Origin of the sequence: Curtobacterium sp. VKM Ac-2861, from assembly GCF_013204965.1 — a bacterium.
Classification (GTDB): Bacteria; Actinomycetota; Actinomycetes; order Actinomycetales; family Microbacteriaceae; genus Curtobacterium.
This window is the reverse complement of sequence record NZ_JABMLA010000010.1, coordinates 1-56,364: the sequence shown is the minus strand read 5'-3', so window position 1 is coordinate 56,364 and position 56,364 is coordinate 1. Positions and strand designations below refer to the sequence as shown.

The window sequence follows — 56,364 nt, the reverse complement described above, 5'->3', positions numbered from 1 at the left end:
TCCACACCGGCGACATCGCGGTCCGGGACGCCGAGGGGGAGCTGACCTTCATCGGCCGGACCGACGACGTGTTCAAGTCGTCCGACTACAAGGTGTCACCGTTCGAGGTCGAGAGCGCACTGCTGCAGCACCCCGCCGTCGCCGAGAGCGCCGTGGTGCCCGCTCCCGATGACGCTCGGCTCAACGTCGTGAAGGCGTACGTGACGCTCGCCGCCGGGTTCGAGGCGACGGCGGACACCGCCGAACAGGTGCTCGCCTACGCGCGGACCGCGCTCCCGGCGTACGCACGCGTGCGGCGGGTCGAGTTCGCGGAGCTGCCGAAGACCATCTCAGGCAAGATCCGACGCGTGGAGCTGCGGGAGCGCGAGGAGCGCGCGGCCGCAAGTGGCACGCCGATCGACGGTGAGTGGCGCGACGAGCAGTTCCCGGGACTGCGCGCGTCTCGTCCGCTTCCGCCCGCCGTCGGCTGATCGCATGGTGGTCGTCCTGCGCCCGTGGTCGGTCGACGACGCACCCGCGCTGCTCCTCGCCCGGCGGACGACGCCGGACCTCGACTCGCAGTTCCCCGACGCCGATCTGCGCGACGAAGCGCAGACGCGCGAGCACATCAGCCGGTTCCTCGGGTTCGACGATCGCGCGAAGAACTGGGCGGTCGTGGACGACGGTGTCGCGGTCGGGAACGTCGGGCTCACCGCGATCGAGTTCCGGCACGGGACCGGCTGGGCGTCCTACTGGCTGGCGCGTGGTGGACGCGGACGCGGACTCGCGACGACTGCGCTGGCGAGTGTCTCGTCCTGGGCGTTCGGCGTCGGGCTGTTCCGCCTGGAGCTCGGGCACCGGGTGAACAACCCCGCGTCCTGTCGGGTCGCCACCGCTGCCGGGTTCGCCGTGGAGGGCATCGAGCGACAGAAGCTGCGGTACGGCGTCGAACGCTTCGACGTGGAGACCCACGCTCGGCTCGCGACCGACCCGGCCCCGGTTCTGCCGGCGCTGCTCCAGGTCTCCGACTAGAGCCGCGCGGGGAACGCCGATCGCCGGCCGACCAGCGTGAGCAGCGCCGCGATCGCCCCGAACACGATCATCACCACGGCCAGGACCAGTCCGTCGAACACGGTCAACAGGGCGGCTCCGAAGATCCCGGCGACGAAGATCGCGATGTTGAACGCGACGGGCAGGAAGGCGCTGGCGACGTCGGCGTTCTCCCCACCTGCCGTGGTGAGCGCCGCCTGCAGTTGCGTCGAGGCACCTCCGAAGCTGACACCCCACAGGACGGCGGCGACGAGGACGGCGACCGGCGATGCGTGGCCGACGAGCAGCACGACGCCGGTGACGACGAACAGTCCGACGCTCAGGTGCAGCAGCGGCCGGGGATGTCGATCGAGGAGGGCGCCCGTGACGACGACGCCGAGGATCGCCGCGATGCCGTAGACGAGGAGGACGAGTCCGGCGCCGAGGTCGGTGCCGGTCACCCGCAGGTACGGCGAGATGTAGGTGTAGATCGTGTTGTGCGCGACCATCCACGCGGCGATGACAGCGAGGATGATCGCGATCCCACGGATGCGGAACACCTTGACCACGGACAGCTTCGCGGTGCACGTCTGGCCGGGTGCGTCCGGCACGAACACGGCGATCAACGCGAGGATGACGACCCCGACGAGGCTGAGGCCGATGAACGACCAGCGCCAGTCCAGGGCGGTGCCGATGAACGACCCGAGCGGCGTGCCGAGCGCGAAGCCGACGGGCGCGCCCGTGGAGACGATGGCGAGGGACACGCCTGCGAACCGCGCGGGACTGATGCGCCGCGCGTAGGTGGCGAACATGCCCCAGATGATCCCGGACACCGCGCCGGCGACGAACCGCGTGGCGAGCGCGATGGTCACGTTCGGGGCGAACGCGGTGAGGGTGTTCGCGACGATCAGCACGGCGATGGCCGTCGTGAGCAACGGCTTGCGGCGTAGGCCCCGCGTGAGTGCGATCGCCGGCACCGTGGCGATGACGGTGCCGATCGCGTAGGCGCTGACGAACAGTCCGACCGTGCCCTCGGACGTCCCCATGCCGTCCGCGATGACCGGCAGGAGCCCCGCGGGCATGGTCTCCATGGCGACGAGCACGAACCCGATCGCCGCGAGCAGTGCGAGCGGGAACCACGGAAGTCGGTCGTCGGCAGCGGGTGCGGCCGTCGGGTGGTTCGACGGGGTCGTGGTCACGAGGGGGTCCATGTCCCTGACGCTAGGGCGGCTCGAGCGTCGGAAGGGAGGTTCTGCTCGACCCCGTTTCGGCAGAGCCTCACTCTCTGCACGAAAGTGGTCTTCGCTGGGCACATGACCGAACCCCAGACCTTCTTCATCACCGGGACCAGCCGCGGCATGGGCACCGAGTTCGCGCGCGCAGCCCTGGACGCCGGACACCACGTCGTCGCGACCGGGCGGGATCCGGAACGCGTCGTCGCAGCGGTGGGCACGCACGATGAGCTGCTCGCCGTCGCGCTGGACGTCACGGACGAGCGCACCGTCCGGAGCGCGGTCGACGCCGCGATCGAACGGTTCGGCCGCATCGACGTGCTCGTGAACAACGCCGGCAGCTTCCAGGGCGGGTTCTTCGAAGAGGTCTCCCCGGAGCAGTTCCGCGCGCAGATGGAGACGAACTTCTTCGGTGCGATGAACGTCACCCGCGCGGTGCTCCCCGTCATGCGGGCACAGGGCTCCGGTCGGGTCATCAGCATCAGCTCGACCGCGGGCATCGTCGCCGGTGCCGGTGGGAGCGCGTACGCCGCGTCGAAGTTCGCGCTCGAGGGGTGGATGGAGGCGTTGTACGACGAGGTCCTGCCGTTCGGCATCCACACCACGGTCGTCGAGCCCGGCTTCTTCCGGACCGACCTGCTCGCCGAGGGCAGCTCCACGTTCTGGGGCGACGTCCACCTCGACGACTACCGGTCCTCGTCGGACCAGACCAAGGAGTTCTTCCGCGGCATGGAGGGCAAGCAGAGTGGCGATCCGGCGAAGCTCGCCCGGACGCTCCTCGCCCTGACCGAGATGTCCGCACCACCGGTGCGCCTCGTCGCCGGTGCGGACAGCGTCGAGGGGGTCGTGCGGAAGGCGCAGCAGCTCATCGAGCAGGCGCGGGCGTTCCCGGAACTGACCACGTCGCTCGACCTGGACGACCAGTCGAGCTGAGGCGGCCGACCGGGTAGCACCCGGGACACAGCGCGCCCGTCCGGCTCCGGCGTGCAGCACGCGGCAGGGAGACTGGGTCGGTGCGCTCTCGTCTCGTCATCGGACTCCTCGTCGCCCTGGCCTGCACCGTGCCGCTCACGGCGTGCTCGGCCGCCGAAGGACTGGCACGTGACGCGCTGCGGTCCGGTGGATCGAGCGGCTCCGAGACAGCGGTGTGTCCGACCGACGAAGCGCCGGCGCCGGCGCCGGCGCCGGAGGCAGCGAACCCGAACCCGACACCGACACCGGACCGGACCCCGGCGCCGACGCTCGACCCCGCCGTCGCGAGCCAGGTCCGCACCGCCCTCCGACAGGTCCGTGCGCTCCCGGCCGTCGCCGAGGCGACGCAGACGACCACGAACACCCCCAGTTCCGCCCCGGACCCGAGCTGCTCGACCCGGTGGGTCACGTCGAACCACTTCGCGTCGCGGTTCACGGTCACGATGGACCCCGACGCGACCCCGGCCGAGGCCGGAGCCGTCCCGACGACGATGGCCACCGAACTGGCGTGGACCGGCGTCTCCCTGACGCTGACCGTGTCGGCGGACGAGGGGCACATCGCCAGCACTGTCCACTACGAGGGCGCGTTCGACCAGCAGATCCCGACGTCGACGTCCACTGCGGTGGCGCAGGGACTCGCGACCCTCGCCGCGACCCCGCACGTGACCGGGCTCGAGGCCTCGATCCCGTACACGATGCGCGTCGACTACGGTTCGCTCGTCATCGGCGTGGACTCGGAGGACCAGGGCGTCCTCGACCGCGTCCGCGCCGTGATCGACACGACGGCCTTCGCGGACACGACCCTGCACGGTTCGTTCGGCAACGGCGCGAAACCGTGACCCGCGGCGGCGGAGCGCGCCGGTAGCGTCGAACGGTGATCTCCACACCTCGCCCCGGTGTCCGCCCGTCCGTTTCCGACGACGGGCCACAGCGTCAGCTCACCGACCGCGCGACCCCGGAGCGGTGGGGACGACTCGTCGCGGACGCCCTGGCACTGCCGGACGTGGTCGAGGGCCACAGTCAGGTCTCGCCGGCGTCGTCGCGCGCACTGTTCCTCCGCGACCGTGCCGACCACGTCGTGCCGTGGACGTCGCTCGCTCCCGATGGGCGCCTCGAACCCGTGCACCTGCACGGTGTCGACGACACTTCGGTGCACCTGTGCGTGCCGGCGGCTCGCGGCATCGAGCTCACCGCTCTCGGGTGGGCGACCCCGCACCAGTACGAGGACCACGGCACCGAGTTCCTCGTCTACGGGCCGCGCGACGACCACGAGGTGGACGTCGTGCTCTCGATCATCGCGGAGAGCCTCGCCTTCGCCCGCGATCCCGGCGACGAACAGCCCGGACACGGCCGGGCCTGAAGCCCGCCGCCCGCCATACTGAACCGATGACCCGCGCGCTGCTCCTCGTCGACATCCAGCTGGACTACTTCCCGGGCGGGGCCTTCCCCCTCGTCGAACCCGAGGCCGCTGCCACCGCAGCCCGCACCGTGCTCGACTCCTTCCGCGCTGCCGGCGACCTCGTGGTGCACGTCTTCCACGTGTCCACCGACCCGGACGCCACGTTCTTCGTGCCGGGCACGCCGGGCCTCGACTTCCACCCGTCGGTCGCGCCCGTCGACGGCGAGCCGGTCCTCGAGAAGCACGAGCCGAACAGCTTCATCGGCACCGGACTGCAGGAACTGCTGACCGACGCCGGAGTCGACGAGGTCACGATCGTCGGGATGATGAGCAGCATGTGCATCGACTCGACGACCCGGGCCGCGCACGAACTCGGCTTCACCGCGACCGTCGTCGCCGACGCGTGCGCCGCGCCGGACCTGACCTCCGGGGGCGTCACCGTCCCGGGTGCGAGCGTCCACGCCGCCTTCATGGCGGCGCTCGACGGCAGCTTCGCGACCGTCACGACGAGCGACGCGCTCAGTCGCTGACGTCCGCAGGGCGCGTTCGGGGCCCTGAGACCAGGGCGAAGCGGACGGGAGGCCCGTGGTGGCCCCGCCCCGCGCCTCCCGTCCGCCAGCCGGCTCAGTTGATGATCTCGCCGCGCTCGTCCGCGCGCAGTGCGGCCAGGCGCTCGTGCCAGAGGCGCAGCGCGTCGGGCGTGAGTCGGGGCCAGTCGGTGACCTCGCGGACGATCCGCACCGGTTCGTTGCTGCGGTAGGACCGGGTCGGGTTGCCGGGGAACTTCTTGTCGGTGACGTTGGGGTCGTCCTCGTACGGACCGGTCGGCGCGACCTCGTAGACCCGCGGCTCGGCGTCACCGGCGGCGAGCTCGGCTGCGAGCCCGGCGCCGTCGGAGACCGCCGTGAAGTAGACGTGGTTCATGACCACCTCGGGGCGGTAGTTCGACCGGAAGCCCGCGGTGAGCAGGTCGCCCGGCACGAGGTCGGCCTTGGTGCCGTGGAAGAACGGTCCGTCGTCCTGTGCCTGCTTCACGGCGACAGGCTACGCCGAGCGGGTCCACCCCTGGCACCTGACACATCCCCCTTCCGACGGACGCGCCGCCGGACACCGCTGCAATAGCGTGGCCGCCGTGATCGAAGTCAGCCACCTCACCAAACAGTACGGTCCGAAGACCGCCGTGGACGACGTCTCGTTCGTCGTCCGACCCGGCAGTGTGACCGGCTTCCTGGGGCCGAACGGCGCCGGGAAGTCCACCACGATGCGCATGATCATGGGCCTCGACCGGCCCACCGCGGGGAGCGCGACGGTGAACGGCCAGCCGTACACGACGTTCCGCGACCCGCTCCGACAGGTCGGCGCCCTGCTCGAGGCGAAGGCGGTCCACTCGGGCCGCAGCGCCTACAACCACCTGCTCTCGCTCGCGGCGACCCACGGCATCCCGAAGGCCCGCGTGCACGAGGTCATCGACATGACCGGCCTCGAGTCGGTCGCGAAGAAGCGCGTCGGCGGGTTCTCGCTCGGCATGGGGCAGCGCCTGGGAATCGCTGCCGCACTGCTCGGCGACCCGAAGACCCTGATCCTCGACGAGCCCGTCAACGGTCTCGACCCCGACGGGGTGCTGTGGGTCAGGCAGCTCGCCCGACGCATGGCCGCCGACGGTCGCACCGTGTTCCTGTCCAGCCACCTGATGAGCGAGATGGCGCAGACCGCCGACCGCGTGGTCGTGCTCGGCCGCGGCAAGGTCCTGGCCGACGCCCCGATCGCCGAGTTCGTCGCCGGTGGGGGAGTCGCACCGGGCGCCGCTGGCGGTGGCAGCCGGGTCATCGTCCGGACGCCGTCGCCCGACCAGCTGTTCCAGGCCATCGGCCCGAACGCGACGGTCACCCCGCGCGAAGACGGCACCTTCCTGGTCGTCGGTCCCGACGCACCGACGGTCGGCAACATCGCCGCCCAGGCCGGCGTCGCACTGCACGAACTCACCCCGACCGGCGCGAGCCTGGAGGAGGCCTACATGGCCCTCACCCGCGACGACGTCGAGTACCGATCGGAGGGCACCCGATGAGCGCCACCACCCCGCCCGTCACCCGGACAAACTCGGCTTCCGTGCCGGACTCGGTCCGCCTGTCGTTCCCGCACCTGGTCCGCAGCGAGTGGATCAAGCTCCGCAGCATCCGGTCGACGATCTGGTGCTTCGCGATCCTGGCCGTGTTGACGATCGGCATGGCCGGGCTGCTCGGCGCCTTCGTCGACCTGCCCGCGAACTCCCCGCAGGACGTCGCGAACGGCAGCTTCGTGAGCATCAACACCACGGGCGTCTCGCTCAGTGCGCTCGTCGTCGGTGTGCTCGGCGTGCTCATCATCACCGGCGAGTACGGCACCGGTCAGGTCCGCTCGACCTTCACCGCTGACCCCCGTCGCACGGGCGTGATCCTCGCGAAGGCGACCGTCCTCGCGCTGACGACCTTCGTCGTGAGCGTGGTGTCGACCTGGATCGGCGTGGTGCTGTCGGCGCTGCTCCTGGCCTCCGACGGCACGAGCCCGCAGATCGGCGACCCGTCGGTGTTCATGCCGATCCTCGGCTCGTCGGTGTACGTGACGCTCCTCGCGCTGCTCGCCTACGGCATCGGGCTGTTCGTCCGGTCCAGCGCCGGTGGCATCGCGATCACGCTCGGCATCCTGCTCGTGTTGCCGGTGATCCTGTCGCTCGTGTCCGGGCTGCTGAACGCCGAGTGGATCGGTGACGTGTTCAAGTTCCTGCCCGACCAGGCCGGCAGCCAGCTGTTCGCGTACCCGTACACCGGTGCGGACGCGGGACCGACGAGCGGCGTGGTCCTGAACGGCTGGGGCGGCTTCGGTGTCCTGGCGGCCGAGGTGGTGGTCGTGGGTGCACTCGCGCTGACGGTCGCACGTCGACGCGACGTCTGACCCGACGCACTTCGCACGCGTTCTGCGACGTCCCACCTGTCGATCGACGGGTGGGACGTCGCTCGTTGCACACGCATCGACTGACCCAGGCGTCGCTAGGCTCGCACCGTGCGACACCTCCCCGCCCTGGTCCTGCCGGCGCTCGCCGTCGTGGCCCTGCTCGCCGGCTGCACCTCGGCGCCGCCCGTCGACGAGCAAGCGCTCGCCAAGTGGAAGACGCAGCAGGAGGCGAGCACCGAGACCGAGGACGCGGTCCTCGGCGTGCTGAGCGCCGACACGACCCCCGGTGACGAGGACCCGGCGCACCTCGAGCCCGGCGTCCGCGTGCAGTTCCCGGACTCGCGGACGATCGACCACCTCGAGTTCTCCTGCTACGGCAACGGGCACATGCGTGGCATCGTGCGGACGGTGCTGCCGGGCGGATCGCAGAGCATCGAACTCGATCCGATGGACTGCCGCGACAGCCCGCACCAGATCGAACTGTCATCGAGCAAGGCCGTCGACAGCGTCGCGTTCAACGACTTCGACAGCGACCGGCCGAGCGCCTGGCGACTCGTCATCTTCGGTCCGGGCCCCTCGGGGGAGTGACTACCGCAGCACCTGGTAGCGGTGCAGCGTGACCCCGTTGTGGTACTCCCGCTGCTCGAGCAGGTCCAGCAGCACCGGCGGTCGCACGCCCGTCGCCGGCGGGTCGAACAGCGGCCGACCGGCGCCGAGCACCGCGGGGTGCGTGTAGAGCAACAGCTCGTCGAGCAGCCCCGCGTCGAGCAACTGCGTCGCGAGGTTCGGGCCGCCGACGCCGATGTCGCCCTCGGACTCCTCGCGCAGGACGGCGAGCTGCGCGATGGCGTCGTCGCCCCCGATGATCCGGGTGTTGTGGTCGGCGCTGGTCCGGGTGCGCGAGACCAGGACCTTCGGCTGGTCGGTCCAGACCTCGCCGTACTCGCGCATGAACGCCGGCATCGACTCGTCGGCGCGGGCGTCCGGCCAGAACGGGTCCATCATGTCGCGGACGACCCGCCCCTCGACGGACAAGGTCATCGCGGCGGCGCGGGCGTTGAACTCACGGTGCAGCGGCTCGTCGATCCGCATCCACTCGGGTCCCTCGACGTCGCCGAGTTCACCCTCGTCGCGCTCGACGAAGCCGTCGATCGACACGTTCATCCAGTACACGAACCTCGCGGGCATCGCTGACTCCTTCGTCGACCGGAACGTTGCGGCCGAGCGTACGCTCGCCCGTCAGCACCTCGGCAATGAGATCCCTCCCTTCCGTACATCCGCGCATCATGATCCTCAGTGGCGAGGAACGACGATGGAGCTCGACCCGAACGACTACCGCAGGGCATTGCAAAGCGCGTCGGAGCACGCACTGGACTGGATCTCGAGTCTCCCGGAGCGCCCGGTCCGGCCGGAGCTCGACGTCGGCGGGCTGCTCGCGTCGATCGACCGTCCCCTCCCCGAGAACGGCTCCGACGCAGCTGCCGTGGTCGACGAACTGGCCGCGCTCGCTGCTCCAGGACTCATGGCGATGCCGTCGGGACGGTTCTTCGGCTGGGTCATCGGCGGAACCCTGCCAGCGGCCATGGGCGCCGACTGGCTGGTGAGCGCATGGGACCAGAACGCGGCCATGCGGTACCCGACCCCGGCAACCGCCGCCCTGGAGCAGGTCGCCGGAAGCTGGTTGCTGGACGTGCTGGGGTTGCCGTCGGAGTCGGACGTCGGGTTCACGACCGGCGCGACCATGGCGAACTGGACCGGTCTCGCCGCTGCCAGGGCCTGGGTGCTGGACCGAGCCGATTGGGACGTCAACGCCGACGGGCTCGCGGGAGCGCCACGTGTCACCGTCCTCGTCGGCGCTGAACGGCACACCTCACTCGACCTCGCGCTCCGCTACCTCGGGCTCGGCACCCCGACGATCGTCGACGCGGACGATCAGGGACGGATCCTCGTGGAGGATCTGCGCGCGCACCTGCACGAGGTCGACGGGCCCGTGATCGTCTGCCTCCAGGCCGGAAACCTGCACTCCGGCGCGTTCGACCCGATGCGGTCCGCCATCCGGGTCGCACACGAGCACGGGGCCTGGGTGCACGTGGACGGCGCGTTCGGACTGTGGGCTGCTGCGAGTCCGACCCTCCGCGAGGCGCTCGACGGCATCGAAACGGCCGACTCGTGGGCGACCGACGCGCACAAGACGCTCAACGTCCCGTACGACTGCGGCGTGGCGATCGTGTCTCGTCCTTCTGTCACCCGGGCGGCGCTCGGTACCCAGACGGCGTACCTGATCCGCGATTCCGCCGACGTCTCCGAACCGTTCGACCTGGTGCCCGAGATGTCGCGGCGCGCACGTGGTGTCCCGGTCTGGGCGGCGCTGCGGCAACTCGGCCGGAACGGCGTCGCGGAGCTCGTCGACCGACTCGTCGAGAACGCGCGGGCGCTTGCGGACGGCCTCCGGGAGATCTCCGACGTGCACATCGTGAACGACGTCGCATTCACCCAGGTCTGCGTGACGTTCGGCTCGGACGAGCAGACCCGGGCCGTCACCGCTCGCCTGATCGACGAGGGTGCGGTGTGGATGTCCGGCTCACGATGGCGTGGCGAGGAAGTCCTCCGCATCTCCGTCAGCAACTGGTCGACGGACGCGGCCGATGTCCGGTTCTCGATCGAGGCCGTCCGACGCGCCATCGCAGGGTGATCGACCACCTTCCGGCCCGGTCCGCTGCCCGCGAGCGTACGCTCGCGCACGCAGCCCTTCCTCGACGATGAGAGCAGGACCCCGTGCGCCGAACAGTCGCAACCATCCTCGCCGTCGCGACGCTCACGGCGGTCGCGGCCACGGGCCTCCCGGTCGGCCCCGCCGCAGCGTCCACGCCCGTGGCGGACCGGACCACCGGACACAGCGGCTCGGGACACGCAGCGGCGGCGCCGACCCACCGGAACCCGGTCGCGCTCAGCCTGCCCGACGGCGAGACGGCGGCGAGCTGCGCCGACCCGACCGCGATCCGCGGCGTCGGGCGCGACCGCAACTGGTACCTGTACTGCACGACCGACGCGTTGACGGCGACGGAGCAGAACGCCGACGGGTCGCTCGTGCAGCACGGTGTGCCGACCTACCGGTCGACGGACCTGACGCACTGGACGTACGTGAACGACGCATTCCCGACGCGACCGGCGTGGGTGGGGTCCGCCAACGGGATCTGGGCGCCGGACGTCGTGTACCGCGCGGGCGACCGTGGTCGCCCGGGCACCTGGTACCTGTACTACGCCGCGTCCGACACGCCCTCGGCATCGGCATCGGCACCGACCGGTGGGGGATCCGCGGTCGGCGTCGCGACGAGCTCGAGTCCGACCGGTCCGTGGACGGACTCCGGCGGCCCGGTCGTGGCACCGCAGACCGCCGCGAACGGCACCGGGGCGCGCTGGGCGTTCGACCCCGAGGTCATCACCGACAAGGGCACCACGTACCTGTACTTCGGCAGCTACTTCGGCGGCGTCAACGTCCGCACGCTCAGCGCCGACGGACTCCGCTCCGACCCCGCGAGCGAACGGCAGATCGCGATCGACAACCGGTACGAGGGCGCCTACCTGATGCGCCACGACGGCTGGTGGTACTTCACGGGCTCCGCCACGAACTGCTGCAACGGCGCCCTGACCGGGTACGGCGTCTTCGTCGCCCGGTCGCGCAGCCCCCTCGGGCCCTTCACCGACCGGGACGGTGTCGCGATCACGAGCACCCGGGTCGGCGGGACACCCCTGCTCGCGCAGAACGGAAACCGCTGGGTCGGCACCGGGCACAACACGGTGGTCACCGACCTCGCCGGCCAGGACTGGATCATCTACCACGCGGTCGACCGCGGCGACCCGTACTACGCCGGGCAGCCGACGTACACGAAGCGGCCGGCGCTCATCGACCCGCTCGACTGGCGGAACGGCTGGCCCGTCGTGCGGGGCGGAGCGGGGCCGTCCGACACGGTGCAGCCGGGGCCGGTCGCACAGCCGGGGCAGCGTGCGACCTACCGGGCGACCACTGCACCGGTCGACGTTCCCGGACGGACCATCCGCGCGCTGTCGACGTCGTTCGACGGGACCACGCTCCCCACGGCGCTCCGCTGGACCCGCGAACCCGACCGCTCGACCTGGACCGTCGGCGGCGGCACGTTCCGCTGGCAGACACAGGACGCCGACATCCACCCGCCGGCGACGCCACTCGCCTCGGTCCTGTCCGAACCGGCGCCGCGGGGCGACTACGTGCTGCAGACCACCGTCGCGGTGGACACCCCCGCCACCGGCGACGGCGTGAACTACGTGCAGGGCGGACTGATCGTGTGGGGTGACGACGGCGACTACGTCCGGCTGACGTCGAACTCGATCTTCAACACCCGGCAGACGGAGTTCGGCAAGCAGGTGTCCGGGCAACCGGCCGGGGCGCCGAGCTACGGCAACATGGTCGTCGGACCGGTCGGGGACACCACCACGCTCCGGATCGTGCACCGGGTCGTCGGCGGGGATCACCGGTACACCGCCTACACGAGCGTCGACGGGCGGCACTTCGTCCGCGGTGGGACCTGGACGGCAGACCTCGGCAGCTCGCCGAGGGTCGGGCTCATCTCGCTCGGCGGTGCCGGGTTCACGAGCACGTTCGAGGACCTGCGGGTGTGCACGGTGGCGACGCACCGGCGGTGACGGACGCGTGGCCGCGTCGACGACGCGGGTGCGGCTCGCGTGGATGACCGGAGAAGGACGGGAGGCACGGTGCCAGCTGGCACCGTGCCTCCCGTCGTTCCGTCCTCGCCGCTCAGGCGACAGTCGTGTTCAGCGACAGTCCTGCTCAGCGCACCTGCGGCTCGTCGATCGCCCAGTACCAGTCGTTGTCGGCGTTGGTGAGCGCCCACTGGACGCGGACCTGCTTCGCACCCGACGGCACCGTGACGGGGACCGACGCGACCTGCGCGATCTGGTCGGTCGTGTACGACGCGACCTGCCGGAACGCGCCACCGTCGAAGGAGACGAGGACGGTGGCCTGCTGCGTGCCCTCCTGGCGGTAGTGGTTGCCGAACGACACGGTCGCGCTGGTCTTGCCCGCGACCGAGTACGGCTGCGAGGTGATGCGGCTCGAGAACGTGCCGGTGTGGGTCTTGTCGGCCCACTCGTCGGAGTCGGCGACGGCGAAGACACCGCGTTCGCGGACGTTGGCCTCGCGGGTCTGGTCGCGCTGCGACTGCGTCCAGAAGTCGTCGTCGGTCAGGGTCCAGCCGGCCCACTCGGTGACGCCGCCGGTGCCCATGCCGGTGTTGTCGACGCTCCAGCCGGTCGGCATGCTCTTCGTCCAGCCGAGCGTCGAGGCCGGGATCCCGGTCTCGTCGACGCGGGGCTTCAGCGCGCCGACCATCGTGTCGAACGGGTCGGTCGACGCGGTCGCGAGGGGGCGGCCGTCGAGCTCGGCGGGGCGGGCGACGCCGAAGGTCGCGAGGACGTCGGCGGCGATGTCGACGTTCTTCGGGCGGATCGCCGGGGTCTGCTTCGTGATGCCGGGGCCGGTCTTGATGATGAACGCCGAGCGCTCGGCCGGGGTGCTGCCGCCGTGGCCGCCGGCGTCGGTGTGCCCGTGGTCGGCGGTCACGATGAACGACCACTGCTCCGACGAGTACGTCGAGCGGGCCCGCACCGCCGCCTGCAGCCGCCCGACGTACCCGTCGACCTCGCTGATGGCGTCGAGGTACTGCTGCGACGCCGCACCGTACGAGTGGCCGGCGTGGTCGACGTCGTCGAAGTGCACGAACGAGGCGTTCGGGCCGGTCGACCGCAGCGTCGACACGGCGTTGGCGGCCGCGTCGGCGTCGCTCGTGGCGGCGTACCGCTTGTCCACCGTACCGATGAGCGGCGTGCCGACCGAACCGTCGACGATCGGGTTCCAGCTGGCATCGGCGTACGTGGTGAGGGCGCTGTTCGCACGTTCGAGCCGGGTCAGGAAGTCGGGGTACTCCGTGATGTCGCTCGTGGTGCCCCACGTGTTGCTGAGCACCTTGTGCTTGTCCGGCCAGACGCCGGTCAGGTTCGTCGCCCAGCCGGGGCCGGACAGTGTCTGCGCCATCGGGGCGGCGTACAGCCAGGTCTTCGAGGAGTACCCGGACGCGATCATCGCGTCGAGGTTGGGGGCGTCCGCCGCGGCGATGCGGTCGAACAACGCGCCGTCGATGCCGATGACGACGACGTGGTTGCTGCTGGCGGCGGCGGCTGCGGCCGGGGTCGCTGCGGTGGCGGCGGGTGCTGCGGCGATGCCGGTGGCGAGGCCGCTCGCCGCCAGTGCGATCGCGGTCGCGGCGATGGGGATGGTCCTGGGGATGCGCACGGTCGAGGCCCTTCTCGAGGTCGGTGGAGTGGCCAGCCCATCGGCGCGGCGTGGCCTGGGGCGTGCGAGCCGGGAGCGCGGGGACGAACGCGTGGTGAATCGCAGACGCACCTGTCCGGACAGGCTGGATCGTCGTTCGCCGCCCGTGCTACGGTCCTGTCGACAGCGCCTAGGGTTCCGGGACTCACGTCCGACTGGTCCGAGCGGCGCCACGGCCCGCCACCGAACGCGGAACGTCATCTGAACGGACAAAAGCCTGGAGGACCTCGCTCGTCGCGCCGCGCGTCGAGCAGAAGGTCCTGCCCGTGACTCCGTTCGCCGTCCTCCTCGTCCTCTCCGCCGCCGTCGCGCACGCTGCCTGGAACGTCATCGCCCACGGCGTGAGCCGGATCGGGCTGCCGTTCCTGTGGCTCGGCGCGGTGTCGAGCGTCGTCGTGTGGATCGGGGTGGTGCCGTTCACCGGTGGGCTCGGCACGGGGAGCCTGTCCGGCTTCCTGGTCGGCATCGTCGTGTCCGGGCTGCTGCACGTGGCGTACATGCTCGTGCTGCAGCGCGGGTACCGGGTCGGACAGCTGTCCACGGTGTACGCGACCGCACGGGGGACCGGCCCGACGATCAGCGTCGTCCTCGCGATCACCCTGCTCGGGGAGCGACCGTCGTGGTGGGCGCTGGCGGGCGGCCTGCTGGTGCTCGTCGGGGTCGTGGCCGTCGGACTCGCCGACCGGGGGACGGGGCCCACTGCTCGAGCCCTGCCACGCCGTCGGCTCGACCCCGGCATCGTCGCCGGGCTGCTCACCGGTGTGGCCATCGCTGCGTACACGATCTGGGACGCGCACCTGGTGCGCGGCGGCGTCGCACCGGTCGCCTTCATGGTGGGCTGCACGGCGGTCGAGATCGTGCTGTTCGGCGCAGCCCTCGGCCCGCGCCGGCGCGAGGTCCTGCCGGTCCTCCGTGCGCACTGGGGCCGGGTGCTGGCGTTCGGGGTGCTCTCGCCGCTGTCGTACATCCTGGTGCTCGTCGCGATCACGATCGCACCGGTCGCGCTCGTGGCCCCGATGCGCGAGGTCAGCGTGGTGCTCGTGAGCGTGTTCGGCGTCGTGGTGCTGCGCGAGGGGCGGGCCGGGACACGGATCGCGGCGTCGGTCGTCGTGCTCGCCGGGATCGCCCTGCTGGCGGTCTGAGGGCGGACCCTCCCGCGCCGGCAGGGGAGACCTGTCCGGACAGGTGCCTGTCGTGTTCACCTGCCGGTCACCCTCGGTGCACCGGTTGGGCACGGCGCGCAACCTGTCGGATGCCACAGTTGCGGCGTCCCGAGCGGACGGCGGACCCCGCCCCGCTGCGGACCCCCGCCCCGCCGCCCGAAAGGTCACCATGCCCATCACCGCCCTCAAGCCGCTGGCCGCCATGGCCGGCGCCCTCGTGCTCGCCGCGACGCTCAGCTCCTGCTCGGCGGGTTCCACGGCCGCCGCCGGCAGCGACGAGACGTCGACCGCGACGAAGTACGCCGCGGACGAGAACACGATCGTGTTCGGCGTCGTGCCCGACTCGGTGGACACCGAGACCAACTACCAGCCGCTGATGGACTACATCGCGAAGGAGTCCGGCAAGAAGGTCGAGTACCACGAGTCGACCGACTACGCCGCGCTCATCGAGGCGTCGGTCGCCGGCAAGATCGACGTCGCGTCGTTCTCCGGCTTCACCTACGTGACGGCGAAGAACAACGGCGCGAAGATCACGCCCGTCTCGTCGATCATCACGGCCGAGGGACAGAAGCCCGGCTACTACTCCGAGGCGATCGTGCCGAAGGGCAGTGACATCACCTCGCTCGAGGACTTCAAGGGCAAGAAGGTCTGCTTCGTCGACCCGTCCTCGACCTCCGGCTACCTGTTCCCGAGCTACAACCTGCTGAAGGCCGACATCGACCCCACCAAGGACGTCACCCCGGTCTTCGCCGGCAAGCACGACGTCAGCGTCCAGAAGGTCGCGGCCGGCACCGAGTGCGAGGCCGGCTTCGCCGAGGACAGTGAGGTCGAGAAGAACAAGGACGTCACGGTCATCGCGAAGACCATGGTGCCCGGCGCCCCGATCGTCGTCTCCGACACCCTGCCGCAGGCCGAGAAGGACACCCTGACGAAGGCGCTCGCCGACGTCACGATCGACGACATCATCGCCGCCGGCGTGACGAGTGCCGACAGCGACGGCTTCCGCAGCGTGTTCTACGGCACGAAGCCGGTCGACGACGGGTACTACGACCTGATCCGCGACATCTGCAAGACCACGAAGTCGACCACCTGCCAGGCCTGACCCCGGCACCCCCGGAGCCCGGACAGCGCGAGGAGAAGCACGCATGACGCACGACGACCCCGCGGTGGAGATCACCGCACTCACGAAGCGCTTCGGTGACACGACCGCGCTCCGGGACGTGTCCCTGACCGTCCGACCGGGCGAGGTCGTCGTCCTCCTCGGGCTGTCCGGGTCCGGCAAGTCCACGCTGCTCCGGCACGTGGACGCCCTCGAACTGCCCACCTCCGGCACCGTCCGGGTCGGCGGCACGACCGTGCACGACCTGTCCGGCCGGAGGCTCCGCGAGCTGCGCCGACAGGTCGGGTTCGTGTTCCAGCAGTTCGAGCTCGTCCCCGCGCTGACCGTGCTCGAGAACGTCCTGACCGGGGCGCTCGCCACCCTGCGCGGCCCGCGGCTCGGGCTGTGGTCCTACCCCCGTCGGCTGCGGCACCGAGCGCTCGTGCACCTGGACCGCGTCGGGCTGCTCGATCGTGCCTACCAGCGCGCGGACACCCTGTCGGGCGGGCAGCAGCAGCGCGTCGCGATCGCCCGGGCGCTCATGCAGGACCCGTCGGTCCTGCTCGCCGACGAACCCGTCGCGTCGCTCGACCCGGAGTCGAGCGGCCAGGTGATGGCGCTCATCCGCGAGATCGCCGCCGAGCGGGGCCTGACGGTCCTGTGCAGCCTGCACCAGGTCGACCTCGCACTGTCCTGGGCCGACCGGATCATCGGACTCCGGCACGGTGAGGTCGTCCTCGACACCCGCACCGAGGGGCTCGGCAAGGCGCAGGTCATGGAGATCTACGGCCAGGTCGCGACGTCGACCGACGAGTTCGCGGCCGTCGAGGCGCTGCACGACACCGTGGACGCCACGAGCGGACTGCCAGCGTGACCGCCGTCACCGAGCGGCCCGTCGTCCGCACCCACCGTTCGCCCGAGCAGGCCGTCGCCGCAGCACCGCGCCGACGCGTCTCGCCCGAGCGCGTCGCCGCCGGCCTGACACTCGTCGTCCTGGCCGTGCTGGCGTGCGTCGCCCTGGCCCGGATCGACATCTCGGTGCCGAACATGATCGCGTCGTGGTCGAACGCGGAGCACTTCTTCCAGCGCGTCGGCACCGTCCGGTTCCCGGCCGCCGCGACGCTGTTGCAGCAGACCGCGCTCACCGTGGGGCTCGTGCTGCTCGGAACCCTGCTCGCCGCGGTGCTGAGCGTCCCCGTCGCCTACCTCGCCGCGGGCAACACCAGCCCGGGCCGCGGGTGGATCGCCGCCGCGCGGTTCGTGAGCGTCCTGACCCGCGCGATCCCGGACGTCGTCCTCGCGATGGTGTTCGTGCTGATGTTCACGATCGGCCCGCTGCCCGGCATCCTCGCCATCGGCATCCACTCGATCGGCATGATCTCGAAGCTCTTCGCCGACGCCATCGAGCAGATCGACGAAGGGCCCCGCACCGCGATCCGCGCCACCGGGGGCAACCGCCTGCAGCAGTTCACGGCCGGCGTGCTGCCGCAGGTGCTGCCGTCGTGGGTCGCGACGATCCTGCACCGCAACGACATCAACCTGCGGGGTTCGGTGATCCTCGGGTACGTCGGCATCGTCGGCCTGGGCCGCGAGATGTCGTTCGCGTTCAAGTCCCTCGACTACTCGCTCGGCATCGGGTACGCGATCGTCATCTTCGCGCTGTGCGTGCTCATGGAGATCGTGTCGAGCTCGGTCCGGGCCGCGATGCTCGGCGTCGCTCCGGCCGGCCGGGGGATCGGCGCGAGCGCCATCCGTGCGGGCATGCGCCGCCGCCAGGCCAGCGGCACCCGGAGCCAGCGCAACAGCGCCACGGCCGAGCCCCGCGCCACGGCCGAGCCCCGCGCCACGGCCGAGCCCCGCGCCGCCGCACGCTTCGCCACCCCCGACGACGCCCTCCGCCGCCCCTGGACCGCCGCGCGGGTCCGCACCACCGTGTGGTCCTGGGTCGCGGTCCTGGTCGTCATCGGCAGCGTCGTGGTGTGCGACATCGCCTGGGGCGACCTCGCCACCGTGTGGGGCAAGATCCCGCCGGTCGCCGCCCAGTTCTGGCCGCCGTCGTTCGGCAGCTACGGCGCCGGCGTGATGTTCTCCGCGATGTTCGACACCGTCGCCATCGCACTCGCGGCCACCCTGCTCGCGCTCGTGTTCTCGATGGTGATCGGCTCGTTCGCGGCCCGCAACGTCGCACCGACCCGCGGCGTCCGGACCGGCGCCCGGTTCCTGCTCGTCGTCGTGCGCGGGATCCCGGAGACGATCCTGGCGGTGGTGCTCATCGTCATCACCGGCCTCGGCGCCCAGGCCGGCACCCTCGCGCTCGCGTTCGGCGGCATCGGCCTGCTCGGCAAGCTCGTCGCCGACTCGCTGGAAGAGGTCCAGCCCGGCCCGGAACGCGCCCTCACCGCCACCGGTGCGACCCGGTTCCAGCGGTACGCCGGCGCGACGGTGCCGCAGGGCATCCGGGCGATGATCGGTCACACGTTCTACCTCGTCGACACGAACATCCGCGCGGCGACCATCCTCGGCATCGTCGGTGGTGGTGGGATCGGCTACTACCTGCTCAACGCCGCGCAGGGCTCGAACTACGCCTCGGTCACCGGGATCGTGCTGATGATCCTGGTCACGGTGCTCGTGGTCGAGGGCATCGCCATGTGGATGCGGAGGGTCTTCCGGTGAGCACGACGACAACGACAGTCACGACGGCCAGCACCGAGCGCGTCGACGTCCTCGTCGTCGGCGCCGGCATCGTCGGCCTCGGCGTCGCCTACGAGGCGATGCTCCGCGGCGCACGGGTCGCCGTCGTCGACCGGGCCGCCGGCGTCGTCGGTGCGAGCGTCCGCAACTTCGGGCACGCCTGCATCACCCCGCAGACGGGCGAGGCCGCCGGGTACGCCCAGGAGGCCCGCCACCGGTGGCTCACGCTGGCTCCGCTCGCCGGGTTCACGGCTCGAGAGCGCGGGGCGCACGTCGTCGCGCGCCGTCCGGAAGAGCTCGCGGTGCTCGAGGAGTACCGCGCCACGGGCGCGGACGTCCGCCTGCTCGACGGGTCCGCGATCGCGGCCGCCGTGCCGGTGGACCCCGCCACGGCCAGCGGGGGAGCGCACCTCGCGCAGGACCTGCAGGTCGACCCCCGGGAGGCCGCACCCGCCATCGCCGCCTGGCTCGCCACCCAGGGGGTCCGGTTCCACTGGCGCACCGCTGCGCTCGGGATCGAGACCGGCGCGGTCCGCACGGCGCGCGGCACCATCGAGGCCGACCGCATCGTCGTCTGCACGAACCACGACGTCGACCAGCTGTTCCCGGCCCTCGCCGAGGCGGCCGGGGTCGTCCGGTGCCGACTGCACATGCTCCGCGCCGCGATCCCGCTGGCCTTCCCGCTCGCGACGCCGCTGCTCACCGGGTGGTCGCTGCTCCGGTACTCCGGGTTCGCGGCGATGCCGAGTGCCGAGGCCCTCCGGTCCGCCCTGGCGGCGTCGCTGCCCGACGGCATCCGCTGGGACCTCAACCAGATGTACACGTCGCCGCCGGACGGCAGCGTCATCGTCGGGGACACCCACGAGCGTGAGATCGACGCTCCACCGTTCCAGGACGAGGACGGCTTCCGGCTGCTCGTCGCCGAGACCGAGCGGCTGTTCGGCGCATCGCTCCGCGTGCTCGACCGGTGGCAGGGCGTCTACGCGTCCTCGCCCCGGCAGGAGTTCCTCGTCGAGCACCCGCTGCCGGGCGTCGACGTCGTCACGGTGACGACGGGCATCGGCATGACCACCGGTCTCGGCCTGGCACCGTCGGTGCTCGACGCCGTACCCGGGCAGCACCAGGATCAGGTGCGCGCCAGCACCCGCTGACCGGCGACCCACACCCCGACGACGCGCTCGCCACGGACCGCGACGACGTCCGCACGGTGTCCGGGTGTCAGGGAGCCGCGGTCGTCGAGACCGGTGTGCCGCGCCGGTGCCGTGGTGACGGTCCGGACGAGGTGGTCGAAGGGCGCGACCCCGGCTGCCGCGGCGGCACGCAGCCCGGGGAGCAGCGAGCCGAGGTGGTAGTCGGACGTGACGACGTCGGCGTGCCCGGCGACGAGTGCCGACCGAGCCGAGGGTCCGGACCCGTGCGAGCCACCGCGCCACAGGTTCGGCGCACCGACCACGACGCCGAGCCCTTCGGCGGTGGCCGTCTCCGCAGCGTCCGACGTCACCGGGAACTCCGAGATGCCGGCGCCGAGGCGTGCCGCGGTCTGCACGGCCTCGGCCGAGTCGTCGTCGTGCGCGGCGAGCACGACACCGGCTGCGCGAGCGACCGCGGCGATGCGCTCGCGGCGACCCGGGACCCCGGCGGCTCCGCGGCGGAACCGGTCGAGGCGTGCATCGAGTTCGTCGTCGCCGAGTCGGTCCAGCGCCCGGTAGGCGCGACGCCACCCCGCCTCGTCCGGGTACTGCCCGCGGCCCGGCGTGTGGTCCATGTACGAGACGAGTCCGATGCGCGCCGGGGCACCGGCGACGAGCCGCTCGAGCGCGTCCACGGTGCCGTCGTCCGTCACGTCGACGCGCAGGTGCACGCGGACGTCGATCGGCAGCGGCGTGGTCGCGAGGGCGTCGAGCACAGCGGCCGCGTGCTCCGCGCTCCGGGTCGGCACGGTGTCGGGCTCGATCGAGCAGCACAGGAACGCCGTGGTCACGCCGGCGAGCAGCGCATCGGCGGCGAAGGCATCGAGGGCGTGCGGCAGCGGGACGCCGACGCCGGGGCGTGGCTGCTCGAACCGGGCGAGGGAGTCGGCGTGCACGTCGACGAACCCGGGCAGCAGCTCGACGTCGCCGAGGTCGACCACGTCGTCGTCGGGCTGCGATGCGACGACGACACCGTCCCGCACGTGCAGGACGGTGTCGTCGGTGCCCGCGCCGAGGTGGACACGGGCGGCGCGGTACGTCGTCATCCGACCAGCATGCTGGACGGCACGACCGCGCGGCGCAGGTACCCGGCCGACGGCGGGGTCACGACGGCGTGGTCGACGCCCTCGAGTCCGACGGCGGGTTCGACCAGGTCGGCGAACGGCAGGTCGGTCGACGCCAGGAAGTCCACCGCGGTGGCGAGGTGCCGGGGTGCGTAGTTGTGCACGCCGACGATCCGGAGCAGCCCCCGCACGATGCGCTCGGGGTCGAGCGACACCGGGCGGCTCGACGACACCGCGCCGACGAGGACGGCCGTGCCGCCGACGTCGAGGGAGTCCACCGCGGTCTCGACGGCGTCCGGGTAGCCGGACAGCTCGATCGCGACGTCGACAGCAGTCACCGGCTCGCCCGGCGACACCGCAGCGTCCGCGCCGAAGCACACGGCCAGGGCACGTCGCCGGGCGTTGGGGTCCGAGACGACGACGGTGGCCCCGGCGGCGACGGCCATCGCGACCGCCGTGACCCCGAGCATGCCCGCACCCGTCACGAGGACCCGAGCCCCGGCGAGCGGGCGGTCCACCGCGTCGAGTGCTGCGGCGACGGTGGCCGTGGCACACGCGGCCGGGGCGGCGACCACGGCCGGCAGGTGCTCGGGCACGACTGCGATCGCGGTGCCGGGCAGCAGGACGCAGTGCGTCGCGAACCCGCCGTTGAGGAGCCAGTCGGCGGTCGACGCCTCGTGACCGTACTTCCGCAGGGACCGGCACTTCTGCGGCAGCCCGGCACGGCACCGGTCGCACGTGCCGCACGACGCCGCGACCGACCAGACGACCCGGTCACCGAGGGCGACGGGGACGCCGGCGACGGTGGTCGGCACCGACCCCGGGGCGATCGCGACGACGTGGCCGACCTGCTCGTGCCCGAGGACGCTCGGAGTCGGTCCGGCGCGGTGCCCGAGGGCCGTGTGCAGGTCACTGCCGCACACCGTCGCCGCCTCGATCGCGACCAGGACGGACCCGTCGGGCATCGGCAGCGCACCGGCGTGCTCCTCGACCGTGACCGGGTGCCCGATGCCGTGCCAGAGCGCGTACCGGGCGTCGACGTCGGTCACCGCGCCACGGCGCTGAACTCGTCGGCGCGCGGCGCGTCGGTCCCGAGCGCGGCCGCGTCGAGTCCGGCGAGCAGTGCGGGCAGGTCGACGACGGAGTCGAGCACGTGCGTGTGCGGCACGGTGGCGAAGTCGGCGTCCTGGTGGGTCCCGGTCCGGACACCGGCGACGACCGACGCCCCGGCACGGCTTCCCGTCAGCAGGTCGGCCACGGTGTCACCGACGACGGCGACCTGGCGCACGTCGTCGGTCTGCGTGCGCAGCACGGCGGTCAGGACCATGTCCGGGTACGGACGGCCACGACCGGCGTCGGCCGGCGACAGCGCGAGGTCGACCCGTTCCTGCCAGCCGAGCGCGTCGAGCACGGCGTCGCGGGTCACTGGGCTGAACCCCGTCGTCAACGCGACCTTCGTGCCGGACGCGCGCAGGGCCTCCAGGACGTCCACCGCACCGTCGACGGGCCGGACGCCGCGTCCCACCGTCGCCGCGTAGGCACGCTCGAAGGCGGCGTTCGCCGCCTCGGCCCGCACGGCGTCACCGTCGAACAGGGCCGTGAACACGGCGATCTTCGACTGCCCCATGGTGTCGAGCGCGTACTGCACGGCGTGGTCGTGCGCAGCCGTGCCGGGCTCGAGGCCGACGTCGGTGAGGGCGGTGCGGAAGGCGTCGACGACGACACCGCCGTCGTGCACGGTGGTCCCTGCCATGTCGAGGCAGACGAGCGAGATCATGGGGCTCCTGTGGTCCGGTCACCCGCGGTTGCGGGCTGTCTCCCGCGAGAGCGGGGCTGCCCACAGCGTCCGAGGAACCGATGACCACCATCCGGTCCGCAGGTGTCCGGCAGGTGAACAGCGCCGGGAGCCTGCAGCGCTCCTGTCCGGACAGGTGTGCGACGGGCCCGCCACCTCGGTTACAGTCCGCAGCGTGCCGGAAACGCGTTACCTCGAGATCGCGGCGGAGCTCGAAGCCGAGCTCGCCGATGCCGTCGTCGGCACCCGGGTCGCCAGCGAGGCCGAACTCGCCGCACGCTTCGGCGTCGGCCGCTCCGCCGCCCGCGCCGCCCTGCAGCACCTGCAGCGCCGCAACCGGATCCGCCGGGTCAAGGGCGTCGGCAGCTTCGTCGCACGGCGCATCGACTACCGGATCGGCTCAGACGCCGCGCCGTCGTGGAGCCGCACCGTGCGCGACGCCGGGGGAGAACCCTCGAGCGTCACACTGTCCTGCGCCCTCGCCCCGGTGCCCGCATCCGTCGCGCCGCACCTCGGGCTCGAACCCGGAGCGCCGTGCCACCGGCTGACCCGGCGCTCACTCGTCGACGGCCTTCCCGCCGCGTGGGGCGTCGAGTGGGTGCCCCGCACGGTCGTCCCCGAACTCGGACAGGCGCTGCGGGTGCGGAACTCGCTCTACGACGTGCTGCGCGAGGCCGCCGGCGCCGAGCCCGTCCGCCGGTGGGTGCGCGCCGGTGCCGACGTGGTCACCGACGAGGTCGCCCGGCACCTCGACCTCGACGAGGTCACCCTCGGGTGGTTCATCGAGAGCTGCACCGTCGACGCCGGCACCGGGCGGCCGCTCCTGGTGAGCGAGCGCTGGATCCGGGCCGACGCGATGCGGGTGCTGTTCGAGAGCGGGCCGACGGGCTGACGCGTCGGCGCCGTTCAGCCGGAGAACGCCGCGGGCCCCCACGATCCCCGTCGGGATGGGAGGATGCACCGACGCCTGCCCGCACCGAGAACGAGGTTCGATGAGTCCGACCGAGGACACCCAGTCCGCGGCCCCACTGCTCGACGGGCGCTACCGACTCGAACACGCCATCGGCCAGGGCGGCATGTCCGTCGTGTACCGCGGCATCGACGAGAGCCTGCACCGCCCCGTCGCCGTCAAGGTGTTCCACGCCGGCACGGTCGACATCGCCCGGCAAGAGGCCGAACTCGGCGTGCTCGCCTCGCTCGAGCACCACAACCTGGTCAGCCTGCTCGACACCGGCGTCGTCACCGGCCACGACGGCACCCACCAGCGGTACCTCGTGATGGCGCTGGTCGTCGGCCAGGACCTCGAGGAACGCCTCGCCGTCGGCCCGCTCGCCTCCCGCCACATCGCCGAGATCGGCTACGACATGGCCGAGGCGCTGCACTACATCCACAGCCACGGCGTCGTGCACCGCGACATCAAGCCGTCGAACATCCTGCTCGTCGACTACGGCCACGACTCCGACCGTGCCCGCGCGCGGCTCACCGACTTCGGCATCGCGCTCGCCGCGGGCGTCGAACGCATGACCGCCGACGGCGTCACCACCGGCACCGCCGCCTACCTGAGCCCCGAGCAGGCCCGCGGCGGCGACGTCGGGAGCCCGAGTGACGTCTACTCGCTCGGCCTCGTGCTGCTGCAGTGCTTCACCCGCCGCCGCGAGTTCCCCGGCTCGCTCGTCGAGTCCGCGGTCGCCCGCCTGTCCCGCGACCCAGTGGTGCCCGAGCCACTGCCCGAGCACTGGAAGCAGCTGCTCCGTGCGATGACCGCGCAGGACCCGGCCGCACGCCCCGCCGGCGCCGAGCTGGTCACGATGCTGCGCGACGTCGTCATGACCGAGACGGCCGGCACCGACCACGTCGTGGACACCACGGCCGCGGCTCCGACCGCCGCTGCCGGTGCGCCGCGAGCCGACGCCGACACGGCCCGCCCGGCGACGCTCGACACCCTGCCCGACGAGGCCCTGCACCGCACCACCGCGATGGCCGCCCGGCTGTTCGACGCGCCCATCGCCCTGGTCGAGGTGCTCGACGAGGACCGTGCCTGGTCGCAGTCGTACATCGCCGAGGGCGTCGACGAAGCAGCGCGCAACATCAACTTCGGCAACGGCTTCGCGCCCGTCGCGGTCCCCGTCGTCATCCCGGACGGGTCGATCCACCCCGACATGCAGCACAGCCCGCTCGTCACCGGCGCGCTCGGCATCCGGTTCTACGTGAGCGTGCCGCTCGTGCGGCACGACGGCGTCCCGATCGGCACCCTCGCGGTGCTCGACACGAAGCCGCGGCAGGCGACCGAGGCCGACCTCGCCAACCTGCACGACCTGGCCGCCCTCGCCGTGACGCAGCTCGAGATCCGGCAGGAGTCGCTCCGCACGACGAGCGACTCCCTGCCGGTCGCGCAGGCGGTCCCGCAGGAGGGCGCGCGGCCCTAGACGGTCGCCGCTGACGGACGGGAGGCCCGGTGCGGGCCCGCCCCGCGCCTCCCGTCCGCCCTACGGTCGCGCCTCGTGCGTCGGTCCCGCCCGCGGACGGCTGCCTGCCTGCCCGCCCGCGTGCCTCCCGCCGGGCTGCTCGCTCGCCCGGTCGGCCTGCTCGCTCGCCCGGTCGGCGCGCGCTGGACGCCGAGCGGGCGAATACCGGGGTTGTGCGCCCCGCGACCCGGGCATTTCGCCCGCTCGCGGTCGCATGCCGCAACTCGCATGCATCCGGTGGAATACGAGTGCTCGTTCGCGCGAGCGGGCGAAATGCCGGGGTGAGGAGCCGGCCGGCCGGGGTATTTCGCCCGTTCGCGGGTTCGGGGGCATTGCGGGTGCGGGAACGGTGGCGCGGTGACACCTGGACGGGAGGTGGCGTGGGCGGCGGCGTCGGCCCTACTGTCGGTTCGTTGCGCGGCAGCGGCCGCCACGGAGGGATTGCACTGTGTTCATGGACCTGTCCGAGTCGCACGTGATTGTGCTCCTGCTGATGCTGGCCCTCGAGGTCCTCGCGCTCGTGCAGGTCTGGCGTGACCGTCGGCGCACGCTCGTGGTCAAGGTCCTCTGGACGCTCGTGATCCTGGCACTGCCGGTCATCGGCGTGCTGGGCTGGGCCGTCAACTGGCTGCTCGGCAAGGCTGCAGAAGCGCTGCAGCGACGGAACGCCTGACCTCCGATCCCGGCTGATCGGGCACTGCCCCTATCGGTTCAGGCCGCGCAGGCGCATGCTGTGCGAGGTAACGGAACCCGAATCCGCAAGTGGTCGAAGCACGATCGACCCGTGGGGAGGGAGCGCCTCTCTGGGCCTCTGTCGAGCGTCGACGCTTCCTTCCTGTCCTGCCCCGCAGCTCGTCCCGCCGCGATTCGGGTGTCGCGACCGGACGGGAGGGACGTCCGCGTCCCCGCGAGCCGGGCACTCACCGTCGCCCGGCTCGTGCAGTTCACTCAGTGAGGGCCGCTGCGTAGGCGCGGACCGAGCGGTGGTAGCGGGGGAGTGTCGGTTCGACGGCCTCGATCGCGACACGGAGCGCCTCGTCGTGACGGCCCGCGCTGTGCAGGGCGAGCGCGAGGAACACCTTCGGCGCGGCACCGGTGGACGGGTGTTCCGGGGCGTCGCGGAGCATCGCGATGGCCTCGTCGACGCGGTCGAGGTTCCGCAGGGTCGAGGCGTGCTGCACGACCATCTGTGCAGCACGGGCGGGATCGACGTCGGCGAGTCCCGCGGCGGTGGCGGCTGCGTAGTGGACGTCGGCCTCGGCCTCGTGGCCGCCGGAGTCGTTCGCGCCGCCGAGCTCGAACGCGCCGAGGGCCGGGTGCGGCGCAGCGTCGGCGAGTTCGCGCATGCGGTCGATGCGCTGCTGGTCGTCGATCGTGTCGTCGGCCCAGAGTGCGGCGACGCGGGCTTCCCAGTCTGCGGTGCTCATCGGTCCAGCGTATTGCCGCGCGGCGTCGCGCCGTCGGCGATCGTCGCGCGGAAGGACCGGACGAGCGGGACGCCGGGGTGCACGAGCGCCGGCGCACGCCAGGCGAGGGCCGAACCGATCGCCGGGTACTCGGCGGCCCGGACGAACCAGGGATCGCGGTGGTCGAGCGCTTCGAGCCGGATCGTCGCAGGCGCTCCCTCGAACACCGCGGACCACTCCACCCAGGCCGCGACCGAGCCGTGCACCGCCGCTTCGCCCTGCGCGTCAGCGGTCCGGACGACCACGTCGGTGCAGTCGGCGAAGCGCCAGAAGAACCCGCCGTACCCGGCACCGATCCGGCCGTTGCTGCCCGGACCGCCGAGGTGTACGACGGCGTCGCCGGGGGTTCGGAACGACGACGACCAGGTCAGTTCCCACCCGGAGTCGACGGCGCGCCAGGCGAGGGTGCGGTCCTCGTGCAGGACGACCGTGTGGTCGGGGCCGCGCCAGACGAGTTCCTGGACCGTGCCGCCACCGTTCGGAGCGGGGTGCTGCTCAGCCCGCACGACGTCGACGCGGCCGTGGTCGTCGCGCCACACGTAGCCCGGACCGTGCACGTAGGTGCGGCCGCCCCAGCAGTTCACGCCGTCGACGTCCGGGATCGCGACCCCGACACCGCAGTGCCAGTCGTGGTCGGCCGGGTGGTGGGCGCTCAGGACGGTGCCGCCGAGGGTCCGCACGGGGTGCAGGTACGGGCGCGGGGACGACGTCGCGATGGTCCCGGAGCCGTCGAGTTCCGTGGCCACCGGGGCCCCGCTGACGCGCAGGACCTGCAGCACCTCGTCGCGGGCGGTGTGGGCCCAGGGCGCGCCGACCTCGGAGAACAACGCTCGTGCGTCGGCGGCGCGGTCGACGATCGCCTCGACGTCGGCGACGAGCGGACGACGGGCAGGCCCCTCGCCCTCCCACGTCACCCAGGGGTGGTCGATGCGGACGGGCTCGGCGACACGGACGGCCTCGAGCACCTCGACGAACGCACCCGTGGAGACCAGGGGGACGAGCAGTTCGTCGCCGCGGGACCGGTGGGCGAGCAGGTTCTCGAGCAGGTCCGTCCGGCCGACGGTCCGGGTGGTGTCGCCGATGGTGACCTCGTCGGCCGTGTAGTGCAGCACGGCGTTCCCGGCGGTGCCGCGGACCCGAACGGTCGGCAGGACCTCGGACGGAGCGCAGAGGGTCAGAGCGGCGGTGGCTTCGAGCCCGGCGCTGGTCGTGACCCGGACGGCCGAGGTGTCGTCGCCTTCGATGTCGTTCGCCCGGAACAGCTCGACCTCGACGCGCCTGACGTCGGACGCCCGACGGCAGCCGACGAGCGCCAGGGCCGTCGCGACCGCGTGGGCGAGCGGGTTCGTCACCACGCCGTCGAGGACGTCGACGCCCTGGACCCGACGCCGTCCGGCCCACGCGGAGCGGTCCCAGTACGCCTGGTTCCTCGTCCACGTGCCGACGGCCGCGGCGGAGCGGACCGGACCGACGAGCGACCCGTCACGGAACGCCGGCAGCGCCTCGGACCCGAGGCTCTGGAACCCGACCTGCACGACGCGGCCGGTGCGCTGCTCGGCGTCGAGCAGGGTGTCGAGCGCGTCGCGGGTGGTCACCGGGGGCTTCTCGAGCAGGACGTCAGCACCGGCCTCGAGGGCAGCGAGCGCCAGCGGCAGGTGCGCGGCGATCGGGGCGGCGATGACGACGACGTCGACCGGGCCGTGGTCGCGCGCTGCGGCGACGTCCGACGCCACCGGTGCGCCGACGTCGGTGGCGGCGCCCAGCGTGGGGTCGACGACGGCGGTCAGCGTGCAGACCCCCACGGCGACGAGCCGGTCGATGTTCGCCCGGTGGTGCAGGCCGTAACCACGCGCACCGACGAGCACCACGCCGGGGAGGGTCATCGAGCGGTGCCGATCACGATGCGCGTCGTGCCGGGGGAGCGCCCGGTGACGTGGACGTGCTCGCCGTCCGGTCGGTCGGTGCCGCCGAGGAACGCGTAGTCCTGTCCGGGCGTGTAGAACGCTGGCTGGGTCGGGCCACCGCCGTTGCCGGCCCCGAAGGACACGGCTTCGTCGCCGACACGGTAGGTGCCGGTCCCCTCGGTGAGGACGGTCTCCCCGGTCGCGGCGTCGGTGCTCACACCGGTGAACCTACCCCCGCCGCGGAAGGTCAGCTGGAGCGACCACGGCACGTCGGCGCCCTCGGTCGTCACGTCGAGCGAGACCGCGTCCGGCGTGGTGGTGACGTCGACCGTCGTGGTGAGGGAGACGATGTCGGCCGCGCGCGCACCGAAGGACATCGACGCCGAGAACCGGCCCTCGTCACCGAGCGTGTACGCGCCGTCGGCGCGTCGAGCCGCAGCGGGCAGGGGCTGGTGGTAGCCGGCGGACACGGTCTCGACGAGTCGGTAGCGCCCGTCGCCGAGGGACTCCAGCGAGGTCGGACGGAAGGGTCCGAGCCCGAAGAACTCCCGCGACAGCCGGACGTCGGACAGCACGACCGCGCCGGCACCGGCGAACACGCGCAGGAACGTGGGGCTGTTCGCCAGGCCCGATCGGACGTGGCCCTGCGACGGCACGTCCGAGCCGGCGAACAGCACGACGCTGCGGTCCTGTTCGCGGACGTGCACGAGCCGGGCGTCGGCGAAGGAGTGCACGGCCGGTTCGAGCGGCGCACCGACGGGCAACGGGCGGGCGAGCAGCGGATCCGTCATCGCGCGGGCCGCGACCGCACCAGGCTGCCACATGTCCGCGACGGCGGCCCGGGCAGCGACGGCGGCGAGGTCGGCGCGGTCGTCGAGCACGGCCAGGTGCCAGAGCAGGGGAGCGAACGCGCCGATGCCGAACGCCTGCGACTGGTCCTGACGGCGGGACTGGACGGTCTCGACGGTGTCGTCGGGCAGCAGCAGCGCGAGGGTGGCGTCGAGGGACAGGCGGACGGGGTCGAGCAGCTCCGGGCGGTCGAGCACCGAGGCGAGGACGAGGAACGACGGGCACGAGACGGCCGCCGCGTAGTTCGGGCTGCGCTCGGACCACAGCCCGTCGGCGTCGATGTCCGCGCCCTCGGCGAGCCACTCCTCGATCCGCTCGACCAGCTCCGGTGCCGGGTGCAGTCGGTGGATCCGGGCGAGCGCGGCCGAGACCTCCCACCGGTGGTTCGGCGTGTGCACGCCACCAGTGAGCAGCGCCGGCGTCGCACGGTGCACGATCTGGTCGAGGTCGTCGGCGAGCACCGCGGCCGCCGGGACCGACGCCCGGTACGGCGCGAGCAGCTCGAGGGCGTCGCAGACGTCGTTCACCGTGAACGCCGAGTCCGGCGGCGACAGCACGTTGTCGCCGCCGACGAACGTGCCGCCGGGGGACTGCCGGGCCGCGAGGTGCCGGACCCAGCCGTGCGCGGTGGCGAGGTCGTCGTCGGGAAGGCAAACCGGGCCTCCCGTCCGCTCGTTCCGGACCCACGCCCCGACCAGGGTGAGGGAACGCGCCATCAGTTCCCGGTGCTGCAGCGCAGCCGGATCGTCGTCGGCGAGCCGGAGGCGCGCGACGGCCGCGTCCGCGGCCGGGCCGACCGCGTCGAGGAACCCCATCAGTCCTTGAGCCCCGCGTTGAGGTCCGCGCCGTTCACGTACTTCTGGAACACCAGGTAGATGAGCACGAGCGGGATGATCGAGATCACCGAGGCACCGAGCAGGACGGTCCAGTTGACGTTCTCGGCCCCGACGATGCTCTGCAGCGCGATCTGGATCGTGAACTGGTGCGGGTCGTTGAGCACCAGCAGCGGCCAGATGTAGTCGTTCCACCGCCACTGGAACGAGAAGATCGCGAGCGTCAGCATGATCGGCCGGGAGATCGGCAGCATGATCCTCCAGAATATCCCGAACTCGCTCGCACCGTCGATGCGCGCGGCCTCGACCAGGTCGTCGGGCACCGTGATGAAGAACTGCCGGAACATGAAGATGCCGGTCGCGGTGATCACCGACGGCACGATGATGCCGGCCAACGAGTCGTACATGCCGAGGTCGCGGATGACGATGAACGTCGGCGCGAGGATGACCTCGGTCGGCAGCATGGTCGTCGCCAGGATGCAGACGAAGAAGACCTTGAGCCACTTGTTGTCGTACTTCGCCAGGGCGTAGCCGGTGGCGGCGCTCGCCAGCACGGTGAGCACGGTGGTGACCAGCGCGACGATGACGGTGTTGCCGAAGTAGCGGGCGAAGTCGTAGCTCGCCCACGCCTCGGTGAAGCCGCTGACCGACCAGTTCTTCGGCAGCAGGGTCAGCGGGTACGAGAACAGTTCGCCGCCGGGCTTGAAGGCGCTCAGCACGAACCAGAGGACCGGGAAGCCGAAGGCGATGATGAAGACCCAGAGCAGGGCGGTGGCGGCGATGGCCTTGGGGCGAGGCGGGCCGTCCAGGCGCTTGGCCTTGGTCGTGCTCTTGCTCTTGGTCGTGTTGTCGGTTGCGGGTGCGCCGGGGGCGCTGGGCAGGGTGGCGGTCATCGACGGGCCTCCGTCCGACGGTTCACGGCCAGCTGGATGAGCGCGATGGCCATGAGGATGAGCATGAGGACCATCGACGCCGCGCTCGCGTAGCCGATGTGGGCGTTCTGGAACCCGTTCGTGTAGATGTACTGCACGAGCAGGTTGTTGTCGGTGCCGGGTCCGCCGCCGTTGAGCGCCTGGATGGTGGCGAACTCCTTGAACGCCCCGAGCGACGACAGCAGGATCACGATGAACGACGTCGGCGCGATGCTCGGCAGCGTGATGTACCGGAACTGGTGCCAGGCGCCGGCCCCGTCGAGGGACGCTGCCTCGTAGTACGACTGCGGCACGTTCCGGATCGCGGCGACGAACAGCAGCATGTTGAAGGCGGCTCCGGCCCACGCGGTGGCGAACACCACCACGAGCAGCGACAGGTCGGCGTTCGACTGCCACGGCACGGCCTTGCCACCGAGGGACTCGATGACGAAGTTCGCCAGGCCGAAGTTCTCGCCGAACATCCACCGCCAGATGACACCGGTGACGATCGGGGAGATGAGCCACGGCACGAAGAACACGATGCGGGCGACGCTCCGGCCCTTCGCCGCCGGGCTCGTCAGCATCAGCGCCATCGACAGTGCGAGGACGAAGCCGAGCGGGACGGCGACGATCGCGTAGAGGAAGGTGCGCCCGAGGGCTGCGTAGAAGGTGTCGTCGGCGAACAGCTCGAAGTAGTTCGCCAACCCGATGAACTTCGGGTCGACGACCCCGTTGTAGTCGGTGAACGAGTAGCCGAGGCCGATGACGGCGGGCCACACGAAGAACACCACGAACAGGATGGCGTTGACGCTCACGAACAGGATCGGGGCGAGGACGGGCTTGCTGACGCCGGAGCGGCGGCGCTTCGTCGTCTTCGCGGCTCCGGGCCGACGGGGCGGCACCGGGGTGGGGACGGCGGTCTGCACGTCACCGGCTGCGGTGGGGATGCTCACGATGATCCTCTTCGTTCGACGTGGTGCTGCTGTGGAAGGAGAGAAAACGGGGTCGGACGCGTGCGCCCGACCCCGTTCCGTCAGCCGACGTGCTCCTCGTAGTACTTCGTGATCGTCTCGAGGGTCTTCTTGGCCGACTGCTGCCCGTTGATGAGCTTGCCGACCTCGGCGGTGGTGGGATCGGTGCCGAGTTCCTTGCCCTCGACCGCCCACTTCGCGCTCTCCTTGGCGTAGGAGCTCGAGATCGGGTCGGCTGCGTCGATCTCCTTCTGGTACAGCGCGAAGGAGTCCTTGGCCGCCTGGGACTCGAACGGGTACTGGATGTCCAGACCGGTCTCGACCGGCAGGAAGCCGTTCGTCGTCACGAGCTTCGCGTAGTTCGTCGGGTCGTACATGTAGTCGATGAACTTCTTCGCGGCGGCACCGCGGGCGTCCGAGTTCTCGAAGCCGACGATGTTCCCGCCGTAGTTGATCTCGGTGGCGTGGGTCGGGTCGGCCGGGGTGGCGGCGCTCGCCCAGTCGAAGTCGGTGATGTTCGACGCGAAGTCCGACGACTGCCACACACCCGAGAAGTACGCGACGACCTGACCGCTCTTGAACAGGGCGTTCGGGTCCTGACCGCTCGTCCACACCGACTTCGGCATGACCGAGTCGTCGTTCATGTCGGCGAAGTCCTGCAGTGCGTCGACGGTCTTCGCGTCGGTCGGGAAGGAGCCGTCCTTCTCCTGCTGCATGAAGTCGGTGCCCTTGGTGAACATGTAGGCACGCAGACGCGACGGCGACGAGTCGAACACCATGTCGTACTTCGCGCCGGTCTTCGCCTTCACCTTGTCGGCGGCCGTGAGGAACTCGTCCCAGGTCCACGCCTTCGCGGGGTCGGTCGGGTAGTCGACGCCGGCCTTCTCGAACAGCGACTTGTTCACGAACAGACCGGCAGCGGTGACGTCGGACGGGATCGAGGTGACCTTGCCGTCGTCGTCCTTCGCGATGATGTCCTGGTCGATCTTGTTCGCGTCGTCGTCGACGATCGAGGCCAGGTCGACGGTCTTGCCGGTCCAGATCGGGTCGATGCCGGCGGCGCGCACGACGTCGGGCAGCGAGTTCGCCTGCGCGGACTCGCGGAGCTTGGTCTGCAGTCCGTCGTACGGCAGGTTCACGATCTTGACCGTGACGCCGGTCTTCTTCTCGTACGCGGTGGCGAGGTCCTGGTAGCCCTTCTCCTGCGCGGTGGAGGTGGAGAGCCAGAAGGTCAGCTGATCGACCTTGCCGCCGTCGCCGGAGCTGCCGGAGGCACAGCCGCTCAACAGGGCCAGTGCGGCGATGCCGCCGGCGAGCGCGAGCATTCTCTTGGATGACTTCATCGTCACTGCTTTCGTTCGGGACCACTGGCGTCTGCCGTGGGCGAGCGTTCGGGGTGTCTCGGCCGAGGACCCCAGGTCTACACGACGTGAGCGCTCATGGCAAGCGCTTTCCTGCCCGATGTTCTGACAATGTGACCAGCCGTCTCGGAAGGCCGCGCCGGCGGCGCGGACGCTGGTCGGGCCTCCCGGGAAATCGCTATCCTCGCCACAGACCGCGCACGGCGCGGACCGGACTGGAGGCACGACATGCCCGAGCGAGGCACCGTCACCCTGGCCGACGTGGCCGAGCTCGCAGGCGTGTCGCTCGCGACCGCCTCGCGGGCGCTGAACGGCAGCACGCGGAAGGTCCGACCGGAGTCGGTGGACCGTGTGCAGGCCGCCGCCCACGAGCTCCGGTACACCGCCAACGTGCAGGCGCAGGCCGTCGCTCGCGGGACCACCACGACCCTGGCGCTCGTCGTCGGCGACATCGCCGACCCCTACTTCGCCGCGATCGCCGCCGGGGCGATCCGGGCTGCCGACGACGCCGGGCTCGTGGTGACGATCACCTCGACCGGCGGGGATCCTTCGCGCGAGGCTGCGGTGCTCGGCGTCGTCGCCGGACTCCGCCCGCGGGCCGTGGTGCTCGCCGTGAGTCGTCGACTCGGTGCCGGGCAGACGTCGGGAGCGTCGGACTCCGCAGCTGCCGTCGGCGCGCTCGTCGCCGCCGGTGCCGGGGTGTCCGCGCTCGTGTCCGACCTCGACGGTGCCGCCGCCGGGGTGCCCGGCGTGCACGGGGTCGTCATCCGGAACCTCAGTGGTGCCGCGGCCCTGGCGGGAGCACTCGTCGAACAGGGGCACGACTCGTTCGCCGTCCTGTCCGGCGACCCGGACCTGGCGACGGCGCACGCGCGGGTCGAGGGCTTCGTCGCGGGGCTCGCCGCGCACGGCATCCGGGTGCCGGACGACGCGGTGGTGCCGTCGGCGTTCACGCGCGACGGCGGGTACCAGGCGATGGTGACCCTGCTCGACCGGGCGGCGGGAGGCGCGTGGGCGTTGCCGCGGTGCGTGTTCGCGGTCACCGACCTGATGGCGGTGGGGGCGGTCGCGGCGATCCGGGAGCGCGGGCTCGTCCCCGGGGTGGACGTCGGCGTCGCGGGGTTCGACGACGTGCAGATGCTCGCCGACGTCGTTCCGGCGCTCAGTACGGTGCGGCTCCCGCTCGAGGAGATCGGGGAGCGGGCGGTGCGGCGGGCGCTGGGGCTCGAGGCCGACGGGGCCATCGACGGCGAGGTCGTGCTGCGCGCGAGTACGGCGCGGTAGCGCGGCGGGGCACTTCGCGGGCGCTTCGTGAGCAGAAAAGGTCGGGTCCGGCCCCGCCACTCGACCTTTTCTGCTCACTGAGTGTGGCGCCGGCGGCTGGTCGGGCTCGAAGGCGCGCGACACGCCGACGCCCGGACGTCGAGGTTCCACAACATGCCGCGGGTTCGGCGCCGAGGTTCCACGGAGTGCCGCCTGGCGCGCCGAGGTTCCGAAATCTCGGAACCTCGGATGGCGCGGTAGGGAGGGTCCCAGGCGGTCCCCATCGGCCAGCGGCGCATGCGGAGCGTCGCACGACACGCCGACGCCCGGGGCGTCGAGGTTCCAGAACATGCCGCGGGTTCGGCGCCGAGGTTCCACGGAATGCCGCTCAGCGCCCCGAGTCTCCAAGATTTCGGAACCTCGGGCGCGGGCCGCAGCAGCCGCAGCCGCCGCCGGGCCCGGCCGCGCGTGTGCGTTCGTGTTCGGGTACTACTGCAGCGCGCCGGGCGTGGTGTACGGTTCCGGGCAAGCGCTTTCCACCACGCGGAGAGCAGGCCACAGCGAGCAAGGGAGCACGCGTTGACCACCACGCGCACCATCGGCATCATCATGAACGGCGTCACCGGACGCATGGGCTACCGCCAGCACCTCGTCCGGTCGATCCTGGCCATCCGCGAGGACGGCGGACTCCGGCTGCCGGACGGCTCCCGCGTGCAGCTCGAACCGATCCTGGTCGGCCGCAACGCCGCGAAGCTCGAGGAGATCGCCACCCGCCACGGCCTCGAGCACTGGACGACCGACCTCGACGCCGCCCTCGCGGACCCGCGCTGGGACGTCTTCGCCGACTTCGCCGTCACGAGCGCCCGCGCCGACGCCCTGCGCAAGGCGATCGCCGCCGGCAAGGCGGTCTACACCGAGAAGCCGACAGCCGAGACCTCCTCGGAAGCGCTCGAACTCGCCCGACTGGCCGCCGAGGCCGGGGTGCCGAACGGCGTCGTGCACGACAAGCTCTACCTGCCCGGCCTCCGGAAGCTCCGCCGCCTCATCGACTCCGGGTTCTTCGGGAAGGTCCTCAGCGTCCGCGGCGAGTTCGGCTACTGGGTGTTCGAGGGGGACTGGCAGACCGCACAGCGCCCGAGCTGGAACTACCGGCAGCAGGACGGCGGCGGCATCGTCGTCGACATGTTCCCGCACTGGAACTACGTGCTCGAGCAGCTGTTCGGCCGCGTCGAGTCCGTGTACGCCCGCGCCGTCACCCACATCGAGCAGCGCACCGACGAGCAGGGCCACGAGTACCCGGCGACCGCGGACGACGCCGCCTACGGGGTCTTCGACCTGGCCGGCGGCATCACGGCGCAGATCAACTCGAGCTGGGCGGTCCGGGTCGACCGTGACGAGCTCGTCGAGTTCCAGGTCGACGGCACCGACGGCAGCGCCGTCGCGGGACTGTTCGGCTGCCGCATCCAGCCCCGGACGGCGACGCCGAAGCCGGTGTGGAACCCCGACCTGAAGGACGACCGCGACTACAGGGCGCAGTGGCTCGAGGTCCCCGACAACGAGGTGTTCGGCAACGGGTTCCGCGCCCAGTGGGAGGACTTCCTGCAGGACCTGGTCGCCGGCCGCCCGCACCCCTACGACCTGCTCTCCGGTGCCCGCGGCGTGGCGCTGGCGGAGGCCGGCCTGCGGTCCAGCGCCGAGGGTCGACGCGTGGACCTGCCGGAGCTGCACCTGCCCACGGGGGCCGAGCAGCGCCTCCAGGTCGAGACACCGGAGGTCGCCCAGCACACCGAAACGGTCGGCGCACGCGCATGACCGACCTCACCCTCCTCGCCGCCGACGGCACGACCAGCCGGGCGACCCTGAACTCGCCGACGGTCACGGCCGCCGCCAAGCCGACCGCGCCCCTGAGCGAGCGCCTCGTCTACGCGGCCGCCCACGTCGTCCCGCGCGCCGCCGCCGACAACACCCCCGGCGCCCCGGCCGACCTCGACTGGGACGCCACCCTCGCGTTCCGCCACCACCTGTGGTCGTGGGGACTCGGCGTCGCCGACGCGATGGACACCGCGCAGCGGAACATGGGCCTCGACCCGACCGCGACGCGCGAGCTCATCACCCGCAGCGCCCGCGAGGCGCACTCCGTCGGCGGCCGCATCGTCGTCGGCGTGAACACCGACGACCTGCCGGACGACGGGGACGACCTGCCCACCGAGCAGCAGGTCGTCGACGCCTACGTCGCCCAGCTCCACCACGCCGAGGACGCCGGCGCCGGCGTCGTGCTCATGGCGAGCCGCCACCTGGCCCGACTCGCGCAGCGCGCAGACAGCGACAGCGACAGCAGCAACGCCGCCGCCAGCACCTACCGCCGCGTCTACGGCCGGGTCATCGAGCGGGCGAGCGCCCCCGTCGTCCTGCACTGGCTGGGGGAGGCCTTCGACCCCGCCCTCGCCGGCTACTTCGGCGGGCAGCAAGGCCCCGACACCGTGCTCGACATCATGCGCGACGCCGGGCCGAAGGTCTCCGGCATCAAGATGAGCCTGCTGAACGCCCGTGCCGAGGTCGCCCTCCGCTCCCAGCTCCCCGCGACCGCCCGGATGTTCACCGGCGACGACTTCCACTACGTGGACCTGATCGCCGGAGACCGGGCCGGAGACCGGGCCGGAGACCGGGCCGGAGACCGAGCCGGAGCACGGGGCCGAGCCCACTCCGACGCCCTCCTCGGCGCCTTCGCCGCCATCGCCCCCATCGCCTCCGCAGCCGTCCAGGCCCTGCCCGACGAGACCGCCTACCGCACCCTCCTCGCCCCCACCGAGGCGCTCTCCCGCCACGTCTTCAGCGCCCCGACCTGGCACTACAAGACCGGCATCGCGTTCCTCGCCTGGCTGAACGGCCACCAGCCTGCCTTCCAGATGGTCGGCGGCCAGCACGCCGGCCGCTCCCTGCCGCACCTGTCCGAGACCATCCGGCTCGCGAACGCCTGCGGCGCCCTCGAACACCCGGACCTCGCCGCCTCGCGCTGGCACGCGCTGCTCGCGGTGGCCGGCGTGGGGACACGGTCGACCGGGAGGCCCGGATCACCCGACGTCGACCGCACCGTCGCCGAGGTGGTCGCGTGACGACCGCGGCGGACGCCGTCACGCCGGTCCGGTCCGCCGGCGCTGCGCCGCATCCGCGGCTGTCGGTCAACCAGGCGACGATCAAGTACGCGCCGCTCCGGCAGGCGCTCGACACCGTGGCGGAGGCCGGCGTCGGTGCGATCGGCACCTGGCGGGAGCCCGTGGCCGAGGTCGGTCTCGCCGAGGCCGTCCGGATGGTCGCGGATTCCGGGCTCCGGGTGTCGTCGCACTGCCGCGGAGGCTTCTTCACCCTCCCGCCAGGCACCGCGCGGCAGCGGGCGCTCGACGACAACCGCCGCGCGATCGACGAGACCGCCGCCCTCGCCGCGGCCGGAGCACCCGGTTCGGCGCCCGTGCTCGTGCTCGTCGCCGGGGGGCTGCCCGGGGGGTCGCGCGACCTGGTCGACGCCCGGGGTCGGGTGGCCGACGCGCTCGCCGACCTCGTGCCGCACGCCCTCGACGCGGGGGTCCAGCTCGCCGTCGAGCCGCTGCACCCGATGTACGCCGCCGACCGTGCCGTGGTGTCCACGCTCGCGCAGGCGATCGACCTGGCCGCGCCGTTCCCGGCCGCTGCCGTGGGGGTCGTGGTCGACACGTTCCACGTGTGGTGGGACCCGGCGCTCGCGGCGTCGATCGCCCGCGCCGGGGCTGCCGGGCGGATCGCGTCGTACCAGGTGTGCGACTGGACCACCCCGATCGCGGCGGACCCGCTGCTGTCCCGGGGCTACCCGGGGGACGGCCACGTCGACTTCGGGCCGGTGACGGACGCGGTGGTCGCTGCCGGGTACACCGGTGACGTCGAGGTCGAGCTCTTCAACCAGGCGATCTGGGACACCCCGCCCGCCCAGGTGGTGGCGCGCGTCGTGCAGGCGTTCGACGCCGCGGTCCCGCTCCCGCGCTGACCGTCCCGCGCTGCAGCCGTCGTCAGCGCGCGCGGCGGACCAGCACCACACTGTCGAGCACCTCGTGCGGGTCGCCGTCGGGAGTCGTCGCGGTGCGCGGCTGGAGTTCGGCGGCGACGACGTCCCACGAGCCGTCGAGCTGCAGGGCCGCCAGGTCCTCGTCGGGCGTCGGGAACCGGTACTCCCGCATCTCGGCCGGCAGGTCGTCGTGCGGTGGGGCGGCGTGCGCGGTGACGAGCAGGTGCCCGCCGACCGCGACGAACCCGGTCGCCCGGCGCAGGATCTCCGCGCGCGGGATCTCCACCGGCCACGACTGCAGGAACGACGCCGTCACCAGGTCGAAGCGCGCAGCCGTCTCCCACGTCGCGAGGTCGGCAGCGACGAACGCGGTCCGTTCCTCGACCCCGGCCGACACGGACGCCCGCGAACCGCGCTCGATCGCCGTCACCGACAGGTCGACCCCGAGTGCGTGCCAACCCTGCTCGGCGAGCCAGACGACGTCGCCGCCTTCGCCGCAGCCGAGGTCGAGGGCGCGGCGCGCACCGCCGCCCGGCGCCGTCGGCAGCGCCCCGGCGACGTCGGCCAGCACCGCGTTCACCCGGCCCGACCAGATCCCGTCGCGCTCGGCGTACCGCTGCTCCCACCAGTCGCGGGCCGAGCCGACGCCATCGGTGGTGGTCTCGTGTGCATGCATCCACCCACTCCAGCGCACCCGCCGGGCCCGACCCAAGCCCTGTTGCCGCCCCGGCAACGTCGCACGGTGCGAGGCGGACCCGCACCGCGCCTCCCGGCCGCCCGATCGTGAGCAGAAGATGTCGGGTCGCCGTCACGGACCCGACCATTTCTGCTCACGAAGCGCACGCGCCCCGCTACTCGGCGGGAGGGATGGGCTCCGCGTTCTCGATGCGGGCGCTCGCCGTGGCCATGTGCTCGTCCATCGCCCGCTGCACGGCGGGCACGTCGCCGGCCCGGAGCGCCTCGTAGATCGCACGGTGTTCGTCGTAGGCCGCCTCGGTGGCCTGGCGGGTCTGCACACGGCGGCCGACCCACACGCTGAGCATCGACCGCAGGCTCTGCAGCAGGTCGCCGAGCACGTCGTTCCCCGCGGCCCGGGCGAGCAGGACGTGGAAGCGCACGTCGGCGTCGATGAAGGCCTCGGGGTCGTCGAGCGTGGCCTCTTGCCGGACGAGGTACTCGCCGAGCTCCGCGACCTGCTCGGGCGTGGCGCGCTGCGCGGCGAGGATCGCGACCGTGCGCTCGAGCGACGACCGGACCTCGAGCAGCTCGCGGGTGCGGTTCGACGCGAGCATGAGGCCCCACGACAGCGTCGTCGGCAGCAGGTCCGAGGTGCCGCCCTGCAGGTACGTGCCCGAGCCGGGCCGGATCTGCACGATGCCCAGGATCTCGAGGGCCGCCAGGGCCTCGCGCACGGCGGAGCGTCCGACCCCGAGCCGTTCGGCCAGGATCCGCTCGGACGGCAGTCGCGAACCGGGGGCCAGCTCGCCCGCGGTGAGCAGGGACACGAGCTGTCGGGCGACCTCGGAGGCGGGCGACCCCGCGGGCACGGACTCGAGTTCGAGTCGGATGTTGAGGGGGTCGTCCGGGCTGAACGCGGGCATGCAGTGAGCGTACCGTTCGGTCAACCGGTTGGGCTTCGAGGCACTCGGGATGGTTTGGTCAACCGGTTGACAAGTCGGATTCGAATCCGCACACTGGACCAGGCGCACCGATGCGCCCGCTCCGTCCGGGCGCAGCAGCACGGGTCGGAGTCGTACCACCCCCACCGAGCAGGAGTCATCGTGGACATCCCCGCCACGCGAGGCATCCCCACCTCGGTCGTCGAGAAGACGGCCATCCGCAAGATCGCGATCCGCATCGTGCCGTTCGTGGCACTGATGTTCTTCATCAACTTCCTCGACCGCACCGCGATCTCCTTCGCGGCCCCGAACGGCATGGAGGCGGACCTCGGTCTGACCGCCGCCCAGTTCGGGTTCGCCTCCGGCGTGTTCTTCATCGGCTACCTCGTGCTCGAGGTGCCCTCCAACCTGGCGCTGCACAAGTTCGGCGCGCGGATCTGGCTCGCGCGCATCATGATCACGTGGGGCATCGTCTCGCTGCTCTTCACGTGGGTGCAGAACTACCCGCAGCTCGTCGGGCTGCGCTTCCTGCTCGGCATCGCCGAGGCCGGCTTCTTCCCCGGCGCGATCCTGTTCCTGTCGACGTGGGTGCCCGCCCGGCACCGCGGCAAGATGCTCGCGCTGTTCTACCTGGCCCAGCCCCTGACGAGCGTCATCGGCTCCCCGCTCGCCGGCTGGCTGATGACCCACGAGGGCATGCTCGGCGGCCTGGCCGGCTGGCGCTTCATGTTCCTGTGCGTCTCGATCCCGGCGATCATCGTCGGCGTCCTGTGCCTCTTCGTGCTCAAGGACAAGCCGTCGCAGGCGAAGTGGCTCGACGAGGACGAGAAGGTCTGGCTCGAGGGTGCCCTCGCCGCCGAGAACAAGGCCAAGGGCGGGGGAGACGGGCACGCCAAGGGCGGTCTCCGTGCAGCCTTCGGTTCCGGCCGCGTCTGGATGCTCGCCGCGGTCTACTTCGGCTTCATCTACGGCCTCTACGCACTGAGCTTCTTCCTGCCGACCATCATCGACGGCTTCCAGGAGCAGTTCGGCACCACGTTCGACCTGTTCCAGAAGGGCATGATCACGGCGATCCCGTACGTCCCCGCCGCGGTCGTCCTGTACTTCTGGTCGCGTGACGCCTTCCGCCGTGGCGTCCGGGTCTGGCACATCGCCGTCCCCGCGCTCGTCGGCGGCCTGAGCATCCCGGTCGCGCTCTACATGAACAGCCCGGCCGCCACGATCGCCGTCATCGCGGTCACCGCCTGCGCGATCTTCGCGGCGCTGCCGAACTTCTGGACCGTGCCGACGCAGTTCCTGACCGGTGCCGCCGCTGCCGCGGGAGTCGCCCTCATCAACACGATCGGCAACCTCGGCGGGTTCGCCGCCCCGTACATCACGGGCGTCGTCAGCGGGTGGACCGGCGGGTACCAGGTCCCGATGTTCATCGTCGGCTTCTTCATGGTGCTGTCGAGCGTGCTGATGTTCGTGCTCGGTCGGAACACCAAGCGGAACGGACGACGGGACGCCGACGCTGCGGCGCAGGCCACGAAGAACACGACCACGACCCAGGAGAGCCACGCATGACCCGCCTGTTCAACGACCCGGCCGACTTCGCCGACGAGATGGTCGACGGCTTCGTGGCCGCGAACCAGGCCCGGGTCCGCAAGGTCCACGGCGGCGTCGCCCGCTCGACCACCAGCTCCGAGGGGACCGTCGCGCTCGTCGTCGGCGGTGGCTCCGGCCACTACCCGGCGTTCGGCGGACTCGTCGGGCACGGCCTGGCAGCCGGTGCGGCGATGGGGAACCTCTTCGCCAGCCCGAGCGCCCAGCAGGTCACGGCGGTGGCGAAGGCGTCCGAGCACGGCGGCGGCGTGCTGCTGAGCTACGGCAACTACGCCGGCGACGTGCTCAACTTCGACGCCGCGGCGCGGGCACTGGCCGACAGCGGGATCGACGTCCGCACGGTGCGGGTGACCGACGACGTCGCCTCCGCCCCGAGCGCCGAAGCCCACAAGCGTCGCGGCATCGCCGGTGACCTCTGCGTCTTCAAGATCGCCGGTGCCGCAGCGGAACGCGGGGACGACCTCGACACGGTCACCGCGATCGCGACCCGCGCCAACGACCGCACCCGCAGCTTCGGCGTCGCCTTCTCCGGCTGCTCGCTCCCCGGCGCGGACGAACCACTCTTCACCGTCCCCGAGGGTCGGATGGCCATCGGCATGGGCATCCACGGCGAACGCGGCATCGCCGAAGCCGACGTCCCCACCGCGTCCGGACTGGCCGACCTGCTCGTCGACAAGCTGCTCACCGAGCTGCCATCCGGTGTCGTCGTCGACGGGGCACGCGTCGTCCCGATCCTCAACGGCCTGGGCAGCGTCAAGTACGAGGAGCTCTTCGTCGTCTTCGGCGCCGTGCAACGCAAGCTGACGGCGGCCGGCGCCGTCGTCGTCGAGCCCGAGGTCGGCGAACTCGTCACGAGCTTCGACATGGCCGGCGTCTCGCTGACGCTCTTCTGGCTCGACGACGAACTCGAGCAGCTCTGGGCCGCCCCAGCCGACAGCCCCGCCTACCGCAAGGGCGGTGCCGTCCCGCAACAGCCGGTCGCACCCGAGGCCCTCGCCGCGGACGAGCAGGCACCGGTCACGCCGGGCACCGAGGCGTCGCAGGCGTCCGCCGCCCGGGTCGCCGAGGCGATCACGGCCATCCGCACCACCATCGACGACCACGCCGACGAGCTCGGTCGGATCGACGCCATCGCCGGCGACGGCGACCACGGCATCGGCATGCAGCGCGGCTCCACCGCCGCGGACCGCGCCGCTTCGGACGCGGTGACGCGCGGCGCCGGCGCCGGGAGCGTCCTGGCGATCGCCGGAGACGCCTGGTCGGACAAGGCCGGTGGCACGTCCGGCGCGATCTGGGGAGCCGCCCTGGAGGCACTGGGTCGCGTGCTCGGGGACGACGAGCGTCCGACAGCCGCCACGGTCCAGAGCGCGGTGCACGCCGCCACCGAGGCGGTCCTCGCGTTCGGCGCCGTCCCCGGCGACAAGACCATGGTCGACGCGATCGTCCCGTTCGACCAGGTCCTCACCGACCGCGTCGCGGCCGGCGACGACCTGGTCCGTGCCTGGTCGGCCGCGTCCGCCGCGGCGACTGCGGCCGCCGACGCGACCGCTGACCTGCTGCCGAAGATGGGCCGCGCCCGCACCCACGGCGAGGACGCGGTCGGCACCCCCGACGCCGGCGCGATCTCGTTCGCCCTGATCACCGCCGCGGTCCTCGCGACGCTGGCCGAGAAGTAAGGAAGCCCCCCATGACCGAGCAGCAGTTCCGCATCGTCGTCGGCTCGGACGACGCCGGGTTCGACTACAAGGAGATCATCAAGGCCGACCTCGCGAAGGACCCGCGCGTGGTCAGCGTCACCGACGTGGGCGTCGACGCGGACGGGCACACCGCGTACCCGCACGTGGCGGTCGACGCAGCACGACTCGTGGCGAACGGTGAGGCCGACCGCGCGATCCTGATCTGCGGCACCGGACTCGGTGTGGCGATCGCGGCGAACAAGGTCCCCGGCATCCGGGCCGTCACCGCGCACGACTCGTTCAGCGTCGAGCGTTCGGTCCTGTCGAACGACGCCCAGGTCCTCTGCATGGGCCAGCGGGTCGTCGGCGTCGAGGTCGCACGCCGGATGGCTCGCGAGTGGTTGGGCTACGAGTTCGACCGCTCCAGCGCCAGCGCGTCGAAGGTCGCTGCGATCTGCGAGTACGACGGCAGCGCCCCGGTCGGGACCGACGCCTGATGCCGGCGACCACGGCGGCGGCCCCGATCACGATCGGGGTGTCGCTCAAGATGTACTTCGGGCACGCCCGGACGCTCGAGTGGGCGGCCGCCGTGGCCGACATCGCCCGGACCCACCCGGCGGTGCAGTCCGGCGCCGTCGAACTCTTCGTCATCCCGACGTTCCCCTCGCTCGTGCCGGTGCACGCCGTGCTCGAGCGCACCCCGGTGCTCCTCGGCGCGCAGGACCTGGCGTGGGCCGACGAGGGCGCCTTCACCGGTGAGGTGTCCGGCCGCGAACTCCGCGAGGTCGGGGTCGACCTGGTCGAGATCGCGCACGCCGAGCGTCGCTCCCTGTTCCACGAGTCCGACCAGGACATCGCCGGCAAGGTGCACGCCGCCTTCCGCAACGGCCTGCGTCCCCTCATCTGCATCGGTGAGACCGACCGTGCGGCCGACGCCGACCCGTCCGCTGCCGTCGCCGAGGTCACCGCGCAGCTCGACCGCTTCGTCGCCACTGCGGTCGCCGACGGGCTCGCCGGGCCGGTCATCGCCGCCTACGAGCCGGTCTGGGCCATCGGCGCACCGGAGCCCGCTCCCGACGAGCACATCGTCGCGGTGCTCGCGGGCATCGAGCAGCACCTGGCGAACCGGCCGGAGCTCGCCGGTTCGGTCGTCATCTACGGCGGCAGCGCCGGGCCGGGCCTGCTCACCCGGGGACGGGGCGGCATCGGTGGCCTGTTCCTCGGCCGCTTCGCCCACGACCCCGAGGCGATCCGCACCATCCTCGACGAAGCCGAGGCGCTGGCCGCGACGCAGGACGGAGCACCGGCGTGACCTCCCTGCTCGGCCTCTCCACCTACGCCTACTTCTGGCGCATGTCCGACCGTGTGCTGGCACCGCTCTCCCTCGACGATGCCCTGCGCGATGCCGCGGCCCACGACGGCGTCGACCTGTTCCAGATCTGCGACCACCTGCCGCTCGACACCGCGTCCGACGACCGGCTGCGCGCGATCCGGACGCTGGCCGACGACCTCGGGCTCACGCTCGAGGTCGGCACCCGCGGCACCGATCCGGCGCACCTCGCTCGGTACCTGCACATCGCGCAGGTGCTCGGCGCGACGCTCGTCCGGTCGATGTGGACGAGCGGCGACGACCAGCCGGACGCCACCGAGACCGAACGCCGTCTGCGCCAAGCGCTCCCCGCCTACGAGGCGGCCGGGGTGACGCTCGCCCTCGAGACCTACGAGTTGGTGGCCACCGCCGACCTCGTCGCGGTCGTCCAGGCGATCGGCTCCGACCACCTCGGCATCTGCCTGGACCCGGCGAACACCGTCGCACGGCTCGAACACCCCGCCGACGTCGTCGCGATGACCGCCCCGCGCGTCGTCAACTGGCACGTCAAGGACTCCGGGTTCACCCGGTCGCCGGGGTGGGTCGGGTTCCAGTACACCGGCGTCCCGATGGGCACCGGGGTCGTCGACCACGACGGCATCCGCGCCGCGATCGACCCCGACGCCCGGGGGATCAACCGCGTCATCGAGTTCTGGCTGCCCTGGCAGGACGAGCACGCGGGCGCCGACCCACGACCGGGCGAGACGCCCGCGCAGACCACCACCCGCATCGAGGCGGCGTGGACCGAACACACCATCGAGCACATCAGGAGCAAGGAATCATGACCGACACCGTCACCACCCCCCACACCGTCGCTGCCGGATCCGGTACGGCCGACGTCACCGTCGCCGTGATCGGTGCCGGCGGCAAGATGGGCACCCGCGTCTCGAACAACTTCGCGAAGAGCGAGTACACGACGCTCTACAGCGAGGCCTCGCCCGCCGGGCAGGAGCGCATCCAGGCCCTCGGCCGGTCACTCACCGACAGCGTCGAGGCTGCCAAGGTCGCCGACGTGGTCATCCTCGCCGTGCCGGACGTCCTGCTCGGCACCATCTCGGAGCAGCTCGTCCCGGTCATGAAGGCCGGCGCCAGCATCCTGACGCTCGACCCGGCCGCCGCCTACGCCGGACTGCTCGCCAAGCGCGAGAACATCCACTACGCCGTGGCGCACCCGTGCCACCCGTCGGTGTTCCTCGAGCGCACCACCAAGGCCGAGTGGGACGACACCTTCGGGGGCATCGCCGCCCCGCAGGAGGTCATCGCGGCCTTCGACGCGTCGGAGTCCCTCGGTGACCAGGACGAGCGCGCCAAGGCGATCGCCGAGGCCGTCATCACCACCATGTACGCGCCCGTCATCCAGGTGCACTGGGTCACCGTGAAGCAGCTCGCCGTGCTCGAGCCGACCCTGGTCGAGACCATCGCCTGCATGATCGGCGACTTCCTCAACGACGCCCTCGAGGAGACCGTCACCGGTGTCGGCGTGCCCCGCGAGGCCGCCCGCGCCATGCTCTACGGCCACACCTGGATCGCGCTGACCAACGGCCTGCGCGGCTCGAACCCGTTCTCGGACGCCTGCCACATCGCCATGGGCTACGGCCGCGAGAAGCTCATCAAGGAGGACTGGAAGCAGGTCTTCGACGACAGCGAGCTCGACAGCGTCATCGCCAAGATGCTCAAGATCGACGCCGTCCGTCGCTGACGTTCGTCTGATCCGCCAGAGCGACAGATTCCCGCCGACCATCGGCGGGAATCTGTCGCTTTCGCGGTACTCACCACGCGCTACCCCGGCAGCCGCCCGCCGCGGGGTCCCCAGGCCTCGGCGAGGGTGATCGAGGCGACCCCCGGCACCGTCAGCGCCTCCACCGACGCCGCGAACCACGCCCGCGCCGCCGCCGAGTGCTGCGCCGGGTCCGTCGCGTCCGCCACGAGCTGCGGCCCGTACCCGGCCTCGATCGTCGCGTCGGTCACGACGGGGCGCGCGGACGTCGCCACCGCGTTGAACCGTGGCCGCAGCGTCACCGGTCCGACGTGGAGCGCCCTGCCGGCGGCCAGCCTGGAGGCGCTCATCACCACCCAGCGCTGCATCCGGATCGACTCGGTCACCTGTTCGGGCGACCGGTCGTGCATCTGCGGCGTCACGCTGAAGGTCAGGGGCCCGTCCCAGTCGCGGAACAGGTCGACGGTCCGGTTCAGCTCCGTGAAGTGCGCGCGGGTGCCCGCCACGACCTCGAGGTCGCCGGCAGTAGCCGCGGCGTCGCGCAGGGCCTGCTGCAGCGCCGGGGTCGTCACGTGTGAGTTCGGGTCGAACGCGCCGATCCGCACGACCGCGCCGGAGTCGAGCACGTCGTCGATCGCGGCACGCAGCACGTCCGGGTCGTCGGTGACGAACCGGACGTCGAGCGGCCCGCCACCCGCATCGCGTCGCGCCGAGGCCAGCACGGCCCCGACGTTCGGATCGCCAAGCACGGGTTCAACCAGCACGACGGGCTCCACCAGGACGGGCACGCCGAGCGGGCGCGCGTCGGCAGGGCGCGCAGCCGCCGGGGCCGACGCAGCGAGCAGCTGGAGCGTCGGCGGCGGGGCGACCACGGCGGTGGGAGCTGGCCCGTCCAGGAACGCGAGGTCCGGGGCGGGGGAGGCCGTGCCTCCCGGTCGATCGTCCGTCGTCGCGCGCAGCGTGAGCGACTGGCGGACCACGGAACCCGCGTCGAGCGCGACGGGGAACGGCTCGGACAGCGGCGTCGAGTAGGTCTTGAACGAGGCATCGGTCCAGTTGCGCTGGTCCTCCGTCTCGAACACGTCGCCGGCCAGGTCGAGCGTCAGCGCGACCCGACCCGTCGACCAGTCCAGCCCCGACAGGTCGGCGGCCGGCTGGTGCGGCGCGATCCAGGTCGGGAACACGGCCTCGGTGACGGTGCCGGACGGGTGCCGCGCGGTGACGGGCACGCCGGCGAGGGTCGGCGGGTGGAGCACGACCAGGCCGATGCGGTTGCGGCGGAACGGCGTCGTGGTGGTGCCGACCGCGTCCACGTGCAGGGTGGGGCCGTCGACGGAGACCTCGAGGACGTACCGGAGCACCTCGGTGTCGTCGTAGCGGGCGCTGGTCTCGATGCGGAGGCGCCCGCTCGTGCTGTCGGCGTCCGTGTCGGTCGTCCGAGCGAGCACGGTGTCGTCGGCGGTGCGCCAGTCGTGGTCCCGCGTCACGAAGCGGATCGCCCGCAGCACCGGTTCGCCGTCGTACACCAGGTCGGCGAGCTCGGCACCGCGCAGCGTGAACCGCCACGCACCGATCGACACCACAGTGCCCATCGACGTCACAGCGCCCATCGACGTCACAGTCATGGCTCATGACTACCACCGGTCAACCGGTTGGGCAATGATGGGTCCGTGGAGCGACGACGCTCCCAGGACGGAGCTCCCGCATGACCGCACGACTCGACCACTCGACCGCACTCGTCACGGGGGCGGGCTCCGGCATCGGCCGTGCGATCGCGGACCGGTTCGTCGCCGAGGGAGCGCGCGTCGTCTACGCCGATCGGGACGCGACGGCGGCGGGCACCGCAGCAGCGGCAGCCGGCGCGCTCGCGCTGCCGCTCACCATGGACATCGCCGACGAGACCAGCGTCGCGGCCGGGTTCGCCGCCCTCGCGGAGCGCGACCTGACGCCGAACGTGGTGGTCGCGAACGCCGGCGTGCAACTGTTCGGCCAGGACGCTGCGGTCGCGGACGTGTCGCTCGACACCTGGAACCGCACCGTCGCGGTGAACCTGACGGGCACGTTCCTGACCGTGAAGCACGCCGTCCGGGCGATGCTCGCGGCCGGCGGCGGCGGGTCGATCATCGCGACGGGCTCACCCACCGGGCTGAACGGCGAGGGTGCGGACTTCGCCGCCTACTCGTCGACCAAGGGCGGCATCCACGCGCTCGTCCGTGCGACCGCGATGGCCTACGCGCGGGACGGCATCCGGGTGAACACCGTCGTGCCGGGCTACACCGAGACCGGCCTCGTCTCGGCGATCTCCGGCGACCCCGGAGCGCGGGCCGCGATCGTCGCCCGCACGCCCCTCGGTCGCCCGGGGGCCCCCGACGACGTCACCGGCATCATGGTCTACCTCGCCAGCGCGGAGTCGTCCTACGCGACGGGCGCCGAGTTCCGCGTCGACGGCGGCATGACGAGCCTCTGACCGCCTGCGGCGCGCGGCGGGGCCTCTCCGCGAAAGCGACAGCGTGCCGCCAACGGTTCGCGGCACACTGTCGCTTTCGCGAATGTGACGGCGCGCGGCCGACGAGATCTGTCGCCTTCGCAGCACGCATCACCACCCCGACCGGGAGGCCCGGCGCAGCCCCGTCAGGCCGGCGTGGGGGAGCCCGATCGTCGCGCTCTCCGGCCATTGGCCATGGAACGCAGGCCCCCGTCCGGGGGTACGGCCTCCGGGTACTTTCGGCTGCAGCGAACCACTCGCTATTCAGGGAGAAACCACGATGACGAACTACGAATCCGCCGACGGGGTGGAGCCCGTCCAGGTCACCACCTACCGTCTCGTCCGCAAGGCCGCCCGACGTGGTTGGGCCGTGCCCACCGACGAGGCCGAACCGTCCCTCGCCGACCTCGTGAGCACCCGCGGCTCCGCGCGCCCCGAGGCCCGCTGACCCCGCCGCCGACGCCGCACGGGGGGCAGCAGTATCGTCGGCCCATGCCCCCTTCGACCCGAGCGGTCACCCGTGGCGTCGAGGTCGGGACCCGAGGCTCCGACACCGGCGTCCCCGTACTGGTCCTGCACGGCAGCCCGGGCGGGATCGACGTCGCCGAGTTGATGGGGGCGTTCCTGCCGTCCGAGGACTTCCGCGTGGTCACGGTTTCGCGACCGGGCTACCTCGGCACCCGGCTCGACGCCGACCACTCCACGATCGACGACGAGGCCGACCAGCTCGCCGGGGTCCTCGACGACCTCGGCATCGACCGGGTCGGTGTGCTGGCCTGGTCCGGTGGCGCCCCGGCCGCGTACCGACTGGCGGTCCGCCACCCGCATCGGACCAGGGCGCTCGCCGTCGCCTCCGGGGTGTCCGGTCGCTGGGTCCCCGGGTCGGCGGGACCGGCCGAACGACTCGTGACCGACACGGTGTTCGGCGCCGGTCTGGCGTCGGCCGCTGCGCGCATCGCCCCGGCTGCCGCGGCACGCGCTGCGGTGGCCGGCGTGAGCACCCTGCGTGGTGGGGCCCTGCGGGAACACGTCGCCGGCGTCCTGGCCGACCCGGTGCGGCGGGCGTTCCTGCTCGGCCTCGCCCGGACCGGCAACGCGTCCGGGCCCCGACGCGCCGGCTGGGACAACGACGTGCGCCAGCTCGCGGCCGTCGAGTCGCTCGACCTCAGTGCCGTCCGGGCCCCGACGCTCCTGGTGCACGGCGACGCCGACACCGAGGTCCGGCCGGACGACAGCACCCGCGCCGCCGCAGTGATCCCCGGCGCCGAGCTCGTCACGATGCCGGGTGGCACGCACTTCGCACTCTGGGACCACCGCGACGCCGCCGCCGTACAAGCACAGGTGCGCGCACACCTGCAGCGACCCTGACCACCGGCTCGTCCGCTTGCTCACGATCCGGTATCGACGAGGTCTCGATCGCGACACGACGCCCCGTGCGTGACCACGGCGCTGCCACGATAACGGGCATGACTTCCCTCCGACTCGCACTGCCCCTGGTCGTCGGCGCACTGCTCGCATCCGTCGCCCTGTCGTCGTGCTCGGCCGACGCCTCGTCGGCACCGGCGCCGACCTCGTCGAGCGCTCGGTCAGCGGACGCAACGGTGGACGCGCCGGCGGCGTCCCCCACGGTGGACCCGATGGAGGAGGACCGGAGCGCCGCGGCCGTCTGCGGGCAGATCAGCGCGCTGTCGACGATCGCCCTGAACGCCTCGGACGGTCGTTCTCGCGGTGCCCTGACCGATGCGCAGTACGAGGCGCTCATCGCGGCGGAGCGCTTCGGGTACGAGCACCTGTCGAGCAGCGACGAGCGGCTCGACGACGCCATCGACTACGGACTCGAGTACCTGGACGCCCACCCCGCACCCGCGTCGGGGCCGGCGCTTCAGGACAGCCCCGAGTGGGAGCTCGTCGGGCGCACCCTGAACACCGCGTGCCAGCAGGCCGGTTCGAACGTGGTGGCGACCGCTCAGTCCGGCGGCTGATCGCGACTCGTCCGGCGGCCGGAGCGCACCGGGGCACCAGCGCCACCGAAGGCGCTAGGCCCGCTCGAGCGCCGCGACCGCGGCGACCAGCGCGTCCAGCGCCCGGTCCAGCTCCGGCACCGTCACCGCCCCGTACCCCAGCACGACCCCGGCCGGCGTGCTGCCCGGAGCCATCCCGTACTCCTCGAGCGTCGAGACGAGCACGCCGGCACCGGCCATCCGCGCCGCGACCTCATGCCCGGTCGCCGGACCCGACCACACGACCACGGCGTGCAGTCCGCCGGTCAGGGCACGGGCCTCCAGTCCGGCGACGCCGTCGAGCCGAGCCGCGATCCGGGCGCGACGGTGCGTGTAGTCGCGCCGGACCCGGCCGAGGTGCCGGCGGAGCGCACCGGTCCGGAGCAGGTGCGCGAGCGCGACCTGCACGGGCTCGGCGACGACCGCGCCGCGGGCACGACGGGCAGCGAGCACCGCGTCGGCGACCCCGGCCACGGATCCGGCCCCGACCGGCACACCTGCCGCCCCGGGCAGCACGACGTAGGAGCACCGCAGCCGCGGGTCGAGCGTCTTCGAGAACCCGCCGACGTGCAGCACCACCCCGTCGGCGTCGAGCGCCGCGAGTGCGGGCACGGGGCTGCCGCGGTGCCGGAACTCGGAGTCGTAGTCGTCCTCGACCACGAGCGTGCCCGTCGCCGCAGCCCAGGCGAGCAGCCGCTGCCGTCGCGCCACCGGCATCACCGAGCCGAGCGGGTACTGGTGCGTCGGCGTGACGAGCACGACGTCGACCGGCGGTGCGGCGGTCAGGGCGTCGAGGTCCATCCCGTCGTCGTCCAACGGGATGCCGACGACGGTACCGCCCGCGCTGAGCACCGCACGCTGACCGGTCCGGTACCCCGGGTCCTCGACCGCGAACACGGGGGCGCGACCGAGGTGCACGCGGAGCGCCTCGGTGACGAGCGACAGCGCCTCGGAGGTCCCCGCGGTCAGCAGCACCCGGTCGACCGACGGCGCGAATCCGCGACTCAGGCCGAGCTGCGCGACCACCTGCGCTCGGAGGTCCACCGTGCCGAGGGGGTCCGCGACCGCGTTCCGCAGTGGGGCGTCGGCCGCCGCCCGCCAGGCTGCGCGCCAGTCCCGCTGCGCGATCGCGGTGACGGCGGGGACCCCGGGGCGGCAGTCGATGGTCCGGGCGGCGGCTGACGCTGACGCTGACGCCGCAGCTGACGCCGCCGCCGGCGCACGCGGGTCCGTCGCCGGCAGCAAGTTCCCGATTCCCACGCCCCCGCTGAACGCCCCGGCCGACGCGACGACCCGCGCCACCGCACCGTGCCGCGTCCGGATCCAGCCCTCGCCGTCGAGCTGGTCGTACGCGGCGACGACCGTTCCGCGTGCGACGCCGAGCTCGGCGGCCAACGCCCGGGTCGAGGGCAGCGGATCGCCCTCGCGCAGCGCGCCGTCGTGGACCATCCGCCGGATGCGCGCGACGACCCCTGCGGTCTTGCCGGACTGGTCCACCACGATCACCTCGATCTGGTCCACGCACTGGACCACTGTCGAACCTAGCGTGGCCCGCATGAGCACCCCGAACGCCACCGACGGCCCCGACCTGCGCGTCCGGCGCATCCGCGAGCGCCAGTCCGACGACCCCGCCGTCCTGCGGGCGATCCTCGCCGAGGCCCACCTCGCCCACGTCGGGTTCGTCCGCGGCGGCCACCCGATCGTGCTGCCCTTCCTGTGCGGCGTCGGGGACCTCGGCGACGGCCCGGTCCTGCTGCTGCACGGCTCGACCGGCGGCGGCCTCTTCCTCGGAGCAGGGGCCACCGGCCTGCAGGTCGCAGCGACGGTCACGCACCTGGACGGGCTCGTGTTCGCCCGTTCGACCTTCGACAGCTCGGCGAACTACCGCAGTGCGATGATCGCGGGAGCCGCGACGGTGGTGCCGCCCGAACTCCGCACCGAGGCGCTCTGGCAGGTCTCTGACCACCTCATGCCCGGCCGCCGCGACGAGGTCCGCGAGATGACCCCGAAGGAGGTCCGCGCCACCCAGGTCCTGCAGCTGCCCCTCGACCGCGCGAGCGTGAAGGTCCGGTTCCAGGGCAACGGCGAGGCCGCGGACGACGGCGAGGACCACGCGGTCTGGGCCGGCGTGCTGCCGCTCGCGGTCCGCGCCGGCGTCCCGGTACCGGGGGACATCTCGGGGGACGCCCCGGTGGACGCCCCGGTGGACGCGTCCGTCGTGGCGCTGGCGGCTCGCCTCGACCGCCTGTCGTCCGACCGGGAGGCCCGGATCGCCGCCGTCATGCGGGTCGCGTCCGTCTGAGGCCGGGTCTTCAGGCCCCTGGGCGCGGATCCGCCGCATCTGAGCGACCTGCGAGGACCGCCCGTTCCTGTGACGAGCCGCAGGAACACTCCGGGACTGCCCAGCCTCGATCCGCCCCGTGACCAATACGTTACTTTCCGGATCGCCCAGCGGTCCCGACCCGGAAGGACCCATGGGACGCCACGCCCTGCCTGCAGCAGCCGAAGACCGACAGCCCTCGCGAGTGACCCCGCACACCGCGGTGGAACCCGCTCCGGCGTCTCCGCAGCCGCAGCTGTCCCGTCCCCGTGGTCGTCGCTCGGCCCTCGGTCCCGCTGCTGCCCGGGCCACGTTCGTGGAGCACCCGAAGCCGACCCGCACCGTCCGGATGCAGCCGCGTCCGCTCCCAGTCGCCTCGAGCGCCGGTGCGGCCGTGCTGAGCCGGAAGGCCGTCCTGCGTGCCGAGCGGGCCGTCGACCCGCGGCACATCCGCCGCACCGCGAACGCCAAGCGTGCTGCGATCCTGCTCGCACCGGCGATCGCCGTGACCTCGAGCCTGACCCTGGCCGTGCCGGCGAACGCGGCGACCCCGGCCGAGACGCAGCAGGGCACGACGACCTCGCAGGCCGCGCAGACCTTCACCGTGGCGCACGACGTCAAGGTCCCCGTCGTCACCACCGACGGCATGACCACCACGACCACGGTCGTCTCGTACCCGACGCTCGACCTGCGCTTCGGGGTGACGACGGCCCAGGCGCAGTCGGCCCTGTCGGCGGCGCTGTCCGCCGGCGGCGACCGCGCCACCATCGTCGAGACCGCCCTGCAGTACATGGGGGACCCGTACGTCGAGGGCGGCGCGAGCCACGAGGGCATCGACTGCTCCGGCCTGACGATGGTCGCGTACGCCGCGGTCGGCATCCCGCTCGTGCACTACGTCCCGACGCAGGACGCCGCGGCGACGACGATCCCCGAGTCCGAGGCGCTGCCCGGCGACATGGTCGTGTACGACGACGAGGACCACGTCGGGCTGTACCTCGGCCAGGGACTCGTGCTGCAGGCACCGCACCCGGGCGAGGTCGTCGACATCGTGCCGATGTACTCGGCCGCGCACCACTTCGCGCGCCTGCTGCCCGCCGGCAGCTGACCCGACGCAGGCGGGGCCGTGGATGGTGACCATCCCGGCCACCGGAGGGTCCGGCACCGTCGTGTCACGGGCCTCCCGTATCCTGGCCTGATGGCTTCCGACACCCGTACCCCGTTCGAACAGCAGCAGTCTGCTCGTCCGCAGGTGCGCCCGCGCACCGAGGGCTGGAAGCAGGCGACCGACACCGACGGCCGTCCGCTGCTGCAGTTCGCGTCGCCGAAGCGCGGCAAGCCGCCCGTGCACCTGGCCGACCTGACGGCCGAGGAGCGCGAGGCCCGCGTCAAGGAACTCGGGCTGCCGGGCTTCCGCGCGAAGCAGCTCGCGACCCACTACTTCACGCACTACACGTCCGACCCGGACAAGATGACCGACCTGCCGGCCGCCCAGCGCGAGCAGCTCGTCGCCGGGATGCTGCCGCCCCTGCTGACCGAGACCCGGCGGCTGGCGACGGACAACGGCGACACGATCAAGTTCCTGTGGAAGCTGCACGACGGCGCCCTGGTCGAGTCGGTGCTCATGCGGTACCCCGGTCGCATCACGCTCTGCGTCTCGTCGCAGGCCGGCTGCGGCATGAACTGCCCGTTCTGCGCCACCGGCCAGGCGGGGTTGACCCGCAACATGTCGACCGCCGAGATCATCGAGCAGATCGTCCGGGCCAACGCGGCCATCGCCGCGGGCGAGCTCGGGGGCGATCCCCGCAAGGGCGGCAAGGACCGCGTCGACGCCGAACGCGTGACGAACATCGTGTTCATGGGCATGGGGGAGCCGCTCGCCAACTACAAGCGGGTGATGGACGCCGTGCGGTTGATGGTCGCGCCGCAGCCGAACGGCCTCGGCATGAGCGCCCGTGGTATCACGATCTCGACCGTCGGGCTGGTGCCCGCGATCCTCAAGCTGGCGGACGAGAACATCCCGGTGACCTTCGCACTGTCGCTGCACGCCCCGGACGACGAACTCCGCGACGAGCTCATCCCCGTGAACTCGCGCTGGAAGGCCGACGAGGCGATCGACGCCGCGCACAACTACTACGTCAAGACGGGCCGCCGTGTCTCGATCGAGTACGCGCTCATCAAGGACATGAACGACCACGCCTGGCGCGCCGACCTGCTCGCCGAGAAGCTCAACAAGCGCGGCAAGGGCTGGGTGCACGTCAACCCGATCCCACTCAACCCGACACCGGGCTCCGTGTGGACCTCGTCCGAGGTGCACGTGCAGGACGAGTTCGTCCGCCGGCTCAACGCCGCGGGCATCCCGACGACCCTGCGCGACACCCGCGGCAAGGAGATCGACGGGGCCTGCGGGCAGCTCGCTGCAGCGGAGTAGCCCCGCCGCCGACGGGGACTCCCGGGCCGACACGCCCGGGAGGAACCACGGTTGGCGAGGCCCCCGGGGCCTGTGTAGTGTTACCTCTCGTTGCCACGGCGGCGGAGAACGGAACGGCTGAGACGGTCACTGGGTTTACCCGGGGATCTTGTCCGCCACGGTT

General features: G+C 72.2%; 53 protein-coding genes (1 of these 53 only partly in view). 36 read left to right on the top strand and 17 right to left on the bottom strand.

Going from position 1 to position 56,364, the window contains the following annotated elements; genetic code table 11:
- Together HQQ88_RS18875 and HQQ88_RS18870 are read left to right on the top strand one after the other, a co-directional pair.
- Positions 1 to 470, top strand: the 3' end of a protein-coding gene (locus tag HQQ88_RS18875) for an AMP-binding protein (RefSeq protein ID WP_367917059.1). Its footprint begins 1,270 nt before the window's first position; 470 of the gene's 1,740 nt are visible here — the last part of the coding sequence; its start codon lies beyond the left edge, outside the window; it ends in the stop codon at positions 468 to 470.
- Between the two features lie 4 nt (positions 471 to 474).
- Positions 475 to 1,011: a GNAT family N-acetyltransferase gene (locus tag HQQ88_RS18870; RefSeq protein ID WP_173171006.1), complete on the top strand. Its 537-nt coding sequence runs from the start codon at positions 475 to 477 to the stop codon at positions 1,009 to 1,011.
- Here the strand turns inward: HQQ88_RS18870 and HQQ88_RS18865 are convergent.
- Positions 1,008 to 2,219: an MFS transporter gene (locus HQQ88_RS18865; RefSeq protein WP_173171003.1), complete on the bottom strand. Its 1,212-nt coding sequence runs from the start codon at positions 2,217 to 2,219 to the stop codon at positions 1,008 to 1,010. The genes HQQ88_RS18870 and HQQ88_RS18865 overlap by 4 nt on opposite strands.
- A gap of 102 nt (positions 2,220 to 2,321) precedes the next feature.
- Between HQQ88_RS18865 and HQQ88_RS18860 the strand changes: the two genes are divergently transcribed.
- The 4 genes from HQQ88_RS18860 to HQQ88_RS18845 all read left to right on the top strand — a co-directional run bounded on the left by HQQ88_RS18860 (position 2,322) and on the right by HQQ88_RS18845 (position 5,141).
- Positions 2,322 to 3,173, top strand: coding sequence for an SDR family NAD(P)-dependent oxidoreductase (locus HQQ88_RS18860; RefSeq protein WP_173171000.1), 852 nt, complete (start codon positions 2,322 to 2,324; stop codon positions 3,171 to 3,173).
- An 80-nt stretch (positions 3,174 to 3,253) separates the two neighbouring features.
- Complete coding sequence (locus HQQ88_RS18855) at positions 3,254 to 4,051, top strand: hypothetical protein (protein ID WP_367917058.1); 798 nt, start codon at positions 3,254 to 3,256, stop codon at positions 4,049 to 4,051.
- Positions 4,052 to 4,086: 35 nt separating this feature from the next.
- Positions 4,087 to 4,572 (top strand): hypothetical protein, encoded by a 486-nt coding sequence (locus HQQ88_RS18850; RefSeq protein WP_367917057.1) that lies wholly within the window; start codon positions 4,087 to 4,089, stop codon positions 4,570 to 4,572.
- Positions 4,573 to 4,598: 26 nt separating this feature from the next.
- On the top strand, positions 4,599 to 5,141 hold the full coding sequence (locus HQQ88_RS18845; RefSeq protein ID WP_173170997.1) for a cysteine hydrolase family protein: 543 nt from the start codon (positions 4,599 to 4,601) through the stop codon (positions 5,139 to 5,141).
- Between the two features lie 94 nt (positions 5,142 to 5,235).
- Here the strand turns inward: HQQ88_RS18845 and arr are convergent, their stop codons facing one another.
- The gene (gene arr / locus HQQ88_RS18840; RefSeq protein WP_173170994.1) at positions 5,236 to 5,646 is read right to left on the bottom strand and encodes an NAD(+)--rifampin ADP-ribosyltransferase; all 411 of its coding nucleotides are present in this window, start codon (positions 5,644 to 5,646) and stop codon (positions 5,236 to 5,238) included.
- Between the two features lie 97 nt (positions 5,647 to 5,743).
- Here arr and HQQ88_RS18835 point away from each other — a divergent pair, with 97 nt between their 5' ends.
- The 3 genes from HQQ88_RS18835 to HQQ88_RS18825 all read left to right on the top strand — a co-directional run bounded on the left by HQQ88_RS18835 (position 5,744) and on the right by HQQ88_RS18825 (position 8,127).
- A complete protein-coding gene (locus HQQ88_RS18835; RefSeq protein WP_123294948.1) occupies positions 5,744 to 6,676 on the top strand; it encodes an ABC transporter ATP-binding protein in 933 nt (310 codons plus the stop codon).
- Positions 6,673 to 7,539 carry an ABC transporter permease gene (locus HQQ88_RS18830; protein ID WP_173170991.1) on the top strand — a complete coding sequence of 289 codons (867 nt, stop codon included), beginning with the start codon at positions 6,673 to 6,675 and terminating at the stop codon, positions 7,537 to 7,539. Before HQQ88_RS18835 ends, HQQ88_RS18830 begins: the two co-directional genes overlap by 4 nt.
- A 108-nt stretch (positions 7,540 to 7,647) precedes the next feature.
- Positions 7,648 to 8,127: a hypothetical protein gene (locus HQQ88_RS18825; RefSeq protein WP_173170988.1), complete on the top strand. Its 480-nt coding sequence runs from the start codon at positions 7,648 to 7,650 to the stop codon at positions 8,125 to 8,127.
- Here HQQ88_RS18825 and HQQ88_RS18820 read toward each other — a convergent pair whose 3' ends face one another.
- Positions 8,128 to 8,727 (bottom strand): dihydrofolate reductase family protein, encoded by a 600-nt coding sequence (locus HQQ88_RS18820; RefSeq protein ID WP_173170985.1) that lies wholly within the window; start codon positions 8,725 to 8,727, stop codon positions 8,128 to 8,130.
- Between the two features lie 124 nt (positions 8,728 to 8,851).
- On the opposite strand from HQQ88_RS18820, the gene HQQ88_RS18815 reads away from it, so the two are divergent.
- On the top strand, positions 8,852 to 10,231 hold the full coding sequence (locus HQQ88_RS18815) for an aminotransferase class V-fold PLP-dependent enzyme (protein WP_173170982.1): 1,380 nt from the start codon (positions 8,852 to 8,854) through the stop codon (positions 10,229 to 10,231).
- Between the two features lie 83 nt (positions 10,232 to 10,314).
- The gene (locus tag HQQ88_RS18810; RefSeq protein WP_173170979.1) at positions 10,315 to 12,219 is read left to right on the top strand and encodes a family 43 glycosylhydrolase; all 1,905 of its coding nucleotides are present in this window, start codon (positions 10,315 to 10,317) and stop codon (positions 12,217 to 12,219) included.
- Positions 12,220 to 12,364: 145 nt separating this feature from the next.
- Here HQQ88_RS18810 and HQQ88_RS18805 read toward each other — a convergent pair whose 3' ends face one another.
- On the bottom strand, positions 12,365 to 13,885 hold the full coding sequence (locus HQQ88_RS18805; protein ID WP_216835134.1) for an alkaline phosphatase family protein: 1,521 nt from the start codon (positions 13,883 to 13,885) through the stop codon (positions 12,365 to 12,367).
- Between the two features lie 305 nt (positions 13,886 to 14,190).
- Here HQQ88_RS18805 and HQQ88_RS18800 point away from each other — a divergent pair, with 305 nt between their 5' ends.
- From HQQ88_RS18800 to HQQ88_RS18780, 5 genes are all read left to right on the top strand, one after another.
- On the top strand, positions 14,191 to 15,066 hold the full coding sequence (locus tag HQQ88_RS18800) for an EamA family transporter (RefSeq protein WP_131922707.1): 876 nt from the start codon (positions 14,191 to 14,193) through the stop codon (positions 15,064 to 15,066).
- Positions 15,067 to 15,256: 190 nt separating this feature from the next.
- Positions 15,257 to 16,189 (top strand): phosphate/phosphite/phosphonate ABC transporter substrate-binding protein, encoded by a 933-nt coding sequence (locus HQQ88_RS18795; RefSeq protein ID WP_173170962.1) that lies wholly within the window; start codon positions 15,257 to 15,259, stop codon positions 16,187 to 16,189.
- A 43-nt stretch (positions 16,190 to 16,232) separates the two neighbouring features.
- Complete coding sequence (phnC, locus tag HQQ88_RS18790; protein ID WP_173170959.1) at positions 16,233 to 17,060, top strand: phosphonate ABC transporter ATP-binding protein; 828 nt, start codon at positions 16,233 to 16,235, stop codon at positions 17,058 to 17,060.
- Complete coding sequence (locus HQQ88_RS18785; protein WP_173170956.1) at positions 17,057 to 18,859, top strand: ABC transporter permease subunit; 1,803 nt, start codon at positions 17,057 to 17,059, stop codon at positions 18,857 to 18,859. Before phnC ends, HQQ88_RS18785 begins: the two co-directional genes overlap by 4 nt.
- On the top strand, positions 18,856 to 20,028 hold the full coding sequence (locus tag HQQ88_RS18780) for a TIGR03364 family FAD-dependent oxidoreductase (RefSeq protein ID WP_173170953.1): 1,173 nt from the start codon (positions 18,856 to 18,858) through the stop codon (positions 20,026 to 20,028). The genes HQQ88_RS18785 and HQQ88_RS18780 overlap by 4 nt, the downstream gene beginning before the upstream one ends.
- Here the strand turns inward: HQQ88_RS18780 and HQQ88_RS18775 are convergent.
- From HQQ88_RS18775 to HQQ88_RS18765, 3 genes are read right to left on the bottom strand one after another with little or no spacing between them, the layout of a single operon-like run.
- Positions 20,004 to 21,113, bottom strand: a complete 1,110-nt coding sequence (locus tag HQQ88_RS18775; RefSeq protein ID WP_173170950.1) for an alpha-D-ribose 1-methylphosphonate 5-triphosphate diphosphatase — start codon at positions 21,111 to 21,113, stop codon at positions 20,004 to 20,006. The genes HQQ88_RS18780 and HQQ88_RS18775 overlap by 25 nt on opposite strands.
- Positions 21,110 to 22,180, bottom strand: a complete 1,071-nt coding sequence (locus HQQ88_RS18770; RefSeq protein ID WP_216835132.1) for an alcohol dehydrogenase catalytic domain-containing protein — start codon at positions 22,178 to 22,180, stop codon at positions 21,110 to 21,112. Before HQQ88_RS18770 ends, HQQ88_RS18775 begins: the two co-directional genes overlap by 4 nt.
- On the bottom strand, positions 22,177 to 22,908 hold the full coding sequence (locus HQQ88_RS18765) for a phosphonatase-like hydrolase (protein ID WP_173170948.1): 732 nt from the start codon (positions 22,906 to 22,908) through the stop codon (positions 22,177 to 22,179). The genes HQQ88_RS18770 and HQQ88_RS18765 overlap by 4 nt, the downstream gene beginning before the upstream one ends.
- 193 nt (positions 22,909 to 23,101) lie before the next feature.
- Here HQQ88_RS18765 and HQQ88_RS18760 point away from each other — a divergent pair, with 193 nt between their 5' ends.
- The 3 genes from HQQ88_RS18760 to HQQ88_RS18750 all read left to right on the top strand — a co-directional run bounded on the left by HQQ88_RS18760 (position 23,102) and on the right by HQQ88_RS18750 (position 26,064).
- Positions 23,102 to 23,818 (top strand): GntR family transcriptional regulator, encoded by a 717-nt coding sequence (locus HQQ88_RS18760; RefSeq protein ID WP_173170926.1) that lies wholly within the window; start codon positions 23,102 to 23,104, stop codon positions 23,816 to 23,818.
- 100 nt (positions 23,819 to 23,918) lie between these two features.
- Entirely contained in the window at positions 23,919 to 25,352 is a 1,434-nt protein-coding gene (locus HQQ88_RS18755; protein WP_173170924.1) for a GAF domain-containing serine/threonine-protein kinase, read from the top strand.
- A gap of 493 nt (positions 25,353 to 25,845) precedes the next feature.
- Complete coding sequence (locus tag HQQ88_RS18750) at positions 25,846 to 26,064, top strand: PLDc N-terminal domain-containing protein (protein ID WP_123294949.1); 219 nt, start codon at positions 25,846 to 25,848, stop codon at positions 26,062 to 26,064.
- A gap of 271 nt (positions 26,065 to 26,335) precedes the next feature.
- Here HQQ88_RS18750 and HQQ88_RS18745 read toward each other — a convergent pair whose 3' ends face one another.
- The 6 genes from HQQ88_RS18745 to HQQ88_RS18720 form a co-directional block, all read right to left on the bottom strand.
- A complete protein-coding gene (locus HQQ88_RS18745; protein ID WP_123338400.1) occupies positions 26,336 to 26,818 on the bottom strand; it encodes a tetratricopeptide repeat protein in 483 nt (160 codons plus the stop codon).
- The gene (locus HQQ88_RS18740; RefSeq protein WP_173170922.1) at positions 26,815 to 28,740 is read right to left on the bottom strand and encodes a DUF6807 family protein; all 1,926 of its coding nucleotides are present in this window, start codon (positions 28,738 to 28,740) and stop codon (positions 26,815 to 26,817) included. Before HQQ88_RS18740 ends, HQQ88_RS18745 begins: the two co-directional genes overlap by 4 nt.
- Positions 28,737 to 30,425, bottom strand: a complete 1,689-nt coding sequence (locus tag HQQ88_RS18735; RefSeq protein WP_173170920.1) for a hypothetical protein — start codon at positions 30,423 to 30,425, stop codon at positions 28,737 to 28,739. The genes HQQ88_RS18740 and HQQ88_RS18735 overlap by 4 nt, the downstream gene beginning before the upstream one ends.
- A complete protein-coding gene (locus HQQ88_RS18730) occupies positions 30,425 to 31,336 on the bottom strand; it encodes a carbohydrate ABC transporter permease (protein WP_254067258.1) in 912 nt (303 codons plus the stop codon). The genes HQQ88_RS18735 and HQQ88_RS18730 overlap by 1 nt, the downstream gene beginning before the upstream one ends.
- Positions 31,333 to 32,307 (bottom strand): carbohydrate ABC transporter permease, encoded by a 975-nt coding sequence (locus HQQ88_RS18725; RefSeq protein WP_367917056.1) that lies wholly within the window; start codon positions 32,305 to 32,307, stop codon positions 31,333 to 31,335. Before HQQ88_RS18725 ends, HQQ88_RS18730 begins: the two co-directional genes overlap by 4 nt.
- A gap of 80 nt (positions 32,308 to 32,387) precedes the next feature.
- Entirely contained in the window at positions 32,388 to 33,668 is a 1,281-nt protein-coding gene (locus tag HQQ88_RS18720) for an ABC transporter substrate-binding protein (RefSeq protein ID WP_254067257.1), read from the bottom strand.
- A 246-nt stretch (positions 33,669 to 33,914) separates the two neighbouring features.
- On the opposite strand from HQQ88_RS18720, the gene HQQ88_RS18715 reads away from it, so the two are divergent.
- The 4 genes from HQQ88_RS18715 to HQQ88_RS18700 all read left to right on the top strand — a co-directional run bounded on the left by HQQ88_RS18715 (position 33,915) and on the right by HQQ88_RS18700 (position 38,964).
- Entirely contained in the window at positions 33,915 to 34,970 is a 1,056-nt protein-coding gene (locus tag HQQ88_RS18715) for a LacI family DNA-binding transcriptional regulator (RefSeq protein WP_123936770.1), read from the top strand.
- A 588-nt stretch (positions 34,971 to 35,558) separates the two neighbouring features.
- Complete coding sequence (locus HQQ88_RS18710) at positions 35,559 to 36,761, top strand: Gfo/Idh/MocA family protein (protein ID WP_254067264.1); 1,203 nt, start codon at positions 35,559 to 35,561, stop codon at positions 36,759 to 36,761.
- Entirely contained in the window at positions 36,758 to 38,062 is a 1,305-nt protein-coding gene (locus HQQ88_RS18705) for a DUF993 family protein (protein ID WP_173170916.1), read from the top strand. Before HQQ88_RS18710 ends, HQQ88_RS18705 begins: the two co-directional genes overlap by 4 nt.
- Complete coding sequence (locus tag HQQ88_RS18700; RefSeq protein WP_367917055.1) at positions 38,059 to 38,964, top strand: sugar phosphate isomerase/epimerase family protein; 906 nt, start codon at positions 38,059 to 38,061, stop codon at positions 38,962 to 38,964. Before HQQ88_RS18705 ends, HQQ88_RS18700 begins: the two co-directional genes overlap by 4 nt.
- Before the next feature lie 22 nt (positions 38,965 to 38,986).
- Here HQQ88_RS18700 and HQQ88_RS18695 read toward each other — a convergent pair whose 3' ends face one another.
- Together HQQ88_RS18695 and HQQ88_RS18690 are read right to left on the bottom strand one after the other, a co-directional pair.
- A complete protein-coding gene (locus tag HQQ88_RS18695) occupies positions 38,987 to 39,658 on the bottom strand; it encodes a class I SAM-dependent methyltransferase (RefSeq protein ID WP_173170914.1) in 672 nt (223 codons plus the stop codon).
- A 175-nt stretch (positions 39,659 to 39,833) separates the two neighbouring features.
- Positions 39,834 to 40,583, bottom strand: coding sequence for a FadR/GntR family transcriptional regulator (locus HQQ88_RS18690; protein WP_111086527.1), 750 nt, complete (start codon positions 40,581 to 40,583; stop codon positions 39,834 to 39,836).
- A 180-nt stretch (positions 40,584 to 40,763) separates the two neighbouring features.
- Between HQQ88_RS18690 and HQQ88_RS18685 the strand changes: the two genes are divergently transcribed.
- From HQQ88_RS18685 to HQQ88_RS18660, 6 genes are read left to right on the top strand one after another with little or no spacing between them, the layout of a single operon-like run.
- Complete coding sequence (locus HQQ88_RS18685) at positions 40,764 to 42,167, top strand: MFS transporter (protein ID WP_173170912.1); 1,404 nt, start codon at positions 40,764 to 40,766, stop codon at positions 42,165 to 42,167.
- Positions 42,164 to 43,882, top strand: a complete 1,719-nt coding sequence (locus tag HQQ88_RS18680) for a dihydroxyacetone kinase family protein (RefSeq protein WP_173170910.1) — start codon at positions 42,164 to 42,166, stop codon at positions 43,880 to 43,882. Before HQQ88_RS18685 ends, HQQ88_RS18680 begins: the two co-directional genes overlap by 4 nt.
- Before the next feature lie 11 nt (positions 43,883 to 43,893).
- Entirely contained in the window at positions 43,894 to 44,379 is a 486-nt protein-coding gene (locus HQQ88_RS18675; protein WP_173170908.1) for a ribose-5-phosphate isomerase, read from the top strand.
- Positions 44,379 to 45,194 (top strand): triose-phosphate isomerase family protein, encoded by an 816-nt coding sequence (locus tag HQQ88_RS18670; protein ID WP_173170906.1) that lies wholly within the window; start codon positions 44,379 to 44,381, stop codon positions 45,192 to 45,194. The genes HQQ88_RS18675 and HQQ88_RS18670 overlap by 1 nt, the downstream gene beginning before the upstream one ends.
- On the top strand, positions 45,191 to 46,036 hold the full coding sequence (locus HQQ88_RS18665; protein ID WP_367917054.1) for a sugar phosphate isomerase/epimerase family protein: 846 nt from the start codon (positions 45,191 to 45,193) through the stop codon (positions 46,034 to 46,036). Before HQQ88_RS18670 ends, HQQ88_RS18665 begins: the two co-directional genes overlap by 4 nt.
- On the top strand, positions 46,033 to 46,950 hold the full coding sequence (locus tag HQQ88_RS18660; RefSeq protein WP_173170904.1) for a phosphogluconate dehydrogenase C-terminal domain-containing protein: 918 nt from the start codon (positions 46,033 to 46,035) through the stop codon (positions 46,948 to 46,950). Before HQQ88_RS18665 ends, HQQ88_RS18660 begins: the two co-directional genes overlap by 4 nt.
- Before the next feature lie 80 nt (positions 46,951 to 47,030).
- Here HQQ88_RS18660 and HQQ88_RS18655 read toward each other — a convergent pair whose 3' ends face one another.
- A complete protein-coding gene (locus tag HQQ88_RS18655; protein WP_173170902.1) occupies positions 47,031 to 48,593 on the bottom strand; it encodes a hypothetical protein in 1,563 nt (520 codons plus the stop codon).
- An 80-nt stretch (positions 48,594 to 48,673) separates the two neighbouring features.
- Between HQQ88_RS18655 and HQQ88_RS18650 the strand changes: the two genes are divergently transcribed.
- From HQQ88_RS18650 to HQQ88_RS18635, 4 genes are all read left to right on the top strand, one after another.
- Positions 48,674 to 49,435: an SDR family NAD(P)-dependent oxidoreductase gene (locus tag HQQ88_RS18650; RefSeq protein ID WP_173170900.1), complete on the top strand. Its 762-nt coding sequence runs from the start codon at positions 48,674 to 48,676 to the stop codon at positions 49,433 to 49,435.
- 298 nt (positions 49,436 to 49,733) lie between these two features.
- Positions 49,734 to 49,901 (top strand): hypothetical protein, encoded by a 168-nt coding sequence (locus tag HQQ88_RS18645; protein WP_159572230.1) that lies wholly within the window; start codon positions 49,734 to 49,736, stop codon positions 49,899 to 49,901.
- 44 nt (positions 49,902 to 49,945) lie between these two features.
- Positions 49,946 to 50,821, top strand: coding sequence for an alpha/beta fold hydrolase (locus tag HQQ88_RS18640; RefSeq protein WP_173170898.1), 876 nt, complete (start codon positions 49,946 to 49,948; stop codon positions 50,819 to 50,821).
- A gap of 98 nt (positions 50,822 to 50,919) precedes the next feature.
- Positions 50,920 to 51,435 (top strand): hypothetical protein, encoded by a 516-nt coding sequence (locus tag HQQ88_RS18635; RefSeq protein ID WP_173170896.1) that lies wholly within the window; start codon positions 50,920 to 50,922, stop codon positions 51,433 to 51,435.
- Between the two features lie 54 nt (positions 51,436 to 51,489).
- On the opposite strand, the gene HQQ88_RS18630 is transcribed toward HQQ88_RS18635, so the two are convergent.
- Positions 51,490 to 52,974: a PLP-dependent aminotransferase family protein gene (locus HQQ88_RS18630; RefSeq protein ID WP_173170894.1), complete on the bottom strand. Its 1,485-nt coding sequence runs from the start codon at positions 52,972 to 52,974 to the stop codon at positions 51,490 to 51,492.
- A gap of 34 nt (positions 52,975 to 53,008) precedes the next feature.
- Here HQQ88_RS18630 and HQQ88_RS18625 point away from each other — a divergent pair, with 34 nt between their 5' ends.
- From HQQ88_RS18625 to rlmN, 3 genes are all read left to right on the top strand, one after another.
- Positions 53,009 to 53,755: a pyridoxamine 5'-phosphate oxidase family protein gene (locus tag HQQ88_RS18625; protein WP_173170892.1), complete on the top strand. Its 747-nt coding sequence runs from the start codon at positions 53,009 to 53,011 to the stop codon at positions 53,753 to 53,755.
- Positions 53,756 to 53,978: 223 nt separating this feature from the next.
- Positions 53,979 to 54,878 carry a C40 family peptidase gene (locus tag HQQ88_RS20295; protein WP_173170890.1) on the top strand — a complete coding sequence of 300 codons (900 nt, stop codon included), beginning with the start codon at positions 53,979 to 53,981 and terminating at the stop codon, positions 54,876 to 54,878.
- 90 nt (positions 54,879 to 54,968) lie between these two features.
- Positions 54,969 to 56,201, top strand: a complete 1,233-nt coding sequence (gene rlmN, locus HQQ88_RS18615) for a 23S rRNA (adenine(2503)-C(2))-methyltransferase RlmN (protein WP_111086542.1) — start codon at positions 54,969 to 54,971, stop codon at positions 56,199 to 56,201.
- Positions 56,202 to 56,364 lie beyond the last annotated feature (163 nt).

Excerpts from the sequence above, each read along its gene's own strand:
- HQQ88_RS18870 (WP_173171006.1), top strand. The coding sequence starts at position 475 with ATGGTGGTCGTCCTGCGCCCGTGGTCGGTCGACGACGCACCCGCGCTG.
- HQQ88_RS18865 (WP_173171003.1), bottom strand. The coding sequence starts at position 2,219 with ATGGACCCCCTCGTGACCACGACCCCGTCGAACCACCCGACGGCCGCA.
- HQQ88_RS18860 (WP_173171000.1), top strand. The coding sequence starts at position 2,322 with ATGACCGAACCCCAGACCTTCTTCATCACCGGGACCAGCCGCGGCATG.
- HQQ88_RS18845 (WP_173170997.1), top strand. The coding sequence starts at position 4,599 with ATGACCCGCGCGCTGCTCCTCGTCGACATCCAGCTGGACTACTTCCCG.
- HQQ88_RS18830 (WP_173170991.1), top strand. The coding sequence starts at position 6,673 with ATGAGCGCCACCACCCCGCCCGTCACCCGGACAAACTCGGCTTCCGTG.
- HQQ88_RS18820 (WP_173170985.1), bottom strand. The coding sequence starts at position 8,727 with ATGCCCGCGAGGTTCGTGTACTGGATGAACGTGTCGATCGACGGCTTC.
- HQQ88_RS18815 (WP_173170982.1), top strand. The coding sequence starts at position 8,852 with ATGGAGCTCGACCCGAACGACTACCGCAGGGCATTGCAAAGCGCGTCG.
- HQQ88_RS18795 (WP_173170962.1), top strand. The coding sequence starts at position 15,257 with ATGCCCATCACCGCCCTCAAGCCGCTGGCCGCCATGGCCGGCGCCCTC.
- phnC (WP_173170959.1), top strand. The coding sequence starts at position 16,233 with ATGACGCACGACGACCCCGCGGTGGAGATCACCGCACTCACGAAGCGC.
- HQQ88_RS18775 (WP_173170950.1), bottom strand. The coding sequence starts at position 21,113 with ATGACGACGTACCGCGCCGCCCGTGTCCACCTCGGCGCGGGCACCGAC.
- HQQ88_RS18765 (WP_173170948.1), bottom strand. The coding sequence starts at position 22,908 with ATGATCTCGCTCGTCTGCCTCGACATGGCAGGGACCACCGTGCACGAC.
- HQQ88_RS18755 (WP_173170924.1), top strand. The coding sequence starts at position 23,919 with ATGAGTCCGACCGAGGACACCCAGTCCGCGGCCCCACTGCTCGACGGG.
- HQQ88_RS18750 (WP_123294949.1), top strand. The coding sequence starts at position 25,846 with ATGGACCTGTCCGAGTCGCACGTGATTGTGCTCCTGCTGATGCTGGCC.
- HQQ88_RS18745 (WP_123338400.1), bottom strand. The coding sequence starts at position 26,818 with ATGAGCACCGCAGACTGGGAAGCCCGCGTCGCCGCACTCTGGGCCGAC.
- HQQ88_RS18740 (WP_173170922.1), bottom strand. The coding sequence starts at position 28,740 with ATGACCCTCCCCGGCGTGGTGCTCGTCGGTGCGCGTGGTTACGGCCTG.
- HQQ88_RS18735 (WP_173170920.1), bottom strand. The coding sequence starts at position 30,425 with ATGGGGTTCCTCGACGCGGTCGGCCCGGCCGCGGACGCGGCCGTCGCG.
- HQQ88_RS18730 (WP_254067258.1), bottom strand. The coding sequence starts at position 31,336 with ATGACCGCCACCCTGCCCAGCGCCCCCGGCGCACCCGCAACCGACAAC.
- HQQ88_RS18720 (WP_254067257.1), bottom strand. The coding sequence starts at position 33,668 with ATGAAGTCATCCAAGAGAATGCTCGCGCTCGCCGGCGGCATCGCCGCA.
- HQQ88_RS18715 (WP_123936770.1), top strand. The coding sequence starts at position 33,915 with ATGCCCGAGCGAGGCACCGTCACCCTGGCCGACGTGGCCGAGCTCGCA.
- HQQ88_RS18710 (WP_254067264.1), top strand. The coding sequence starts at position 35,559 with ATGAACGGCGTCACCGGACGCATGGGCTACCGCCAGCACCTCGTCCGG.
- HQQ88_RS18705 (WP_173170916.1), top strand. The coding sequence starts at position 36,758 with ATGACCGACCTCACCCTCCTCGCCGCCGACGGCACGACCAGCCGGGCG.
- HQQ88_RS18695 (WP_173170914.1), bottom strand. The coding sequence starts at position 39,658 with ATGCATGCACACGAGACCACCACCGATGGCGTCGGCTCGGCCCGCGAC.
- HQQ88_RS18690 (WP_111086527.1), bottom strand. The coding sequence starts at position 40,583 with ATGCCCGCGTTCAGCCCGGACGACCCCCTCAACATCCGACTCGAACTC.
- HQQ88_RS18680 (WP_173170910.1), top strand. The coding sequence starts at position 42,164 with ATGACCCGCCTGTTCAACGACCCGGCCGACTTCGCCGACGAGATGGTC.
- HQQ88_RS18675 (WP_173170908.1), top strand. The coding sequence starts at position 43,894 with ATGACCGAGCAGCAGTTCCGCATCGTCGTCGGCTCGGACGACGCCGGG.
- HQQ88_RS18670 (WP_173170906.1), top strand. The coding sequence starts at position 44,379 with ATGCCGGCGACCACGGCGGCGGCCCCGATCACGATCGGGGTGTCGCTC.
- HQQ88_RS18660 (WP_173170904.1), top strand. The coding sequence starts at position 46,033 with ATGACCGACACCGTCACCACCCCCCACACCGTCGCTGCCGGATCCGGT.
- HQQ88_RS18655 (WP_173170902.1), bottom strand. The coding sequence starts at position 48,593 with ATGACTGTGACGTCGATGGGCGCTGTGACGTCGATGGGCACTGTGGTG.
- HQQ88_RS18650 (WP_173170900.1), top strand. The coding sequence starts at position 48,674 with ATGACCGCACGACTCGACCACTCGACCGCACTCGTCACGGGGGCGGGC.
- HQQ88_RS18645 (WP_159572230.1), top strand. The coding sequence starts at position 49,734 with ATGACGAACTACGAATCCGCCGACGGGGTGGAGCCCGTCCAGGTCACC.
- HQQ88_RS18640 (WP_173170898.1), top strand. The coding sequence starts at position 49,946 with ATGCCCCCTTCGACCCGAGCGGTCACCCGTGGCGTCGAGGTCGGGACC.
- HQQ88_RS18635 (WP_173170896.1), top strand. The coding sequence starts at position 50,920 with ATGACTTCCCTCCGACTCGCACTGCCCCTGGTCGTCGGCGCACTGCTC.
- HQQ88_RS18625 (WP_173170892.1), top strand. The coding sequence starts at position 53,009 with ATGAGCACCCCGAACGCCACCGACGGCCCCGACCTGCGCGTCCGGCGC.
- rlmN (WP_111086542.1), top strand. The coding sequence starts at position 54,969 with ATGGCTTCCGACACCCGTACCCCGTTCGAACAGCAGCAGTCTGCTCGT.